The organism is Nocardia sp. CC227C (assembly GCF_030767025.1).
Taxonomy (GTDB): domain Bacteria; phylum Actinomycetota; class Actinomycetes; order Mycobacteriales; family Mycobacteriaceae; genus Nocardia.
Genome location: NZ_JASITE010000008.1, coordinates 1 through 57671, shown reverse-complemented (window position 1 = coordinate 57671; position 57671 = coordinate 1). Strand labels below are relative to the sequence as shown.

Below are 57671 nucleotides of genomic sequence, written 5' to 3'. Positions count from 1 at the left end.
ATCACCGCGCCGGCGTCCACGCCGAAGGCCGCGCCGGAGCCGGTGGCCAGGTCGGCCAGGCCGCGATGCGTCACGCCGACGCCCTTGGGCAGGCCGGTGGACCCGGAGGTGTAGATCAGGTAGGCCAGCTGCTCGAGGCGCAGCGGCGCGCGCCGGTCGGCATCGGTCACCGGCGTCGAATCCGCCGCGGCGACCGTGGATTCGGTGTCCGCGCCGTCCATCACCAGCCAGCGCACCCGGTCGGGCAGCGCCGCACGGGCGGCGGCGACGGTCACGCCCGCCACCACGCCACTGTCGGCGATCATGTGCTCGATCCGGTCGACGGGGTAGTCCGGATCCACGGGGACGAACGCGGCTCCGGTCAGCGCCACCGCCCACATGGCCAGCACCGACTCCCCCGACCGCGGAATCGACACCGCCACGGCGCGTTCGGGTCCCGCGCCGGCGGCGATGAGCACCCGGGCCAGCCGACGGGTGTACTCGCTCACCTCGCGGTAGGTCAGCTCGGTGTCGTGGGCGCGCACCGCCACGGCCGCGGGGTCGAGCGCCGCCCCGGCCTCGAGCAGCTCCGGCAGGGTGCGGGCCGCGGTCCCGGCCGGTCCGCGCACGGGAGCGAGTGCGCGCTCGTCGTCGGCCAGCACCGTGAGCGCCGCCAGCCGCGTATCCGGTGCCGCGTCCAGGAACGAGCGCAGGTAGGCCAGGAACCGCCCGTGCAGCGACACCAGTTCGGCCTCGTCGTAGCGGTTGGGATTGGCCTGGAAGTCGATATGGGTGCTCTCGCCGCCCACCCCGGGGTAGACGTTGACGAACAGGTCCTCGATGAGTCCGGAGGTGAGCACGTGCAGCCGTCCGGTGACGCCGCCGAGCCGAATCCGGCTGTCCACCAGCATGAGATTGACCGTCGGCCCGAACGAGCCCACCTCGTCCATGGACCAGCCGAGGTCGCGGACGATGTCCTCCTGCCGGTACCGCTGCCTGCGCAGCGCCGCCGTCAGCTCGCTCTGGGTGGCGCGGATCAGCTCGGCCACGGTGCGGGTGGGCGATTGCCGCAGCCGCAGCGGCACCACGTTCGCCATCATGCCGCCGGAGCGGCGCAGCGCGGCGGTGGTGCGTCCGGAGACCGGCAGACTGAGCACGATCTCCGGCGCACCGGTCAGCGCGCCGAGGAAAGCGGAGAAGGCGGCCACGATGACGGGTGCGGCGCTGGTGGACAGCCGGGTCACCCGATCGTCGAGCAGCGCCGCGGTATCGGCGGGCAGGGCGCGGCTGAGCAGCCGCGGATGGGCGTCCACCGCATCGCTGTGGCGGCCGAGCCGCACCGGTTCGGCCAACCCCGCCAGATGCTCCCGCCAGTACTCGCGGTCTGCGGCGATGCGATCCGAATTCCGGTAGGCCGCATCGGCTTCCACGATGCCGCGCAGATCCTCGGCCCGGCCGGGCGGTATCTCGCGCCCGGCCGCGGCGGCGTTGTAGATCTCGCCGGTGCGCTGCAGCATGGTGAGCGCGCCGACGCCGTCGAGGGCGATGTGATGGAAGCGTGAGTACCAGAACCAGCGGTCCTCGCCCACCCGCAGCATGGCGACCTGGCAGAGGCGGTCGCGCAGCGGGTCCAGCGGTGCGGTGTACTCCGCGCGCATCCAGGCGTGCGCGGCCGCCTCCGGGTCGGGGGCCGAGCGCAGGTCGACCGTCTCGATGGCGTCGTCGAGCGAGGTGTCGACGACCTGGTAGGGCAGGTCGTCGAGTTCGAGCAGCCGCAGATAGCCGGTGCCGAACTCCCGGCCGGCCCGCCGGGCCGCCGCCGCCAGCAGCGCCACGTCCACCGCGCCGACGAACTCGACGTACTGGGCGATGGAGACGGGCGTGTCACCGGCGAGGTGCTGGGCGAACCAGATGCCGCGCTGTGCGGCGGACAGCGGGAAGGGTGCGGCCGGACCGGTGGTGGGCGGAGCGGGGGACAGAGCGGAACTCGAAACCATGAACAGTCCTGCGTGCTGGTGAGATGAGACGGCTCAGGACGCCTTCCTCGCCGTCTGTCGTTCCGCGTCGGTGATCGGCGCGTCGGAACCGGTCAGGTACTGCACCAGCGTGGAGCGCTCGTCCAGCACCAGCCAGCCGGTGGTTTCGGCCGTGCGCGGCTTGCCCTCCTTGGTCGTCACACCGAAATCGGCGCGGGCGGAGGAGGTTTCGGTGCCGAGCGGGACCGGGGTGGCGCCCGTTTTGGCAATGGCCAGACGTGCGACCACCGATTCGAGTCGCGGGGTTCCCGCGATGGCGACCCGGGTGCCGGGGCGGACTCCGAGCCGCAGCAGCATCCGCGCCAGGCGGTTGGACCAGCGCTCCAGCTCGCCGTAGGAGAGCGCGCAGTCGGCCGCCGTCACCGCGATGGCGGCCGGATCGAGCGTGGCGGCAACCGGCTCGGTCGCGCTCGGGCGGAGAGCGACCAGTGTTGCGGACGAATCGACCGGCTTGCACATGAGTATCATCCCCTCGGATGTGGTGATCTGTGGCGCTGTTGGGATGTATTCAGACTCGCCGCTCGCGAGTTCATCCGACAGCAACCTCAGTGCGGGGGATCACTCTCCGAGGGTGCGGGAATCCTCACCCCAGGTGTATTGATCATCCGGGGGGTCGATGCGGCTACGTGGGCTGGCGCAGCTCCTCGATGACTTGGTTGATCACTTCCTCGGAGTTGCGCGGACTCAGCGCCATGGCGCGCAGCTGATCGAACATCACCCCGTAGCGGCGCACCTCGGTGTGCCCCTCGATGATCTCGTCGCTGGCGATGCCCTCCACGTACACCAGTTCCGGGTCGGCGGGGTTCTGGAAGTCGAGCACCACGAAGGATCCGGACATGCCCGGATGCGCGCCCGCGTCGAAGGGCAGCAGCTGCAGGATGACATTGCGCTGGGCGGCGTCGTTCAGCAAGCGCTCCAACTGTTCGATCATGACCTCGGGTCCGCCGACCATGCGGCGAATCACGGCCTCGTCCAGCACCACCCAGAGTTCGAGGGGTTCCTCCTTGGTGAGCACCTTGGCGCGCTCGACGCGGGCTTGGACCCGCTGGCTGCGCACCTCGTCGGAGATCTTGGGCCAGGAGGTCTGCATGACCGCGTCGGCGTACTCCTCGGTCTGTAATAGGCCGGGGATATAGCTGGCCTGGAAGAAGCGGGCGGACAGGGCCTCCGCCTCGAAGTTGATGTACGCGCCGTACACCTCGCCGACCGCCGTCTCGAAGGGCCGTGCCATCCCGGGTTTCAGCGCGTCGGTCAGCAACTGCAAGGCATCTGAACGCTGCGGTTCGCCGATGCCGTACAGATCGAGCATGGCCGTGAGGGTGCGGCGCTGCGGGCGCGCCTGGGCGGTCTCGATCCGGTACAGGGTGGTGACATTGATGCCGGTTCGGCTGCTGACCTCTTCCTTGCTGAGTCCGGACTTCTCGCGCAGCTCGTGCAGCATCGCCGCGAGTCTGCGCAAACGAACGGTCAACACGGTGCGCTTGCCTGCCATGTCCAACCCTTTCGCCTAGCGCACGAGTTAGAACGCAGTATTGCGTTCTTGCATTTGTAAGAGCATGATCCAGCTAGCCTAGTTCTTGTACGACCGATCCGATGAGCGGTACAGCTGAATCCGGAGACCAATCATGTTGGTGCGAATAGTGATGTTGTCGGGAACGTTCTGGGAGTCGCGATGACCATGTCCATAGCCGGCGGACTGCCGACCGCCCCGCAATTGCTCTGCGCCTTCCAGGGCCGGCGTTTCCAGGACCGGGTTCTGCTCCGGTCGGCGCACGCGCTCGCGGAACTGCACGAACGCCGCGCGCAGGTGGCCGACCCGCTGCTCGTGGCCGAGATCGATTGCCGGCGCGGCGAACTCGTTGACGATATCAACGATTGGGTGGGACAGGAACTGCCGCAGCACCGCAACGGTGCCGCGCTGCACACCGAGAGCCTGGGCGCGGTGGTGGACCGGATGGCCCGGAGCTGGGTGGAGGCCAACCAGGTCATCGACCACGAGGGCGCGGCCAGTGACAATACCCATAAACACTGGTATCACCTCGCCGAACTCGTTGACGGCTACACTGATCTCGTAATCGACGTGGCCGGAGGCCGTCGCCGTTTACCTGAGCAGTGACTCCCGAAATGCATTGATACAATTGATTGCATTGCTACAGAGCCATTGTCGTCAGCGGAGACGTCAATAGAGCGGTCTATCCGGCCAATAGTTCGCTCGAAACATTGGACGTCGCCCGCCACAAGACGGCGGGCGCAACGGGGCGCCCCGCCCGGCGTGCCGCGTGGTCGACTGGCGCGGCACGCCCGTACCCGATATCGCGTTGCTCTTCGATACGACGGTTTTCGTAATTACACACCATTCGGTTTCCTACGGATGGGTTTTCGGTGATCGCGAATGGAGTTCGATGGTGAACGGAGCGGATTCGGCCGCCGAGGCACTCCGCGGACGGGCTGCGGCGGGGGCGTTTCGCATGGATACGGACGCGGCGCGGGGATGCGCCGCGAACTTCCTGCGATTCGCGGATGCGGTGGAACCGCAGCTGTCCCGGGCGGCGCGGACACACCGCCTCACCGGTTTCGGCGGCTTCGATTCGGCTCGGCAGCTACGGTGCGGATTCGAGCACAAGGGCGTCGAACTGAGTCGTTCGCTGTCGGATCTGCGCGATGCCGCGGTACGGATGGCGGAGGTGTACCTCCTCGCGGGCGGCCTCATCGAGGAAGCCGATCATTTGCCCGTCGATGCCCTGCGCGCGCTCGCGCAGGGCATCGACGGGTGAGCGCGGCCCGGCCGCGCGGCCGGGCCGCTCGGTTTCCTTCGGCCGCGCTGTCGCTCAGCTGCGGTGTGGTTCAGCCGCGGTGTTGTTCAGCGCAGCGCCGCCCGGCCGCGCAGGCGGCCCAGCACGACCAGTGCGATCAATGTGGCCAGCACCAGCAGCGTGGTGCTGGCGGCGGCGTCGAACACCTCGCCGCGGTCGGTGGCCGCGAAGATGGTGACCGGCAGGGTTTTCCAGGTGGCCGGGTAGACCATGATCGTCGCGCCCAGCTCGCCCATGGACAGCGCGATGGACAGCCCCGCCGCCGCGCCCAATGCGGGCAGCAGCAATGGCAGTGTGATCCGGAACAGCACCCGGATCGGTCCCGCCCCCAGCGATTCGGCGGCCTGCCGGTAGCCCGGATCCAGCCGGTCCAGCGCGGCCGAGACGCCGCTGAAGGCGTAGGCCAGCACCAGCACCGCATGCGCCAGTATCACGATCCACTTGGTGCCGCCCAGCAGCAGCGGGCGCTCGTTGAAGGCGATCAGGACGCCGAGCCCGATCGCCACCGACGGCACCGCCACCGGGACGTGGAAAACCGCATCGGTCGTGCGCCGCAACCATTCCGGCGCTTCCCGGGCGGCCAGCGCCGCCCAGGTGCCCAGCACCAGCGCGGCGCCGCCGGCCAGCAGCGCGGTCTGCAGGCTCACCGACAGACTGGCCGCCTGCTCGCCGGACAAGGCTCGACCGAAATTGGCGAAGCCGAGATCCGAGGGCAGCGGTCCGGTCCAGCGTCCCGCCAGCCCCGCCGCCACCACGGTGGCGATGGGGGCGATGAACACCACGGCCACCACGACCGCGAAAACGGCCAGTACGGCGGCGCGCCCGCCCCGGGTCCACACCAGCATGTCAGCTCCTTACCTTTCTTACAGGGTGGTCGACCCCGTTGGCCGTGGGTTCCGAATCGCCCGGGACGACGGGTACGGCGTTCATGGTGGTGCCCTTACCGAGCTCCGGTGAGCCGGGCGAAGATCAGGCGATAGCCGAGGTAGAGGCTCAGCGACAGCAGCACCTGCACGGTGGCGAGCACCGCCGCTCCGGGCAGGTCGAAGGTGACGATGCCCCGGGTGTAGATCAGCGCGGGCAGCGTGATCACCCCCTTGGCACCGGTGAAGAGCACGATGCCGAATTCGTTGAGCGTCAGCAGCAGTACGAGGCTGCCGCCCGCGGCCAGGGCGGGCCACGCTTCCGGGAGCACCACCCGCCACAGCACCCGCCACGGTGACGCCCCCAGACTCGACGCCACATCCAGCTGTTCGCGCGGCAGCTGGGCGAAGGCCGCCAGCAGCGGGCGCACGACGAACGGGGTGAAGAAGGTGATCTCGGCGGCGATCACACCGAGCGGTGTGGTGAGGAAGTTCAGCGCCGGTTCGGTACGGCCGGTGAGTTCGCCGATGAGCGCGTTCACCGCGCCCGCGGTGCCGTAGAGAAAGGTGAAGGCCAGCGTCACCAGGAAGGAAGGCAGCGTCAGCACGGTGTCGATGAGGCGGCCGACCAGCCCCGATCCCGGAAACGGCACGAAAGCCAGCACGATGGCGAGGAAGGTGCCCAGCACCAGACAGCCCAGGGTGGAGCACACCGCGATGGACACCGTGCGCCACAATGCGTTCCGGAACGATTCCGAACCCAGTACCGAGATCCACGTCGCGGTGCCGCGGCCGTCGTCGGTACGGGTGGACTCCAGCAGCACCCGGCCGATCGGATAGACGGCGATGCACAGCACCACCAGCACCGGCGGCAGCGCCCACAGCACCGGGGCGAGCGAGCGCCGCGGACCGGGTGGGGTGGCGGCGGGGGCGGCGGGCGTTTTCAGTATCGCGGTCACGCCCGCACCTCGGATTCGGCTGCCGCGGCTGCGGTTCCGATCCCGGGCGGAATCAGCACCCCGGCCGGATCCGGGAACCGCACGCCGACGAAATCGCCGATCGCCAGTTCCGCGTGGCCGGGCACATCGGCGGTGAGCTCACCGGGCAGACCGGCGACGTCCAGGTGCAGCCGGGTCGACGCGCCCCGCCAGACGGCGCCGGTCACGCTGGCGCGCAGGGCATCCCGCTCGGTGGATGGTCGAGCGCCCCGCGCGGTGAGGGGTCGAGCGTCCCGCGCGGTGAGGGGTCGAGCGTCCCGCTCGGTGAGCGGTCGGATCGAGACGGTGTGCGGCCGGACGCACAGGTGCGCGACCGCATTCGGCACCCAGTCGGGCCGCCCCACGCCCGGTGCGGGAGCTTCCGCGCGCAGCGTGTGCTCGCCGACGGTGACCAGTGCGGTGGTGCCGGCGACGTGATCGACGGTGCAGGGCAGCAGATTCGCGCCGCCCAGGAAGGCGGCGGTGAAGTCGGTTGGCGGCCGCTGCCACAGGTTGCGCGCACTGTCGATATCGATCAGGCGGGCGTCGCGCATGACGGCTATCCGGTCCGCCAGCGCCAGCGCCTCGGCCTGATCGTGGGTGACGTACAGCATGGCGGTGTCCGGCAGGGCCTTTCGCAGCTGCTGGAGCTCGCCGAGCATGGACTGCCGCAGCTGGGCGTCCAGGGCGGCCAGCGGTTCGTCGAGCAGCAGCACCCCGGGCCGGATGGCGAGCGCGCGGGCGATGGCAACCCGCTGCTGCTGTCCGCCGGACAGCTCCCGCGGCAGCCGCTCGGCGTATCCGCCCATGCCCACCATGGCCAGCGCCTCGGCGACGCGCTCGCCGATCTCCTTGCGCGGCACCCGATGTGCGCGCAGTCCGAAGGCCACGTTCTCGCGCACCCGCATATGCGGGAACAGCGCGTAGGACTGCACCACCACACCGATGCCGCGCCGGGCGGGGGAGAGGTGGGTGACGTCGCGGCCCGACAGGCGCACCGCACCCGAGGTGGGCCGGACGAATCCGGCCAGCGCCTTGAGTGCGGTGGACTTGCCGGAGCCGCTGGGCCCGAGCAGCGCGACCGTTTCCCCCGCGGCGACGCGGAGCGTGAAATCGGCCAGTGCGACTGTGCTTCTCCGGCCGCGCCCGTAGGTGACGCCGACCCGGTCGAACACGATGGCCGGTTCGGCGGTCGCGACGTCGGTCGCCCTGGATGTCGTCGACGCGGTGGTCATGAGTGGCGCTCCTCGGGGGTGGGGCGGATTCCTACTGGCCGGTGGCCTGCTGGTAGGCGGCGAGGTCGGCGTCGAGATCGGCGAGCACCTGCGCCCAGTCCGGGTAGATGATCTCGACGTTCTGCAGCAGTACCGCCGGGTTGGTCACGCCGCCGGAGGACATCACGCCGCGCAGTTCCTGACGGGCCGGGACGGCGAAGGAGCCGAGCAGCGCCTCCTGCGCCTCACCGGAGAGCAGGAATTCCATGAGCTGCACGGCCTCGGCCCGGTGCGGCGCGCCCTTGGTCAGACCCATCAGGTACGGCACCGGCACGGTGCTGGCCCTGCCGTCGGCGTCCGCGGGGAAGAACACCGTGAACTTGGAGCCCTTCTCCTTGATATTGGCCATATTCATCTGGATGTCGCCGTTGGCGATGAGGATCTCGCCCTTGTCGACCTTGGCCTGGAGCTTGCCGGTGGAGGAGGAGGGACCGACATTGTTCGCCTGCAGCTCGGCCAGGTAGTCCAGCGCGCCCTGCTTACCGTAGAGCTGCTGCAACAGGATCAGCACCGCGGTGCCGTCACCGGCCTGGCCCGGGGTGGAGTACTGGATCTTGCCCTTGTACTCCGGCTTCAACAGGTCGTCCCAGGTCATCCCGGCGACATTGACCGAAGGGTTGGCGATGAAGCAGAGGTAGTTGCCCGCCAGCATGACGTACTTGCCGTCTCGATCCTTGTCCGAGTCGGCGACGGCGCTGGTGTCGATGCCGCTGGGCTCGAGCAGGCCGGACTTGTCGGCCTTCTGCATGAACGGCGGCAGCGTGACCAGCACATCGGCCTGCGGGTTGGACTGCTCCTTCTCCACCCGGTTGACGACCTCGCCGGAACCGGCCTCCACCAGATTCACCGCGATGCCGGTCTTCTCCTGGAACTTGTCGAACTGGGTCTTGTACCACTCGCCGACGCCGTCGGCGGAGTAAACGGTCACCGTCTTGCCGTCGGCGGATTCGGTACCGGTGCCGCCGCAGGCGGTCATACCTAGGACGACGGCGGTGGCGGAGGTGAGGACCAACGCCGTCCTGGCGAGGGTGCGGGTCAGGCGGGTGTTCGGATTACGCACGGGGAAAGCAACTTTCGACTGGTCGGAACTACTGGATCGAAGGGATGGGGAGGGCCGCCGCCCGGCCCCTCGTGGACAGCGGGGCGGCGGGGCTTTCAGGAGCGTTCGGCCAGCAGCAGCCGGGCGAACTCGGTGACGGACCCGACCACGTGGGTGGCGCCCGCGGCGCGCAGCTGGTCCTCGTTGTGCGCGCCGGTCAGCGTGCCCGCCACGATGCGGGCGCCCGCGGCCCGGCCGGTGGCGATATCGCTGGCCGTATCGCCCAGTACCGCAACACGATCCACGGCGTCGATGCCCAAGCGGAGCAGGGCGGTGAGCACCAGGTCCGGGTAGGGGCGGCCGCGTCCGGCGTCGGCGGGCGACAGCGTCAGATCGGCGATGTCCTGCCAGCCCAGCGCCGTCAGCAGCGTGTCCTGGGTGGCGCGGCTGAATCCGGTGGTGAGCGCCACCTTGATACCGGCCGCGCGCAGTGCCGAGATCGCTTCGGCCGCACCGGGAACAGGTGCCGCCGCGGTGGCGGCCAACGCGTCGTAGGCCGCCTCGAACGCCCGGTTGGCGTGCCGTGCGCGGTCCTCGTCGCCGAGCAGGGCGCGGAAGACCGTGATCTTGGACTGCCCCATGGTGTCGAGGACGTACCGGCGCGCGGCCTCGCGCTCCAGGCCCTCGGTGGGGATTCCGGCGGCGGTGGCGGCCTCCTCGAAGGCGCGCAACACCAGGCCGCCGTCGGCGACGGTGGTTCCGGCCATATCGAGGACGGCGAGATCGATCTGCTTGTCGGACATGGGCTCCCCTACAGGTTCAGAAGGTCGGCGGTCTCTTCGCCGAGGGCCGGGCCGAGGGTCATGCCGCGTCCGCCCGGACCGGTGACGACCCAGATGGCGTCATCGGCGCGCACCCGGGTGACGATGGCCGCCGGATCGATGGACTGGCTGTACACGCCCGCCCAGCGGCGCACCACCGGCGGGAGCTTGCGGCCGAGCAGTTCCTCCACGACGCCGGTGAGGTATTCGTAGGGGGCCTCGTCCACGTCGAAGGCGAACGGTTCCTCGTATTCGTGGGTGTCGCCGATGGTGAGGCCGCCGTGCAGGCGCTGCACGCACAGCATCTGCATCCTGTGCCGGGCGGCGACGAAGGACTGCGACTCCTCGGCCTCGAGCCGGTCGAGCGCGTCACCCGCGTAGCCGGGGTAGTAGCGGAAGCTGTCGCCGTCGGCGATGGCGGTGGTGAGCTCCTCGCCCAGCGGGGCGGTCTGCATCATCTGCAACCGCACCCGGCGAACGGGCATGTCGCCCACCAGTTCCCGGGTGAGCCCGTGGTGCGCGGCACCCGGGCAGACCACCACCAGATCGCCCGCGTGGCGGCGGCCGCGGTCGTCGACCACGGTGCCGCCGGTGACGGCGCGCGCTTCGGTTCCGGCGAAGAAGCGATACCGCCCGGTGGCGTCCATATACCGGCGCAGCGCGGGCAGCGCCTGCCGGGACTCCACCGCCGCATCGGTCGAACAGTGCAGTCCGGCAAGGAATGCGCCGCGCAGCGTGGGATTGAGCGCACGTACCCGCTCGGGGTCGAGCAGTTCGAACCCGCGCTCGCTCGCCGATGGGGCGTTCGCCGCGGCCTCGGCCACCGCGAGTTCGGCTTCGGTGCGTACCAGGGTCATCGAACCCGCGGGGCGGAAGCCGACGCCCGGCACCCGGCCGCCGATCTCCTCCCACAGCTGCCGGGAGCGCAGCGTGATCTCCAGTTCGCCGGCGCTGCGTCCGGACACCCACACCAGGCCGAAGTTGCGCACGGTGGCCCCGCGGGCCTCGGCCTCGCGCTCGAGCTGGATCACTTCGTGGCCGCGCCGGACGGCGGCCAAGGCGTGGGCGGTGCCGAGGATGCCGCCGCCGATGATGACCAATCGCATGCGCCCTATGGTGGCTACTGGTCTAGACCAAAGGGTGTTTCGTGCGCAAACGCCAGGTTAAGAATTGGTATAGACCATTACGCGGTACGCTGTGGGGCATGGAGAGATCCGACGCGGTGGGGGCGGGCGCGCGTATCCCGAAGGCGTATCTGATCCGCACCGAACTCGACGCCATGCTGGCCGGACTCGCCGTGGGCGATGCCGTGCCCTCCGAACGCGAACTGGCCCTGCGCTTCGGCGTAGCCCGCGAAACGGTGCGGCAGGCGCTGCGAGATCTGCTGGTGGAAGGGCGAATTCGGCGAAAGGGCCGGGGTACGGTGGTCTCCCGGCCGAAGATGGTGCAGCCGCTGTCGCTGCGTTCCTACACCGAGGGGGCCATCAGCTTCGGGCGGGTGCCCGGTCGCCTGCTCGTCGCATGGACCGACGTCCCCGCCGATGACGGCATCGCCCGCGATCTGGCGCTGCCCGCCGGAACGCCCGTCATGCATCTCGAGCGTGTCCTGCTCGCCGACGGCGAACGCATCGGCCTGGAGAGCACCTTTATGCCGCTGCCGCGCTTCGCCTGCCTGCGCGGCAACTACGACCCCGAAACCTCCCTCTACGCCGCCGTCCGCGCCCTCGGCGTCACCTACGCCGCCGCCACCGAACGCATCGAAACCGTGCTCGCCTCCCCCCGCGAGGCCGCCCTGCTGGAATGCACCACCGCCCTGCCCATGATCCTGCTGCACCGCCGCAGCGTCGACGCCGACGGCGCCCCCATCGAACGCGTCCGCGCCCTCTACCGCGGCGACCGCATCGCCTTCGAGGCGCACCTGCGCGAGTAGCGGTGGCGAGCACCGCCCCCGCCGCGGCATTGCCGAAGGCCGCGGCCGCGTGGGGGCGCGAGCTGCAGCCGACACCCGAGAGCAACCAGCCGCGCGCTGGCGGTGCGTGACTGCGATCAGCTACTATAAGTTGAAACTTATAGAAGGAGGTTGTCATGCCCTTGCCGACCGACCCGGCCGCCGTGGCCGGACTGGTGCATCGGGAGCTGCGCAGCGGTGAGCGCGCCGGAGCGCCGACCAAGATCGCCATCGCGCGTCGCACCTACCCGACCGAACAGGCCGACCTGTGGAGTGCGCTGACCGATATGGAGCGCATTCCGCGGTGGTTCGCGCCGGTCTCGGGTGAACTGAAGCTCGGCGGGACGTATCAGATCGAAGGCAATGCCGGCGGTGTCGTCGAGGAATGCGACGAACCGCGGCGGTTCGCCATCACGTGGGTCTTCGACGAGCAGACCTCGTGGGTGGCGGTGAGTCTCAGCCCGGACGGGGACGGCACGCGGCTGGAGCTGGTGCACGAAGCGCACGTGGACCCGGAGTTCTGGGAGCGGTTCGGCCCGGGGGCCGTTGGCGTCGGCTGGGATCTCGCCCTCATGGGGCTGGGTGAGCACCTGGCGACCGGGCAGTCGATGGACCCGGCCCTGGCACTGACCTTTCACGAGACCCCGGAGGGCCGCGCCTTCATCGAACTCGCGGCGCGCGGCTGGGCCGAGGCCGCCATCGGCGACGGCGCGGACCCGGCCGCCGCCCGCGCGGCCGCCGACCGCACCATCGCGTTCTACACCGGTGCCTCCGAGGACGGCGCGCACTCCTGATGGACCGCTCCCCGGCGAAGATCTTCGAGGCGCTGGGCGACCCCATCCGCCGCCGCATCCTCGAATTGTTGGCCGCCACCGGCGAACAGCCCGCGGGCGCGATCGTGACCGCGGTGCGACGCCATGCGGCCATCTCCCAGCCCGGCGTCTCCCAGCACCTCAAGGCGCTGCGCGACGCCGGGCTGGTGCGCACCCGCGCCGAGGGCACCCGCCGCTGCTACACGCTCGACCCCGACGGGATCGAGGCGGCACAGCATTGGCTTGCGGCCCTGCACGATTCGCTCGCACCGTTCGCCCAGCCGCTCGACGCCCTCGCGACCGAGATCGCCCGCGGCACGCGCGCCCGCCGCACCGGAGGCGAGATCAGCCCGGCTGCCCCTGCCGGTCGCGCTGCTGATCCGGATGCGCCCGCAGCGAGCCCGCGTGCGCCTTCGCGGTCGGATCCTGCCGCGTCTTGATCAGGCTGGCCACCGTGACCACCACGAGTATCGTGATGATCACGCCCAGGCTGACCGAGGTCGGAATCTCCGGCACGCGATCGTCGATGTCCACGTGCGCCCAATGCAGGATGAGCTTGGCGCCGATGAACGCCAGAATCAGCGACAGACCGGTCGACAGGTACACCAGCCGATCCAGCAGACCCTTGACGAGGAAGAACAGCGCCCGCAACCCCAGCAGCGCGAAAGCGTTGGCGGCGAAGACGATATAGGGCTCGCGGGTGACGCCGAACACCGCGGGGATCGAGTCCAGCGCGAACAGCAGGTCGATGCTGCCGATGGCCAGCAGCACGATGAACAGCGGCGTCACCATCCGCCGTCCGTCCACCCGCGTGGTCAGCTTCCCGCCGACGTAGTCGTCGGTAATGGGCAGGAACCGGCGCGCCGCCCGCACCATCACATTGTCGTCGACTTCGGGATCCTGGTCGCGGTGCCGGAACAGCTGCACCGCGGTGTAGATCAGCAGCAGGCCGAACAGCAGGAACATGAAGGAGAACAGCGCCAGCAGCGTCGCGCCCAGGGCGATGAAGATGGCGCGCATGATCAGCGCCAGCACGATGCCGAAGGTGAGCACCTTGTGCTGATGCTCCTCCGGTACCGCGAAAGTGGTCATGATGATCACGAAGACGAAGAGGTTGTCGACCGACAGGCTCTTCTCCACCACGTATCCGGCGAAGAACTCCGCCCCGAGCCCGCTGCCGTACTGCCAGGCCAACCACACGCCGAACGCGACGGCCACGAGAATGTAGAAGACCGACCAGATGGTGGCCTCGCGGAAGCCCACCCGGTGCGGCTTCACCGCCGCCACGATCAGATCCACGGCGAGCAGCGCCAGAATCAGACCTATGGTGACAATCCAGGTCAGGGTACTGATTTCGGCCACGCGCGCATCCTCTGCTGTTGCTGTCCCGTGTGGCATGGACGCCACCCGAGAGTGTCCCCCGAGATCGTAGCGGGAGGCGGCGACGGTGCGGGGCCGGCCGCGCCGGGGCGGCGTCGTTCGGTCGTAGTGAACCGGTGTCGGGCACGGCACTCCGGTGCGATCGTCGCCACGCTCACCGCACCTGCGGTGCCACCTTGGTGCCGAGCAGTTCGATAGTGCGCAGCACGTTCTCGTGCGGCAGCGTGCCCACGCTGGTGTGCAGCATGAACCGCTCCAAGCCGAGATCGTCTCGTACCGCGGCGATCTTCTCCGCCACGTAGTCGGGGGTGCCGACGAACAGCGAACCGCTCTGCGAGCGCAGCGCGTCGAAGTGGTCGCGGGTCATGGGGGCCCAGCCGCGTTCGCGTCCGATGGCGCTCATGGCGGCGGCGTAGGGCGGGTAGAAGTCGTGCACCGCCTGCGCATCCGTTTCCGCCACATAGCCGTGCGCGTGCACCGCCACCGGTCGCGGCTCGTGGCCGCCCTCCGCCAGCGCCCGGTGATACAGGTCCACCAGTGGTGTGAAGCGCGCGGGCTGCCCGCCGATGATGGCGATGGCCAGTGGCAGGCCGAGCAGCCCGGCGCGGGCGACGGATTCGGGGGTGCCGCCCACCGCGATCCACACTGGCAGCGGACGCTCGGTGCGCGGGTACACCACGGTGTCGCGCAGCGGGGCGCGGAACTTCCCGGACCAGGTGACCGGCTCGTTCTCACGAATCTTCAGCAGCAGTGCCAGTTTCTCGTCGAAGAGTTCGTCGTAGTCGCCCAGGTCGTAGCCGAACAGCGGGAAGGATTCGATGAACGAGCCACGGCCCGCCATCAATTCGGCGCGCCCGCCGGAGAGCAGGTCCAGGGTGGCGAACTCCTGGTACACGCGCACCGGGTCGGCCGAGCTGAGCACGGTGACCGCGCTGGTGAGCCGGATGCGCTCGGTGCGGGCGGCGATGGCCGACAGCACCACGGTGGGAGCGGAGGCGGCGAAGTCGGCGCGGTGGTGCTCGCCCACGCCGTAGACGTCCAGTCCCGCGCGTTCGGTGGCGACGGCCTCGTCCACCACCTCGCGCAAGCGCTGTCCGGCGCTGGGCGCGGGGCGGTCGCCGACGGCGGTCATCTCGGCGAATGTGGTCAGTCCCATTTCCACGGCTGGTGCCTCCTGCAAGTAGTTACCACGTCAACCAAGTGGGTAAACGGACCACGGTCCGGAAGTATTCCGGTGAAGGAGCACTCTGCGCGGGCGGATAGTCTTGTTCCATGTCAGTGCGCACCCGCAAACCTCTCGTTCCCGGCACCCAGTCGCCCATTCGAGAGGTGCCGAAGTCCATCGAGCGGCCGGAGTACGTCTGGAAGAAGACCGCCAACGAGGGACACGAGCCCTGGGTGCAGACGCCGGAGACCATCGAGAAGATGCGCATCGCGGGCAAGATCGCGGCACAGGCCCTCGCGGAGGCGGGCAAGGCCGTCGCGCCCGGCGTCACCACCGATCAGCTCGACGCCATCGCGCACGAGTACCTGTGCGACCACGGCGCGTACCCGTCGACGCTGGGCTACAAGGGATTTCCCAAATCCTGCTGCACCTCGCTCAACGAGGTCATCTGCCACGGCATCCCCGACTCCACCGTGATCGAGGACGGCGACATCGTGAATATCGACGTCACCGCCTATATCCACGGCGTGCACGGCGACACCAACGCCACCTTCCTCGCCGGTGACGTGGACGACGAGGTGCGCCTGCTGGTGGAACGCACCGAGGAGGCCACCATGCGCGCCATCAAGGCGGTGCGGCCCGGCCGCGCCCTCAATGTCATCGGCCGCGTCATCGAGTCCTACGCCAACCGCTTCGGCTACGGCGTGGTGCGCGATTTCACCGGCCACGGCGTCGGGCCCACCTTCCACAGCGGCCTGGTGATCCTGCACTACGACCAGCCCGCGGTGGACGCCGAGATCGAACCGGGCATGACCTTCACCATCGAACCCATGATCAATCTCGGCGGCATCGACTACGAGATCTGGGACGACGGCTGGACGGTCGTCACCAAGGACCGCCGGTGGACGGCACAGTTCGAGCACACCCTGGTCGTCACCGAGGACGGCGCGGAAATCCTCACCCTGCCGTGACGCCGCTCCCCGCCGCGGAGGCCACCCGGTGAAGGGCGCGCTGCTGGTCGCTGGCACCACCTCCGATGCCGGGAAAAGCGTTGTGGTGGCGGGACTCTGCCGGATGCTGGCGCGGCGCGGGGTGCGCGTCGCACCGTTCAAGGCGCAGAACATGTCCAACAACTCCGTCGTCACCCTGGACGGCGGGGAGATCGGCCGCGCGCAGGCCCTGCAGGCGCGGGCGTGCGGGCTCGAGCCCAGCGTGCGCTTCAACCCGATCCTGCTCAAACCCGGCAGCGACCGGCGCTCCCAACTGGTGGTGCGCGGGCGGGCCGTGGACACCGTCGGCGCGCGCGACTACTTCCGGCACCGCCAGCGGCTGCGGCAGGTGGTGGTGGACGAATTGGCCGCGCTGCGCGCCGAATTCGATGTGGTGATCTGCGAGGGCGCGGGGTCACCGGCCGAAATCAACCTGCGCGCCACCGATCTGGCGAATATGGGCCTGGCGCGCGCGGCCGGGCTGCCGGTGCTGCTGGTCGGCGATATCGATCGCGGCGGGGTGCTCGCCCACCTGTTCGGCACCGTCGCCATTCTGGAACCCGAAGACCAGCAACTGATCTCGGGATTCGTCATCAACAAGTTCCGCGGTGACGTGGAGCTGCTGCGGCCCGGGATCGACCAGCTCACCGCGCTCACCGGCCGCCCGACCCTCGGCGTCGTCCCCTTCGCCGAGGAGCTGTGGCTCGACGCCGAGGACTCCCTCGGCACGGTCGCCGACGCCCCGGTGGGCCGCTCCCTGCCGCCGCGCGGGCGGGAATGGCTGACCGTCGCCGCCATCCGGCTGCCGCGCATCTCCAACTCCACCGATGTGGAGGCGCTGGCCTGCGAGCCGGGTGTTGCGGTGCGCTGGGTCGCCGACCCGTCCCGGCTGACCGGCGCGGACCTGGTGGTCCTGCCCGGCAGCAAGGCCACCGTGAGCGATCTGGAATGGCTGCGCCGCACCGGGATCGCCGATGCCCTGCGTGCCCGTGTCGCGGCGGGCGGGGCCGTTCTGGGCATCTGCGGCGGTTATCAGATGCTCGCGCGCGGCATCGACGACCGCGTGGAATCGGACGCGGGCGCGGTCGCGGGCCTCGGCCTGCTGGATCTGGAGATCGAATTCGCCGATCCGAAGGTGCTGCGCCGCTCCACCGGCCACGCCCGCGGCCTGCCCGTGCACGGTTATGAGATTCATCATGGTCGGGTCCGCCACAGCGGCGACCGGCCCTGGCTGGAGCTGAACGGCGCTGCCGAAGGCAGTGTGCGCGGCTCCGTCTGGGGCACCCACCTGCACGGCATCCTGGAGAACGACGCGTTCCGCCGGGCCTGGCTGCGTGAACTCGCCGACCGCGCCGGGCGTACCGGCTTCGTTGTGGCCGACGATGTTTCGGTGGCCCAGGAGCGCACCGCCCAGGTGGACCTGCTCGCCGACCTGATGGAAAAACACCTGGACGAGGCGGCCCTGGAACGGCTGATCACCGGGGGCGCACCGACCGATCTCGCCATTCTGCGCACCACCCGCTGAGCCCCGATCGAAATCACACCGACACGCGCTGCGGACTCCCGGGTGGCGTGTACCGTGAATTCACATGGAATCTCGGCAGCTCACGGTCGGTGACAAGACGTGGACCGTGCGAGCCGGGGGCCCCGAATCCCGGCACAGTGTCCTGCTGCTGCCCGATGCGGGCGCTCCCGCGGATGTCTACGACCAGGTCTGTGCCCGCTTGCACAACTCCGACCTGCGCACCTTCGTCGTCGAACACGCCGACGGCCTCGACACCGCCACCGTGCTGGCCCTGCTCGATCAGCTGAACGTGCCGTGGGCCAATCTGGTCGGCTGCGGTGCCGGGGCCGAGTTGGCGTGGCAGCTGTCCGCCCGGGGTTTCGGCCGCTTCATGAGTCTGGTGGCGGCCGGTCGCGCCCATCCCGCGGTGCCCGGCCCCGGCGGCGCCGCCCCGGATCCCGGCTGCCCGGCGGTGGAGATCCCCACCACCCTGCTGGCCACCAAGGAGCTGCCCCGGGAGGCGGCCGAGGCGTCCGGCCGCCACGTCTACGGGGAATACCGCCTGGTCACCATGGATGTCACCGATGTGGCCGCCGAGGGCGGCCACGAGCTGGCCACCGAGATCGTGCTACGCACCAGCTTCTGGTGAGGTGGCGACGGGCTCGGCCGACGCGGTGTCGAGCCAGTCCAGCCACGAATCCAGTTCCGCGAACGCCTGTTTGCGCGGCGTCTCCGCGGACAGGAACACGTCGTGGCGCGCCCCCTCGATGGGCACGATATTGGTGCGCGTGCCCAGGCAGCCCGACCAGCGCTGGATCTGGCGCACGTCCAGCACCACGTCCGAGACATCCGCGGCCGGACCGTACTCGCGCATGAACTTGGTCACCTTCGACCGCATGATGAGCGCGGGCACCCCGATATCCAGGCCCTGTTGCAGGCGGGCATGCCCGCGGCGGATGGCGCGCAGCCAGCCCGCGTGCACCGGGAAGCCGGTCAGCGGCTTCCAGTCCAGGTCGTAATCCCATTCTCCGGCGACGGTGTGGTGCAGGCTGTCGCCGTAGGCGCGGCCCTCGGGCAGCGGCAGCCGGGTCATGGCGCTGAGCCGGGCCAGGCCGTGCAGCACCGCCGTACCGACCGACCGGTAATAAGCTGGTCCCTGCAAATCGAACCACGGGCTGTTGAGCGCCAACCCCGTGACGCCCCGCGCCCGCACACCGCCCTCGGAACGATTGAGCCGGTTCAGCCACAGCGAGGCGATGAGCCCACCCGTCGAATGCGCCAGGATCAGGGTGGGCAGCCCGGTCTCGGCGCGGATGGTGCGCAGCGAGCGGTTCAACTCGGCGTCGTAGAGGGTCAGATCGCTGACGTAGTGCGCGGTCTGCCCCGACCTCCGGGCCCGGCCGCACTTGCGCAGGTCGAGCGCGTAGAAGCGATAGCCGCGCCCGGCGAAATGCTCGGCCAGATGCTTCTGGAAGAAGTAGTCGGTGAACCCGTGCACATAGAGCACGGCCTTGGTGGCGACCGGCGCGTCGGCGGGCGTGTGGCGGACCAGGACTGCCTCCACCTCGCCCTCGCCGTCCGGGTCGGCACCCAGCGGGATGGTCAGCTGTTGGTAGCCCGCACCCAGCACATCCGGCTGCCAGGCGGGGGCCGTCGGATCGGTGACGGCGGAGGTCGCGGCGGGCGTATCGGAGCTCACAGTCCCAATCTATCCCCCGACGTCACGGCATCCCACCCGGGAGGTATCTCTCACAATCGGCCCTGTCGCTGCGGGAATTCCGCGTGTTGAGGGGCACAATCGACACTAGGTGAACGACGGGTAACCTAAGCGCCGCTGGGTTGCCGCATCTAGGACAAGGAAGTCGATCTACCCGTGCCGAACGCTGCCAAGATTGAGAAGACCGATGTAGTACTCATCGGTGCCGGCATCATGAGTGCCACCCTGGGTGCACTGCTTCGCCAGGTGCAGCCGGACTGGTCGATCACCGTGTTCGAGCGGCTCGACGCCGCCGCCGCGGAGAGCAGCGACCCGTGGAACAACGCGGGCACCGGCCACTCCGCCCTGTGCGAGCTCAATTACACGCCGCAGAACGCCGACGGCTCCGTCGAGATCACCAAGGCCGTCGACATCAACGAGCGCTTCCAGGTGTCGCGCCAGTTCTGGTCGTACGCCGTGGAGACCGGCATCCTGGCCGAGCCCTCGAACTTCATCAACCCCATCCCGCACGTGAGCTTCACCCACGGCGAGGCGGATGTGCGGTACCTGCGCAAGCGCTACGAGGCGCTGTCGCGGCATCCGCTGTTCGAGGGCATGGAATTCGTCGACAGCCCCGACGAATTCGCGCGTCGGCTGCCGCTCATGGCCCGCGGCCGCGACTTCTCCGACCCGGTCGCGCTGAACTGGACCGAGGCGGGCACCGATATCGACTTCGGCGAGCTGACCACCGAACTGCTGGCCTACCTGGGCGCGTCCGGTGCGAATATCGCCTTCGGGCACGAGGTGCGCAACCTCACCAAGCAGTCCGACGGCTCCTGGCTGGTGAAGGTGCGCAACACCCGCACCGGCAAGGCGCGCGTCGTCAATGCCAAGTTCGTCTTCGTCGGCGCGGGCGGCGGTGCGCTGCCGCTGCTGCAGAAGTCCGGCATCAAGGAGATCTCCGGTTTCGGCGGGTTCCCGGTGTCGGGCCTGTTCCTGCGCTGCACCAATCCGGAACTCATCGCCAAGCACGAGGCCAAGGTGTACGGCAAGGCCGCGGTGGGCGCACCGCCGATGTCGGTGCCGCACTTGGACACCCGCGTCATCGACGGCGACCGCGGCCTGCTGTTCGGCCCCTACGCGGGCTGGACGCCGAAGTTCCTCAAGGACGGCGGCTACGCCGACCTGCTCAAGTCGGTGAAGCCCAACAACCTGTTCTCCATGCTCGGCGTCGGCGTCACCGAGTTGGGCCTGGTCAAGTACCTGGTCTCGGAGCTGCTGAAGTCGCAGGCCGGTCGGGTCGACGCGATGGAGGAGTTCATTCCGCGCGCCGACGGTCGCGACTGGGAGCTGATCATCGCGGGCCAGCGCGTGCAGATGATCCGGCGCAAGGGTGCGGGCGGCGTGCTCGAACTGGGCACCGCGGTGGTGGCGGCCGAGGACGGCACCATCGCCGGCCTGCTCGGCGCCTCCCCGGGTGCGTCCACCTGCGTGAGCGCCATGCTCGACGTCATGCAGAAGTGCTTCCCGAACGAATACGCCTCGTGGCGGCCGAAACTTGCGGAAATGGTGCCGTCGCTGGGCGTGAAGCTCTCGGAGAACCAGGCGTTGTTCCGCGAGGTGTGGGACTGGTCCAACAAGGCGCTGCGTCTCGAATCGAACACGCCCGCCACCGAAGGGGTCGCGCCGCGCGCCGCGGTGTGATAGCAAGACGCGATGATGTCAACGGTTGCTCTCAAACGGTCGTGGGCCCAGGACCTGGATACCGAGACCCTGTACAAGCTGTTGAAACTGCGCGTCGAAGTGTTCGTCGTCGAGCAGAAATGCGCCTACCCGGAACTCGACGGGCTCGACCTGCTGCCGGAGACCCGGCACTTCTGGCTCGACGACGAGGGTGAGGTCATCTGCACCCTGCGGCTGCTCGAGGAACACCACGACGGCGTGAAGTCCTTCCGCATCGGTCGTCTCTGCACCAGTGTTCCCGCCCGCGGACACGGCTACACCACCCGCGTGCTGCAGGCCGCCCTCGCCGAGGCGGGTTCGGCCACGGTCCGCCTCAACGCCCAGACCTACCTGGTCGACATGTACACCAAGCACGGCTTCAAGCCCGACGGCGACGAGTACATCGAAGACGGCATCCCGCATATCCCCATGCGCCGCGGCTGAGCTGCTGCACTATTCTCGGCCCCCACCGAAACCCGGTGCGGGGCCGGACCTTTGTCCGGGCACGGCGGTCACGATGTCGCCGCACCCGTGGTCGCACGGTGGGTCGATGCGTTGGAACCGGCCTGCGGCGCTCGAGCCCGCGAAGGCCGGGCCGGGTCTGACCGCTGGTCGGTGCGGCTGTCGCTCGGGTGCGCCGCTGTCTATCGCCCGCCCTGCGTTACGGGGCTGTTTACCTGCGGGCGCCGTTCGTGATCGTGGTGTGCCGTCTTGCGGGGCGGGTATCGGCGCAGTGTTCCGGCATGTCGAGGCGCTGTTCGACGCCGGTGCTGCGGTGCGAATGTCGATGCGTGGTGCTGCGGGCGTTGTTAGCGCGTCGGTGTGTCGGCGCGTTCCCTCCGGCGTGAGTGCGGGGGTCCGCCTGGCGACCGGCGGTCGATGCGGTGCGGTCGCCGGTGTGCCGGGGTCGTGGCGGAGCCGGTGTGCGGCGCGCATACAGTGGGGGCGTGTCGGCTTCCCGTGTTGCGCATCCCGAATCCGTACGAGTGGGCGGTTCCTCCGGTAACGAGGCCGGATTCCCGTTCTCGGCCGTGGTCGGCCAGGAGCGGTTGCAGCTCGCGCTGATCCTGTGCGCGGTGCACCCCGGCATCGGCGGTGTGCTGGTGCGGGGGGAGAAGGGGACCGCCAAATCGACCGTGGTGCGCGCGCTGGCGCAGCTGCTGCCGCCCATCGTGGACGAGAGCGGGGCGCGGCCCGCGCGGCTGGTGGAGCTGCCGGTGGGCGCGACCGAGGACCGTGTGGTCGGATCGCTGGATCTGGAGCGGGTGCTGCGCGACGGCGAGCAGGCGTTCAAGCCCGGTCTGCTGGCGGCCGCCCATCACGGCGTGCTCTACGTCGACGAGGTGAATCTGCTGCACGACCATCTGGTGGACGTGCTGCTCGACGCCGCCGCCATGGGACGGGTGCATATCGAACGCGATGGCGTCTCGGCCTCGCATCCGGCCCGCTTCGTCCTGGTGGGCACCATGAATCCGGAGGAGGGCGAGCTGCGGCCACAGCTGCTCGACCGGTTCGGCCTCACCGTCGATGTGGTCGCCTCGCGTGCGGTGGACGTGCGGATGGCGGTGGTGCGCCGCCGCCTCGACTACGAGGCCGACCCGGTCGGCTTCGCGGCCCGCTACGCCACCGCCGACCGTGAGGTGGCCGAGCGCATTCTGTCCGCGCGGGACCGGCTCGATGAGGTCGCGCTCGACACCGTGGAACTGCGCCGCATCGCCGCCCTGTGCGCGAGCTTCGACGTGGACGGAATGCGCGCCGACCTGGTGGTGGCGCGCACCGCCACCGCACACGCGGCCTGGCGCGGCGGCAACGCTGTCACCGAGGACGACGTGCGGGTGGCGGCGGAACTCGCACTGCCGCACCGGCGGCGGCGCGATCCCTTCGACGAGCCCGGTATCAGCGAGGAGCAGCTGGACGAGGCCATGCGACAGGCGGCGGAGGAAGCCGCGCGGGCGCAGGAGGACGATCCGGGAAAAGCGATGGGGTCTCGCCCGACGACGGTGCGGGGCCGCTGACCGACGACGCGGAATCCGAAGGGGACGGCGCGGATTCGCCCGAACCCGAGGACGCGCAGGGCCGTTCGGACGCTGCCGGGGGGCGTTCGGAGAGCCGTGCGGGCCGTCCGGACCCCTCCGACGGCCGTTCGGACGATATGAGCAGCCCTCCGGATCCGCCCGAGCTGGAATCGGATCCGACCGAGCCGAATTCCCCCGATGCCGAAGCGGATTCACCCGCCCGAGCACCGGGCGGCTCGGAGGCTGCGGGCGGCGAGCCGAATTCCGGCCGTCCCGCCCGGGAGGGCGATGCGGGCCTGCCCGCGCTCTCCCCGGCCAAGCCTCCGCGCTGGGAGGTCCCCGGTATCGGCGAGGGTGCGCCCGGCCGCCGCTCCCGCGCCCGCACCCGGCAGGGCCGGGTGGTGCGCGCCACCCCGGACACCACCGGCGGCCTGCACCTGCTCGGCACCATCTTCGCCGCCGCACCGCACCAGCTCGCCCGGGGCCGCCGCTCCGGTCCGCTCGCGCTGGCCGCCGACGATCTGCGCGGCGCGTATCGCGAAGGCCGCGAAGGGAATCTGGTCGTGTTCGTGGTCGACGCCTCCGGTTCCATGGCGGCGCGTGACCGCCTCTCCGCCGTCACCGGGGCGGTGGTGGCGCTGCTGCGCGACGCCTATCAGCGCCGCGACAAGGTCGCCGTCATCACCGTGCGCGGTCAGGACGCCGAACTGGTGCTGCCGCCGACCTCCTCGGTGGACATCGCCGTCCGCCGCCTGGCGGGCATCCGGACCGGTGGCAAAACCCCACTGGCGCAAGGGCTGCTGAAGGCCCGCGAGGTGCTGGCCCGCGAACGCGTCCGCGACCCCCAGCGCCGCCCGCTCATCGTCCTGCTCACCGACGGCCGCGCCACCGGCGGCGCCGATCCGGTTCCGCGCGCCCGCACCGCCGCCCGCCTGCTGGCCGGTGACGGCGTCACCGCCATGGTGGTGGACTGCGAACGGGGCATGGTCCGCCTGGGTCTGGCCCGCGATATCGCCCGCGATCTGCGCGCCGGATACCTGCGACTGGGCGAGCTCACCGGCGAGTCGGTCGCGGGCGTGGTCCGCGCCGGGGTCGGCGTCGCCTGATCGGCTCACCGGCGTACTCGTCCCGTGGGCCGCGGTGCCGGGCGTCGGTGTGACCGATCGGCCGCCGCACGACCGCGGGGAACCAATCGCCCCGCTCGCACGTCTAAGGGAAATGGGGATATTTCGTCGTCGTCGTAACCGACGGGCCGACCGGCGCGGCCAGGTGGCCGACAATGGGGCCGATTTCATGGGGGAGGCCGCACCGGCCCTGATCGAGGCCGCCGCGCCCGACGTGTTCGCGCTCCGTGACCGGGGCGAAGGCGCGCAGCGGGTCCGCCGGTCACGCGGGTGAGGAGCGCCCGTAGACCACCGGGCGGCGGGCGGCTCGGGTCGCCGCCAGGAACTCGCTGCGGTCGGCGCGCCGCCCGGCGGTGGGTGCGGTGCGGCCGTGTGGCACCGTTGGGGGCGTCGACCGGGGGTCGCCGTCGCGAAAGGAGCCATGTTCCATGCCCAAGGGTGTTCCGCTGCTGGAGAGTATTCCCGATGACGGACTGACGACGCGGCAGCGGCGCAATCAGCCGGTGCTCGCGGTGCACACCGGCACCGGCAAGGGGAAGTCGACGGCGGCGTTCGGGATGGCGTTGCGGGCGTGGAATCAGGGCTTCGACATCGCCGTCTTCCAGTTCGTGAAGAGCGCCAAATGGAAGGTGGGGGAGGAGGCTGCCTTCCGCACGCTCGGTGGCCTGCACGGGCAGACCGGTGCGGGCGGGGCCGTGGAATGGCACAAGATGGGCGAGGGCTGGTCCTGGACCCGCAAGCACGGCACCGAGGAGGATCACGCCGCCGCCGCGCTGGCGGGCTGGCAGGAGATCGCGCGCCGCCTGGCCGCCGAGCAGCACCGCTTCTACGTTCTCGACGAATTCACCTACCCGCTGAAGTGGGGCTGGGTCGACGTGGACGAGGTGGTCGACACCCTCCGCGCGCGTCCCGGCAATCAGCACGTGGTCGTTACCGGCCGCGACGCCCCGCAGGCACTCCTGGACGCCGCCGACCTGGTCACCGATATGACCAAGGTGAAACACCCCATGGACGCGGGCCGCAAGGGCCAGCGGGGGATCGAATGGTGAGTACCCCGGCGGTGGTGATCGCCGCACCCGCATCCGGCAGTGGGAAGACGACGGTCGCAACGGGTTTGATCGGCGCGCTGCGGCGGGCGGGGCATCGGGTGGCCCCCTTCAAGGTCGGCCCCGACTACATCGACCCCGGCTATCACGGGCTGGCGGCCGGCCGCCCAGGCCGCAATCTCGATCCCGTGCTGGTGGGCGCGGAACGGATCGCGCCGCTGTACCGCCACGGCAGCCGCGGCTGCGACATCGCCGTGGTGGAGGGCGTCATGGGTCTGTTCGACGGCCGCATCGACGAGCACAACACCGCCCCGGTGGCCGAGGGCTCCACCGCCCAGATCGCCGCCATGCTCGGTGCGCCGGTCGTCCTCGTGGTCGACGCCCGCGGTCACAGCCAGAGCCTGGCCGCCCTGTTGCACGGTTTCGCCACTTTCGACAGCGGTATCCGCCTCGGCGGCGTCATCCTCAACCGCGTCGGCAGCGAACGCCACGAACAGGTGCTGCGCGCCGCCTGCGACCGAGTCGGCCTCCCCGTCCTCGGTGCGCTGCCCCGCATGACCGAATTGGCCGTCCCCTCCCGCCATCTCGGCCTGATTCCCGCCGTCGAACACGGCACCGCCGCCGAATCCGCGGTGGCGGCCATGACCGACCTCATCGCCGCACACATCGACCTGCCCGCGGTGGTGTCCCTGGCAGTCTCCCGGGTCACCGGCCCCGCCTGGGACCCCGCCGCGGAACTGCGGACCGCGATGGCGGCGCACGGTATCCGCTCGGCAGATGCCGCTGTCGCCGATCAGACCCACGAGCCGGGCATTCCCACCTCGACCGGTCCCGCCGAGGCGGTCGTGGGCGTCGGTGCCGCTGTCGGCGAGGGCCGCGAGCCCGTCGGCGAATCCGTCATGCGGGACGTCGGCGTCGGTGCTCGGCGGCGTGACGGTGCGACCGGTGGCGGAGTGGGCGGTGCCGGATTCGGTGGTGTGCGAGCCGGTGTGGTCGTCGCGGTCGCCGGGGGCGCCGCGTTCACCTTCGGTTACGCCGAGCATCGGGAACTGCTCGAGGCGGCCGGGGCGCGGGTGGTGGTTTTCGATCCGCTGTGTAACGAATTGCCGCCCGGCACAGCGGGTCTGGTGTTGCCCGGCGGGTTCCCCGAGGAGCATGCGGCGGAGCTGTCTGCGAATGCCGCGCTGCGCGACGCGGTGGCCGAGAGCGCGCGGCGGGGTATGCCGATCCATGCCGAATGCGCCGGTCTGCTCTACCTGACCCGCACGCTCGACGGCCATCCCATGGCCGGAGTCGTCGACGCCGCGGCCGAATTCGGACCTCGCCTCACCCTCGGCTATCGGGATGCGGTAGCGCTGTCCGATTCTCCGCTGTGGTCGGCGGGCGAACGGGTGCGCGGCCACGAGTTCCATCGCACCCGGCTTACCGTCGCGGGCGCAGACCTTCCCGCCTGGGGCTGGCGCTCACCCACCGGCGAAACGGTCAGGGAAGGCGCTCTCCCGCACCGCGTCCACGCCTCCTACCTGCACACCCACCCCGCCGGAAATCCGGCCGCCATCGCCCGCTTCGTCACCGCCGCAGCGGATTTCGCCCGGAGCCGGACAGGTGCCTGACGCGCCCGGCGGCGCTGTCGACATCGACCGGCACCGCACTCCGGATCGGCTTCAGCCGACCGATCACCGGGTGGGTGGCCATCGCCGCAGCGGCCTGGTGCGTTTGGACATACCACCGTCCGCTGGTGCCGTAGCGCCCGGGGGGAGTGGGTTCTCGTGACGGGTGCTCTCGTGGTCGGCGTGGGCATGCGGGCAGGGGCCGATGCCGGCGACATTCTCGATGCGGTGCGTGCGGTGGCCGCCGAGGTCGAGATCGCCTGTCTGGCCACCGTGGACCGCAGGGCCGAGGAGCCCGGATTGGTCGCGGCGGCAGCCGAGCTCGGCGTTCCGGTCGTCGCGTTCACACCTGACGAACTGGCGGCCGTGGCGGTGCCCAACCCCTCGGTGCGCACCGCCGCCGCGCTCGGCACGCCGAGCGTGGCGGAGGCCGCCGCACTGCGCGCGGCGACGGGCGGGCGGCTGGTGGTGCGGAAGCGCGTGGTCGGCGAAATCACGGTGGCGACGGCCGTGTTCGGCGGACGCTAGCGGGCCCGCCCCGTCGATCGCATCGCGAGGCGGCCGTTTCGTCAGGGAGGCCCCGCGTGGTTAGGGAGGCCCCGCGTGGTTAGGGACGCCCCGCGTGACTAGGGACGCCCCGCGTGACTAGGGACGCCCCGCGCCGGGTGTCGGCGCGGGGTCCCGTCGAACCGTGGCATGGAGTACTTCGTTACCGCCGCCCCGTCGGATTGCTCAGGGTGCCACCGACGTCCAGTCGGCGAATCCGGTCGGGTCGTGGCGGCCCAGGCTGCCGTGTTCGAACAGCCCCCATCCTTCGGCATCTCCGCAGCGGGCCTTGCCCACGTGGTCGATGACGCCGAACGGGATGCGGCCCGCGATGGCGGGATCGGTGAGGTCGTAGCGGCGGCTGTCGACCCAGGCGCGGCCCTTCCACTGGCCGTGCAGCCAGTCGGGGTCGCCACCGTAGCCGCAGCCCACATTGAGGGCGATGAAGGTTCCGGCTTCGACCTCGACCTCGAGCGGCTTGCCGTCGGGGGTGGTCAGTTCGAGACGCAGCGCCACCGGGATCCGGGTGCCGGACTTGTAGGTGAGGTGTACCCGCGGCCAGCCGAGCTGTTCGATGCGCCCGTCGTGCCAGATGCGGGTGGCGTCGTTGAGCGTGCGGAACCCGTTGGGTTCCTCCTGCACGATGACGATGATGGAGAAGTCGTCGAAGCGCAGCGGCACGTACAACCACCAGAAGCCCTGTGACGGTTCGTCGGCCGCGCGTCCCGGCGGATCGGATTCGCCGACGGGCCGGATGCCCCAGGACCGGTCCCGGGTCCCGGTCCACACCGCCGGATCGACGGTGTAATCGGTGCCGTCCACGGTGAGCGTCCCCGACCACGACCCGACCTGCGCGAATCGCTGCGCGTCGATGATGGGCCGGTTCAGCCCGGTGATGATGGTGTGCGGCTCCTCGCGCACCACGGGAAACGCGCCCTCCCAGGTCATGTCGAAGGACAGGTCGTCGTGCTCGCACACGGCTCGGATCCTGTGCAGCGGCTCGATCACCTCCAGCCGGTACCCGCCGACGGCGAGATCCAGGCTGCGCTCGGTCAATGCGTCCGAGAAGCGCACCGCCCGTTGCTCGTTCCCGCGTCGCACGGTCGCGAAGGCGTCCACCACACCGAGATTCGGGTACACACCGAACCCGGTGACGAGGAAGGTGCCACCGTCCCGGTCGGAGGCGTTGAAATAGCTGCGATCGTAGAAGTTCCGATCGCTGGTTCCCACTCGCGCCATGGGCAGCGGCGTCTGGTGGAGGGGGTATTCGTCCAATGGGCCGATCATGTCGTTTCCTCGGTTCGCGGGGTCAATCCCAGGCGTAGGTGCCGTCGAGCAGTGCCTGCAGCAGTGGCCGGTGCATGACGTAGTCGTCGCGGTCGGTGGTGTCGGTGTCCTCGCCGAAATGGATCATCCGGCGTTTGATGCGCGCCATGACGATGCCGTGTCGCAGCGCCGCGTACATGAGGTACCAGTCCAGGTCGCGCACCCGGTGCCCGGTGAACTCCTCGTACAGCCGCTCGACGTCGCTGCGCCGCATGAAGTCCGGCAGGCCGGGCTGGTCGAATCGGGTGGCGATGTCCTGGAAGAACCGGTGGATGAGCACTGTCCACGCCACATCGAGTTCGCGCGGGCCGATGGCCGCCATCTCCCAGTCCAGCACCGCGACCGGATCGAATTCGCCGAACATGATGTTCCCGGGCCGGGCGTCGCCCCAGCTGAGCACATCCGGTCCGGGATCGGCTGGCCAGTGTTCCTCCAGCCAGTCGAAGGCGCGTTCCAGGATCGGGATGCGATAGCCGTCGCGTGCGAGAGCCCAGTCGTACCAAGCCTTCTGGGCGTCCACGTGCCGCCGCAGCGATGGTCCCGCCCCCGCCAGCGTCGGGAACCGCTCGGCGGGATTCTCGATGGCGTGGATCTTGGCGATGATCTGGATGGTGTTGCGGGTCACCGTGTACCGCTGCTCCGGCGTGGCGTCGAACAGCCAGCCGAGGAAGACGTAGGGCGGGTTGTCCTCGGGGACCCGACCGTGCACCCGCCGCATGACGAAGAACGGCGCGCCCAGCACGCTGGGATCCGGCTCCATCCAGGCCAGCGGCGGCACCGGCACGTCGGTGGCCTCGGCCACCTCGGCCATGACGGCGAATTGTGTTGCCAGATCGTATGTTTCGAAGACCGGGAAGGAACTTTCCTCCGGTGGCAGCCGCGCCACGAACGCGCCACCGGCCGCCGCGCCGTTCTCGGTCCAGGCGGCGTCGAAGAGCAGGGTGGTGCTCGACATGCCGCCCGCCGTCGGGCGGGTGATGGACGTGACCTCGGGCGGCCGGTCCGCCTCGACCTTGGTGGCGAGCCACTGCGCCAGCGCGACCGCGACCGCGTCGAGGTCGCGTTCGGTGGTGGTCAGTTGCCGCCGCTGGTTGGGATCGGCGTCGGCCGATGTCATGGATCCTCCTGACACAGTGGAACGGTGAGTGGAATGTAACGCGTTCTAATTACCCCGCGGCGTGAAATCGACGGATGGATTTCGTTAGTTCCGGTCACCGGGATATCCGCTTGTCCTTCCCCGGCTGTACTGGGGAAATACGCCGCGGTGCGGATGGCACGTACGCCGGGAGGGGTACGTCGGCTCCGGCGGAACCGGGGTGTAAATCAGGGTCTGCCTGGAGGCCGCGCGCGCCCGGAATTCATAGCGTCGAACTCTCGAGAAAAGAGAGGGGACACCATGAGCGTGGGCACGGTCGCCGTCGACACCGGCCTCGATCAGCCTCCGGTGGCCGCGACGCGGTGGAATCCGTTCACCCGCATTGCCTTCCGCTTCAGCTTCGTCTACTTCGGGCTGTTCTGCGTGCTCTTCCCGCAGATACTGCTGTCGTTTCTGGGGCCGCTCACGCGGTGGCTGCCGGACGACCTGGTCATGCAGTACGCACGGCTGCCCGAACCGGTCATCGAGTCGGTGGGCCGCACGGTTTTCGGGGCCGAAGCGGTACTGCGCGATTCGGGCAGCGGTGACCAGGTCTACTTCTTCGTCCTGGTGTTCTGCATCCTCGTCGCCGCGCTGGCCGCGACGGTCGTCTGGACCCTGCTGGACCGGTGGCGCACCGAATACCGCCGCCTGGCGGGCTGGTTCCTGCTCTTCATCCGCCTGTGCCTGGCCACCCAGATGCTGCTGTACGGCTTCGCCAAGGCCATTCCCACCCAGATGTCGGAACCGTCGCTGGTGACGCTGCTCCAGCCGTACGGCGACTTCACGCTCATGTCGGTGCTGTGGAGCCAGGTCGGCGCGTCCCCGACCTACCAGATCCTGCTCGGGGTGGCCGAGATCCTCGGCGGCCTGCTGCTGCTCCTGCCGCGCACCGCGCTGGCGGGTGCGCTGCTGAGCCTGGTGAGCATGGCGCAGGTTTGGGTGCTGAACATGACCTACGACGTGCCGGTGAAACTGCTGTCGTTCCACCTGCTGCTGTTGACCCTGGTGCTGCTGGCCCCGGAGGCCCGCCGGGTGACCGCGGTGCTGCTCGGCGGCGCGGCGGGACCGTCCACCATGCCACGGCCCTTCCACGGCCGCGCCGCCCGGATCGCCGCCGTGGCCCAGATCGTGCTGGCGGCGTGGCTGTGTGTCGGCTTCGCGCAGGTCACTCTGGAGGGATATCGAGAATGGGGCGGCGGTCGGCCGACCTCCGAGCTGTACGGCATCTGGAACGTCGACGAGTTCACCCGCGACGGCATTCCGCAGCCGCCGGTGCTCACCGATGAGAACCGATGGCGGCGCGTGGTGTTCGAGGATCTCGAGGTGATCCACTTCCAGCGGATGGACGACGAACTGGTGCCCGTGCTCGGCACGGTGGACAGCGGGACGCACACCATCGTCATGAAGCAGGACCCGTCCGCGCCCACCTGGGCGGACTTCACCTACGAGCGTCCGGCTCCCGATCGGCTGCTGCTGACCGGCACGATCGACGGCCGACCGGTCACCATGACATTGACCCGGCAGGATGAGAACGAATTCCCGTTGCGCGGGCCGGGATTCCACCTGGTGCAGGACTATCCCCAGTTGAGCGGAGGCGTGCGGTGAGCTGGAGCCGGGCCGGGGAGTGAGCGGATCCCGGCGGACCCGGTCGCGGCATCGCCACGACGATTCCCGATCCCGAACGGGAACTGCGGATGTCGCTCCGGTTCGCGGGTAAGACCTATCGGGAGTTCAACCCGGCCTCCGTCGACGACGCCGACCGGGTGGTCGTTCGGATCTCCCCGACCAAGGTCCTCGGCCGCCTCTGAGTCCGTCCGATGCGTGGCTGCGATCGGGCGTCACCGGTGATCACGGTGAGGTTCCTATCGTTTGCCGCACGGAAGCCGGTCGGATGTCGGGTCCGCGCGGCCAGGCCGTAGGCTCGAACCTTGTGCAGAACACGTCAGCCGCATCTCATGACCGCGCCGGCGGCGACCCGAACTTCGCTCCCCGCGCGTGCGGGGATGAGCCGTACCTGGCCGGATTGGATCTGAACGGTCGTCGCGTCGTCGTCGTGGGTGGCGGGACCGTCGCCCAGCGGCGGCTCGGACTGCTCATCGCCTCCGGCGCGGACGTGCACGTGATCACTCGGGCCACCACCCCGGCGGTGGAGGGCATGGCCACCTCCGGGCAGCTCACCCTCACCCTGCGCGACTATGTCGACGGCGACCTGGACGGGGCCTGGTACGCCCTGGCATGCACCGACGAGCCCGACACCAACGCGGCCGTGGTCGCCGAGGCCGAGCGCCGACGCGTCTTCTGCGTGCGCGCCGACGCCGCTCGCTTCGGCACCGCCGTCACCCCGGCCACCGCCCGCTACGACGGTCTGACCCTCGGCGTGCTGGCCGGCGGCGAGCACCGCCGTTCCGCCGCCGTGCGCACCGCGCTGCTCGAGGCGCTGCAATCCGGGGTGGTCACCGACGAATCCGAACCGACCGCCCCGGGCGTCGCGCTCATCGGCGGCGGACCCGGCGATCCCGATCTCATCACCGTGCGCGGCCGCCGCCTGCTGGCGCGAGCCGATCTGGTGGTGGCCGACCGGCTCGCCCCGCCGGAACTGCTCGCCGAACTCGGCCCGCATGTCGAGGTGGTCGACGCCGCCAAGATCCCGTACGGCCGCGCCATGGCGCAGGAGGCCATCAACAACGCGCTCGTCGAAGGAGCGAAGGCGGGCAAATTCGTGGTGCGGCTCAAGGGCGGCGACCCGTATGTGTTCGGGCGCGGCTTCGAGGAGTTGGAGGCGTGCGCGGCGGCGGGCGTCCCGGTGACGGTGGTCCCCGGGGTCACCAGCGCCATCTCGGTGCCCGCCCTGGCCGGGATACCGGTCACCCATCGCGGCGTCACCCACGAATTCGTGGTGGTCAGCGGCCATGTCGCCCCCGACCATCCGGATTCGCTGGTGGACTGGCCCGCGCTGGCCCGGTTGCGCGGCACCATTGTGCTGCTCATGGCGGTGGAACGGATCGAACAGTTCGCCGCGGCCCTGCTCGCGGGCGGGCGCGCCGCCGACACCCCGGTCACCGTCGTCCAGGAGGGCAGCCTGCGCACGCAGCGAACCCTGCGCGCGGAACTCGCCACCGTGGCCGAGCGCGTGCGGGCGGCGGGCATCCGCCCGCCCGCGATCATCGTCATCGGCCCCACCGCCGGATTCACCGCGGGCACGCCGGACGCTGAGGCTGTGTCTGTCGACCAGGGCGCGGGCTGAGCTGGCAGCCGGTGCGAGCTGAGTTGGCAGGCGGCGTGGGCTGAGTTGGCAGCCGGCGTGGGCTGAGTTGGCAGGCGGCGTGGGCTGAGTTGGCAGGCGGCGTGAGGTTGACGGTCGGCGTGGGCTGGTCGTGCGAGTTCTTCGGCGTCCTGTCGGGTTCGATCGGAGACACGCATCCCGCGGGCGAGAACCGACTGGTCGGTCATTCGCGCGTACGGACCGGTTGTGCTTGGTCGGTGTGCGAGCCTCCGGGGGTGGGCGATGGTTGAGGTCCCCGACGCGACGCCCAGTCGGACCGATCGTCGGCGTGCGTCGGTCGCGCCGGTTGCGCGCCTCAGGTCGGGGGCGTGTGGAGGCTACCGGGCGGCCGCTGCGTGGCTCCGCCCGCGCGGTGAGATCGGTTGGCCGTGTCCGGCATCCATTACAGTGGCTTGCTGTGCTCGATAAACCCGCTGCGACGATGCAGTATCCGGTGACCACGCGGGCGTTCGGGCTCGCAATCCTCGTCCTGAGCGGGCTGCAGCTGATGGTGGTGCTCGACGGCACCGTCATGATTCTCGCGCTGCCGCGGCTCCAGGAGGAGATGGGCCTGTCCAGTTCGGGCAGCGCCTGGACCGTCACCGCCTACGGCTTGCCGTTCGCCGGACTCATGCTGCTCGGCGGGCGGCTCGGCGACTCCTTCGGCCGCAAACGCATGCTCATCATCGGTGTGGCGGTGTTCACGGTGGCGTCCGCGCTCTGCGGCACCGCCACCAACGAGGCCTGGCTCATCGCCGCCCGCGCGCTCCAGGGCACCGGTGCCGCCATTGCCGCGCCCACCGCATTCGCGCTCGTGGCAAGCACTTTCGCGCCGGGGCCCGCGCGCAATCAGGCCATCGCCATCTTCGGATCCATGGTGGGCATCGGCTCGGTCGGCGGTCTGGTGATCGGCGGCGCGCTCACCCAGGTCGACTGGCGCTGGATCTTCTGGATCAATGTCCCCATCGGCATCCTCATCGTGATCGGCGCGATCTACCAGCTGCGCGATACCGAGCACCACCGCAGCAGCATGGATGTGCGCGGCGCGATCCTGGGCACGGTCGCGGTGGCGGCCATCGTGTTCGCCGCCACCGAGGGGCCGGTGTACGGGTGGGAAAGCGCGATCATCCTCGGTTCGCTCATCGGCGGTTTCGTGCTGCTGCTCGTCTTCATCTTCGCCGAGCGCGCGGTCGCCAATCCGCTGCTGCCGTGGTCGCTGTTCGACAGCCGCGACCGGGTGATCTCTTTCGTCGCCATCTTCCTGGCCTCGGGTGTGCTGGGTGCGACCACCTACTTCGTGGCGCAGTTCCTGCAGAACGTGCTCGGCTACAGCCCGCTGATGGCGGGTCTGGCGAGCATTCCGTTCACGGTGGGCGCGGGCGTCGGCACGGCCGTCGCGTCCAAACTGGCCATGCTGGTTCCGCCGCGCTGGCTGCTGTTCGCCGCCGCCCTGCTGCTGGCCGCCGGACTCTTCTTCGGCTCCACCCTGGATCAGACCGCCCAGTATTTCCCGACCCTGCTGATCCTGCTGTCCGTGGTCGGCTTCGCGGTGGGCACCACCATCGTGATCCTGCCGCTGTGTGTGCTGGTGGGCGTGGACATGGCGAATATCGGCCCGCTGTCGGCGGTCGGCCAGATGTTCATGAATATGGGCACCCCGGTCGCGGTCGGCCTGCTCAGCCCGGTCGCGGCCTCCCGCACCCTCTCGCTGGGCGGGCACACCGGCAAGGCAGCCGATATGAGCACCACCGAAATCGCCGCGCTCGGCAGCGGTTACACCCTGGTGCTGCTGGTCTGCGCCATCGGCACCGCCATCATGGGCCTGCTCGCCCTCACCCTCCGCTACACACCCGCCCAGCTGGCGCAGGCCCAGCACAACCAGGAAGAGGCCGAACGCTCCTGAGCGCAGTGGCGAAAACCACTGTGCGTCAGAGGTGTTGCGAGGACGGCCGTTTCGGCACACTGCGTCAGTGAGCACCGACGCGATACTGATGGAACGGTGGACGGCGCTGGCCGGTCCGGAGGCGCGTGCGGCGGGGGAGGATCTCGTCCGGCGGTATCGCGAGCCGCATCGGCACTACCGAGTCCGCCGCGCGAGCGAACCTCACGCGTGAACTCGCCGCGCTGGCGGATCAGCGGGCGCCCCACGTGTAGGTCTGTCGGCGCGGCCTCGGATTCACACGGCCAACGGGGGCGGGGCAGCGGCGGCCCGCTGCACACAGTCTCCGGTGGCTCCCACACCGAACCCGGTGTAACCAGCCGACTGCACCGTCCGCCCTCGGTATGCCAGCTGGCGTCGGCGCGGTCGTCGCAGCGGCAGCGCGCCATCAGCGACAGGCCGGTCAGCCGAGATGGCCGTCCGCGACCGTCAGTGCCTGATCCAGCAGCCCCAGACCCTCCTTGGCCTCGGCTTCGGTGATGGTGCACGGCGGCACCACGTGCAGGCGGTTGAAGTTCACGAACAGCAGCAGCCCGGCGGCCTTGGCGGCGGCCACGGTGTCGATCATGGCCTGGCTGGTGCCGCCGTAGGGGGCGAGTGGTTCGCGGGTGGCGCGGTCGCGCACCAGTTCCACGGCCCAGAAGACCCCGAGTCCGCGCACCTCGCCGATGCTCGGATGGCGTTCGGCCAGCTCCCGCAGACCCGGTCCGATGACGCGCGCTCCGATATCGGCGGCGTTCTCGACGATCCGCTCCTCGGTCATGGCGTTGATGGTCGCCACGGCGGCGGCCGTGGCCAGCGGATGCCCGGAATAGGTGAGCCCGCCCGGATACGCCCGCTCGTCGAAGGTGGCGGCGATCTCGGGGCTGATGGCCACCCCGCCCAGCGGCACGTATCCGGAGTTCACGCCCTTGGCGAAGGTGATGAGGTCGGGCACCACACCCTCGAAATTCTGGACGGCGAACCATTTTCCGGTGCGCCCGAAGCCCGCCATCACCTCGTCGGCGATGAGGACGATTCCGTGCCGGTCGCACAGTTCGCGCACCCCGGCCACGTATCCCGGTGGGGGAACCATGATTCCGGCCGTGCCGGGGACCGGTTCCAGGATGATGGCCGCGATGGTGGCCGGTCCCTCGAACAGGATCGTCTGCTCCAGATGCTCCAGCGCCCGCCGCGACTCCTCGGCCTCGGTGGCGGCATGGAATTGGCTGCGGTACAGGAACGGTCCGAAGAAGTGGACGACACCGCTGCTGCCGTGGTCGTTGGGCCAGCGGCGGGGGTCGCCGGTGAGATTGACCGCGGTATCGGTGCCGCCGTGGTAGGAGCGGTAGCGGGCGAGCACCTTGGGGCGGCCGGTGTGCAGCCGCGCCATCCGCACCGCGTGCTCCACCGCGTCCGCGCCGCCATTGGTGAAGAAGATGCGGTCGAGTTCACCGGGGGTGCGCTCGGCGATGAGCCGCGCCGCCTCGGAGCGGGCGTCGTTGGCGTGCGGCGGGGCGACCGTGCACAGCTTGGCCGCCTGTTCCTGGATGGCGGCGACCACCTTCGGATGCTGGTGGCCGATATTGGTGTTCACCATCTGCGAGGAGAAGTCCAGCAGCCGGTTGCCGTCGCCGTCCCACACATAAGAGCCCTGCGCGGCCGTGACCACCATCGGTTTCAGCGCCGCCTGCGCCGACCAGGAGTGGAAGATGTGCTTGCGGTCCAATTCGTAAGCGCGGGCGGCCTGTTCGCGTGCCGCCTCGGGCGTGAGTCCGTTCGGAAGGGTCATGATGGTCCTTACACGGCGTCAGTGGTTCTGCGGGAAACCGAGATTCAGGCCGCCGTGGCTGGGATCGAGCCAGCGGGTGGTGACGGCCTTGGTGCGGGTGAAGAAGTGCACGCCGTCGATGCCGTGCGCGTGGGAGTCGCCGAACAGCGAGTTCTTCCAGCCGCCGAAGCTGTAGTAGGCCATGGGGACCGGAATGGGCACGTTGATGCCGACCATGCCGACCTCGACCTCGTTGTGGAAGCGCCGCGCCGCGCCGCCGTCATTGGTGAACAGGGCGGTGCCGTTGCCGTACGGGTTGGCGTTGAGCAGTGCCATGGCCTCGTCGTAGGACTCCACCCGAAGCACCGACAGCACCGGCCCGAAGATCTCGTCGGTGTAGACGCTCATCTCGGGTGTGACGTGGTCGAGAACGGTGGGGCCGAGCCAGAACCCGTCGGCGGCGCCGTCCGCCTCGACCGTGCGGCCGTCGAGAACCACTGTCGCACCGGCGGATTCCCCGGCGTCGATATAGGAGGCGACCTTGTCGCGGTGCGCCTGCGTCACCAGCGGGCCCATATCCGTGCCGCGGGTGCCGTCGCCGGTGCGAATGGTCTCGGCGCGTTCGGTGATCCGCGCCACCAGATCGTCGGCCACCGGTCCGACCGCCACCAGCGCGCTGATGGCCATGCACCGCTCCCCGGCGGAGCCGAAGCCCGCGTTCACGGCGGCGTCGGCGGCCAGATCCAGATCCGCGTCCGGCAGCACCACCATGTGGTTCTTGGCCCCGCCCAGCGCCTGCACCCGCTTGCCCGCGGCGGTGCCGCGCTCGTACACGTACCGGGCGATGGGCGTGGACCCCACGAACGACACCGCCTTGACGGCCGGATTGTCCAGCAGTTCGTCCACCGCGACCTTGTCGCCCTGCACCACGTTGAACACCCCGTCGGGCAGTCCGGCCTCCTGCCACAGCGCGGCCAGCCACAGCGAGGCCGACGGGTCCTTCTCACTCGGCTTGAGCACCACGGTGTTTCCGGTCGCGATGGCGATGGGGAAGAACCACATCGGCACCATGGCGGGGAAGTTGAACGGCGATATGACCGCGACCGGTCCCAGCGGTTGGCGCACGGAGAAGATGTCGACCTTGGTGGAGGCGTTCTCGGTGTAGCCGCCCTTGAGCAGATGCGGTATGCCGCAGGCGAATTCGATCACCTCCAGGCCGCGTGTCACCTCGCCGAGCGCATCGGCGAGCACCTTGCCGTGTTCGGCGGTGATGATGGCGGCCAGTTCCTCCTTGCGCTCGTTGAGCAGTTCACGGAACCGGAACAGCACCTGGGTGCGCTTGGCGAGGGAGGCGTCGCGCCAGGCGGGGAAGGCCGCGACCGCCGCGTCCACCACCGCCCGCACATCGGCCGGATCGGCCAGCGCGACCTGTCCGGTCACGGCGCCCGTGGCGGGATTGGTCACCGGCGCGGTCGACTCGCTGGATCCGGCGAACGGTTTGCCGTCGAGCCAGTGCGCGATGGTCTGCATGATTCCTCGATTCGGTGAGCCGCGGTCGTGACATGAGGTCCGCTCCCGGGCACGACGGGGACGGTCCCTCCGCGTTCTACTCTGCGCCGTCCAGCATCATGCGCACCCCGACGATCTGTACGTGTTTTCGGATTTTGTATTACGATTCGTCGGTGCTGCTCTCCGTCGCGGATGTCCTGGCGATGCCGGTGGTGCGCGCCGGGGAGCCCGAGGTGGTCGGCGGCGGATCGCTCGACCGGCCGGTGCGCTGGGTCCATGTGAGCGAGCTGCCCGAGGTGGCCGAACTGCTGGTGGGCCGCGAGCTCATCCTCACCACCGGCCAGGCGCTCACCCACGGTGACGCCGCCACCGTCGACTATCTGAAAGCCCTGGCCGCGGCGGGTGTTTCGGGGCTGGTGGTGGAACTGGGCACCTCCGTGCGGGAAGTGTCCCCGCTCGTCGCGGCCACCGCCGACGAACTGGGGCTGCCGGTGATCGCGCTGCGCCGGGTGGTGCGATTCGTGGAGATCACCGAGGCGGTGCACCGGGTGATCGTGGCCGACCAGTACGCCGAACTGGAGTTCGCGCGCACCGTGCACGAGACCTTCACCGCCCTGAGCGTGCGTCGCGCGGCGCTGGCCGAGATCGTGCGGACCGCCGCCACCATGCTCGACGCCTCGGTGGTGCTGGAGGACCTCACCCACCGCGTGCTGGCGCTGACCGCCCGCCATGCCGCCACCTCGGCCATTCTCGAACACTGGGAGACCACCTCGCGGCTGCTGCCCGACTCCGACGCCACCGTGGTGCCGGTCGGCCCGCACACCCAGCGTTGGGGGCGGCTCATCCTGCGCTCGCATCGGGTGCCGACCGCCCGCGCGCGCATGGTGTTGGAACGCGCGGCGCAGACCCTGACCCTGCACCGGATGATCGAACGGGACCGGTTCGGCCTGCACCGGCAGGCCCAGACCGGACTCATCGACGACATGGTGACCGGGCGCGTCAGCGACGAACGCGACGCACTCGCCCTGGCCGCCACGCTGGGACTGGCCCGCCGCGCGCGCTATGTGCCGGTGGCCGTCGACGTCGACGCCGTCGCAGAATCCGACCCGGTGGCGCACCAGCGCCGCACGGCGGCCATCCTCGACGCCGCCATGCACGGGGTGGCACTGGGTCGTGCCACCGCGCTGGCCACCCCGGATCACGGCAATCGCGTGAATCTCGTCCTCGCCGTGGGCCGCACCGCCGACCCGGAGACGAGCCTCACCACCGTGTGCACGGCCATGGCCGCCGAGGTGCGCCGGGTGGCGGGGGTGGACCGGGTGGTCATCGGCGTTGGCGCGGATTCGGAATCCCTGCTCGACACCGCCCGGGAGCTGGCTCAGGCCGCGCATATCGCGGAGGTGGCGCTGTCACTGGAGACATCGCGGCCCCGGGCGTTCTATCGCAGCGGCGATGTGCGGCTGCGCGGGCTGCTCTCGCTCATCCGCGCGGAACCCGGAGTGCAGCGCTTCGCCGAAACCGAGCTGAGCGCCCTGCTGCGCCACGACATTCGGCACGACACCGATCTGGTCCGCACCCTGCGCCAGTTCCTGGAGCTGGCGGGCAACAAGACCGAACTGGCCCGGCGGTTGAATATCAGCAGGCCGACGCTCTACGACCGGCTGGCGCGGATCGAGCGGATTCTCGACGTCGACCTCGACAACGGCGAGACCCGCACCTCACTGCACACCGCCCTGCTCATTCGCGATCTGGCTCCCGGCGACGGCCCTTGACTCGCGCAGCGCGGCGACCTCGGTGCGCAGCGCCCGCAGCTCCTCGACCAGTTTGCCGATCTCGCGGTCGGTGCGGTCGGCGGACTCCTCGACGGTCTTCAGCTTGTCGATGACCCAGCTGGTGGTGGTGCCGATGGCGAAACTGATCAACCCGATGCCGAAGGTCATCAGCACCAGCGCCACCATGCGGCCCTCGCCGGTGACCGGGTAGAAGTCGCCGTAGCCGACCGTGGTCACCGACACCATCGACCACCACAGCGCGTCGCCGAAGTTCTGGATGTTCGAATCCGCCACCCCGTGCTCGGCGTCGTAGATGGCCAGGCTGCACAGATAGAGCATGAGAATCGAACTGGCGCCGATGAATACCGACAGCCGGGCCCGGGTCAGCGTGTGCCGATGCAGGGTGTCCACCAGAATCATGGCCGCGCGCAGCAGCCGTAGCGGACGGAACGGCGGCAGCAGCACGAACAGCAGATCCAGCGGATGCTGCTTCACGAACTGCCAGCGCCGCGCGGACAGCCGCAGTCGAACCCCGAAGTCCACCGCGAACACCGCCCACACCAGGACGTCGACGGTGGTGAGCCAGAAGTCCAGCCGCGGTGACGACCCGGTGTCGAGTACCTGCCAGGAGTAGACGCCCAGGAACACCGCCGCCAGCACCGTCAGGGGGATGTCGGTGATGCGCTCCCAGCGCTGGAGGCGGTCGGCGGGCGGGGTGGACGTGGCCATCGGAACAACCTGCGGATTCGGTTACACGGTCCCGCCGAGGTTACGAGATGGCCGCCGTCCCGCACGCGCGGACCCCGGATCCTATCGGTAGTAGGGCGCGGGGGAGACCCAGTGGAAACCGCGCGAGACCACCGGGAATCGGTCCAGGTCGACCAGCTCCAGCAGCATCCGCACCGGTCGGCCGCCGAGCTGGCCGGTGAGGATGAGGCGGTCCGGTTCCGGCCGCTGGTAGCCGAACATGCCGAGGGGCCAGGTGTGCGAGGTGTCCTGGGACAGCGTGATGGTCTGCCGCTCGGTGTCGATGCGGGCCGGAAAGGACAGCAGCGAGTCGTCCATGCGCTGTGCGGTCACACCCTGCGGGATGTCGAAGATGACGCGCCGGAAGCGCTCGGCCGGGTCGAGCGCCGAGCCGGTGGCGGGCGCGGCGTCGAAGTCGGTCAGCGCGGGCACGGTCTCGCCCGCCACGGTGTATTCGGTGACATCCCAGATGCCGTAGAGGGGTGAGCGGTCGCGGCCGTTGCCGGTGCTGCGCCAGGCGTCGTGGGCCTCGACGGTGGCGGTGAACAACAGCCAGATGCCGAGCACCGCCTGCGCGCCCACCAGGATGCGCCGGGCACGCGCCGTCGAGACCAGCGGTTCGGCCGCGCGGACGCCGACGGCGCGGCCGAGCAGCGCTCGGACGATGCGCACCAGTTCGGGCGCGGCGACGATCAGCGCCCAGACCAGCAGCTGGCCCGCGAAGAGCTTCACCGGCACATCGAAGGTGAGATTCAGCAACAGCACCTGCATGGCAACGATGACCGCCAGCACCGACCCCAGCCCGGCCGTGAGCGGCAGCACCAGCAGCAGCGCCGCCGCCACTTCCGCCGCGCCCAAGGCGATTTCGTACGGCTCCGACAGCGAGGTCTGCGCCCACAGCACCGCCATCGGGCTCATCTGCCCGAACGGCTCCACCAACCGCTCCAGATAGAACGTCATCTGCGAGGGCAGCAGTTTGACCATGCCGTACAGCAGCAGCGCGCTCATCAGCGCGAGGCGCAGCAGCAGCCGGAACCACGCGTACAGCCGCACGTAGTTCGGCCGGTGCCGGTCCAGCGCCGACCACACCGCCGTGGCCGCCAGGCCGACCAGCAGCAGCGTGAACAGCGAAACCCAGTGCGCCGCGGTGTCACCGCTGCCGGTCGGCGTGTAATCGACTGTCACGCCGAAGATTCCCTCACCCACCCGATCGGTCAGCGGAGACAGCGCCAGCCATTTCGAGAGCCCGAGCACCACATCCTGCGGCACCCCCACCGACCGCACCAGCGTGTGCACCAGCCACGCGCCCGCCATGCCGATGCCGATGAAGACGAACCCGAACCGAAAAACCACCCGTGTCAGCGGATGCCACCGCACGACGGTCTCCGGCTCGTCCGCGCGAGTCTCCTCGACCGCCAATTGCGCAACCACGTCGATCCCTCCACCGCTAGCGCGCCCACATCCTTTGCGGCCGAAACGCTATGGCACCCCGTGATCTCGTCGTATCCACCAAAATCTGTGCCCCGACGTTCTGTGCCCCCAGAACGCGGGGTGGCCTCGCCGCGTCCGGCGCGCCCCCGGATCGCAGTGACCGATCGCGCGCGCACGTCCGGCCCGACCGCGGTGGCGGTCGGGCCGGACGCGATACCCGAGCGGTCTGGTGCTACCCGTCGACCCGGAGCACCGAGCCCGCGGCCACGGTCCGGCCGCCCTCACGGACGGCGAAGCCGAGGCCCGGCTCCAGCGGTACCGGCTGCCCCAGCGTCACCGTCACCTCGACGGTGTCGCCGGGCATCGCCATCGTCGCGGTGGCGAGGGTGACGTCGCCGACCACATCGCCGGTGCGCAGGTAGAACTGCGGCCGGTAGCCGGTGGTGATCGGCGTCCGCCGTCCGCCCTCCGCCCCCGACAGCAGGTGCAGGCGCGCGGTGAACCGGGTGCGCACCTCGACACTGCCGGTGGCGGCGACGACCTGCCCGCGCCGGACCTGATCGCGCTGCACTCCGCGCAGCAGCAGCGCGACATTGTCGCCCGCCTCCGCGAATTCCATGGTGCGGCCGAAGGTCTCCACACCCGTGACCACGGTCTCCAGCTCGCGCCCGTAGCCGACGACGGTGACGCGGTCGCCCATGCGGACCCGCCCGCGCTCCACCGCCCCGGTGACGACGGTGCCGCGCCCGGTGATGGTGAGCACGTTCTCGATCGGCAGCAGGAACGGCGCGTCGGCGTAGCGCACGGGCGTGGGGATGTGGTCGTCCACCGCGTCCAGCAGCCGCAGCACCGCCGCCGACCAGTGCGGGTCACCCCGCAGCGCGAGCAGACCCGAGACCGGCACCACCGGCGTGGCCGCGCCGTCGTAGCCGTGCTCGCTCAGCAGCTCGCGCACCTCCAGTTCGACCAGCTCCAGCAGTTCGGCATCCGCGCCGTCGGCCTTGTTCAGGGCGACGACCAGGTGCTCGACCCCGACCTGCCGGGCCAGCAGCACATGCTCGACGGTTTGCGGCATCACCCCGTCCTGCGCGGACAGCACCAGGATCGCGCCGTCGATCTGCGCCGCCCCGGTGATCATGTTCTTCACGAAGTCGGCGTGCCCGGGCATGTCGACGTGCGCGTAATGCCGGGTGTCGGTCTCGTATTCGACGTGCGCGATATTGATGGTGATACCGCGCTCGATCTCCTCCGGCGCGCGGTCGATGCGCTCGAACGGTATGTAGGAACCGCCGCCGCGCTCGGCGAGCACCTTGGTGATGGCGGCGGTCAGCGTCGTCTTGCCGTGGTCGACGTGACCCATGGTGCCGATGTTGAGGTGCGGCTTGGTGCGGACGAAGGCCTGCTTGGCCATGATGAATTCTCTCTGGGAGTCGTGGATCGGGACCTCGGCGACGAACCACCTTCCCCATCCGAGGTCCCGGGGACATCCCGGGGAAGGTCAGCGTCGGGCGCCGTCGAACGCGGATGCGACCACCAGGGCAGCCGTCATCGCGCCCGCTGCCGCGGGCGAGACGATGATCAGCTGCCGGAACATGCCGACCATGGTGCCGTCCGCCGGGCCGTGTCCGCCACCGAATTTCCGACGTGCCACCGACTTTCCGACGCGCTGCGCTCTCGCGTCCCGGCTCCCGCGCACCCGGTACTCCCGGCAGCGGCATCAGCCGTCGCGCGGCACCGCCAGACCGGATTCGTAGGCGAGAACCACCAATTGGGCGCGGTCCCGCGCCCGCAGTTTGGTCATGGCCCGATTGACATGGGTTTTCGCGGTGAGCGGGCTGATGACCATATGATCGGCGATCTCGTCTCTGGACAGCCCCCGGGCGACCAGCGCCACCGCTTCGCGCTCGCGATTGGTGAGCTCGTCCAGGCCGCCGGCTGATTCCGGAAGCGTGCTCGTCTCAGGCGGATTCGGCGGGAGCCCAGCGATTGGCGGTGAGGGTGAACCCCGGCAGGGCGTCGAGTGACATGGTGGCCTCGAAGATGCGCTCGTATCCGGTGTGCGCGATGCGCCAGCGCCCGTCGTCCCGGCGGTACCGGTCGCGGTAGTACGCCGCGCCTCGGATCATGACGCGGTATTCGGGCACGATCACGGTGTCTTCCAGACACCAACTGCCCGTGGCGGTCTCGCCGTCCACCTCGATCTCCGGGTGGGTGGCGACGTGCACCGTGATGATATTGGCGCTCAGCGCCGAGCGCATGTAGTCGACGATGGCGTCGCGGCCGGTGAACCGCAAAGGCCTACCGCCGGAGGGGGATCCGTAGTCACCGGTCGCGTCGGGGGTGAAGGTGCCGGCGAATTCGTCCCACTGCTTGAGGTCCAGGCACCGCAGGTAGCGGTGTTTGAGGGAGCGGATGCTCTCCACGGCTTCCAGGTCCATACCGGACACCTTCCTGGGAACATGTTCTAGTTCGCAGCAGGGTAGAGCACCTGTTAAGCGATCGACAAGGGTTGCCGGTCAGGCTGTGGCCCATGTTCAAGAAGTTGCTGGCCGCCGTCGGAGTGGGTGGGGCCGAGGTACGGACCGAATTGCACACGCCCGGAGTGCAACCCGGCGAAACGGTGCACGGTGTCGTCCGCCTGCGCGGGGGGAGCGTCGAACAGGAGATCGACCGCATCGCGGTGGAACTGGTGACCCGGGTCGAAATCGAGCACGCCGACGAGGAGTACGACGCCTACCGCGCTTTCTGGTCCGCCGACGTGCACGGGTCGTTCACCCTGGCCGGGAGCGCGCCCTACGAATTCCCGTTCTCGCTGCACACCCCGATGGAAACCCCGATCACCTTCTACAACGGTCGGCATCTGCCCGGTATGGAGGTCTTCGTCCGCACCGTGGTCGAGGTCGGCGGTGCGGTGGACCCGGGTGACCGCGACCCGCTCGGGATCGGCGCGCTGCCCGCCCAGCACGTCGTGCTCGCGACCCTGGAGCAGTTCGGCTTTCCGCTGCATCGCGCCGACGTCGAGGCCGGTCGCCTGCGCGGCATCCAGCAGCAGCTGCCGTTCTATCAGGAGATCGAATTCGGCCGCTCGCGCAACTATCCGCGGCTGAACCAGCTCGAGGTCACCTTCGTGGCCCGGCGCGACGGAATGGACGTGGTGCTCGAGGCGGACAAGAAGGGCGGCTGGATCCGCGAGGGGCGCGATGTGTTCGACGTGATCCACGTCGACTACGGCGCTCTCGACCACACCGACTGGGCGTCGGTGCTGCACGAGCGCCTGGCAAAACTGTAACGTGTTCTCGAAATAGCCTCGGGCGGCACCAAACGGTTGCTACCCTCCCGGCATGATCGCCACCCTGGTCTGGGGAACCGGCAATGTCGGCCGCGCCGCAATCCGTGCCGTCGCCGCGCATCCAGCGCTCGAGCTCACCGGCGTCCTCGTGCACGACCCGAAGAAGGTCGGCCGGGACGCCGGTGCGCTGGCCGGACTCGACACCGCACTGGGCGTCGCGGCCACCGACGACATCGACGCCGCGCTGGCGGGCGAACCCCGTGCCGTCGTCTACGCCGCGTCGGGAGATATCCGCCCCTTCGAGGCGTTCACCGACATCGTGCGCGCGCTGCGCGCCGGAGCCGTGGTCGTCACGCCCGCGCTCTATGCCTTCTACGACCATCGCAGCGCCCCCGCCGATCTGCGCGAACAGGTGCTGGAAGCGATTGCGGCGGGCGGTGGTTCGCTGTTCGTCTCCGGTATCGACCCGGGCTGGGGCAACGACGTGCTGCCGCTGCTCATGACCGGGCTCGCCAGCACCGTGGACGTCGTCCGCTGCCAAGAGATCTTCGACTACAGCACCTACGACCAGCCCGATTCGGTGCGCTACCTGGTCGGCATGGGCCAGCCCATGGACTACGAGCCGCCCATGCTCGCGGCGGGCGTCCCGACCATGGTGTGGGGCGGGCAGATTCGGCTCATGGCGCGCGGCCTCGGCGCGGAACTCGGCGAGATCCGCGAAACCGTCGACCGCCGCGCCCTGGAGGAGACCGTCGGCACCGAACTCATGGGTGAATTCGCCGCGGGCACACAGGGAGCCGTGCGTTTCGAGGTGCAGGGCATCATCGGCGGCGAACCCCGCATCGTCATCGAACACGTCACCCGCATCCACGTCGGCTGCGCCGCCGACTGGCCCACCCCGCCCAGCGGCGACGGCGCGCATCGCGTCATCCTCGAGGGCCGCCCCCGCATCGAGGTGAGCATCGAGGCCACCGATGAGGGCGGCAATCGCTCCGCGGGCGGAAATGCCACGGCCGTAGGCAGACTGGTCGGTGCCATCGACTGGCTGGCCGCCGCCGAACCCGGACTCTACGACGCCCTCGACGTCCCGCTGCGCGCGGGCGTCGGCATTCTCGGAAAGGCACGCACATGATCATCGACATCCCCGCGGGCAAGGATCCGATCGGCTACGTGTGGGGTGAGATGGTGCCCGGCATCGGCACGGCCGCCTCCCGGTTCTCCCTCGCCGTCTACGAGCACACCACCCTGGGACTGCGCGAATTCGAGGCCGCCCGACTGCGGATCGCCCAGCTCAACGGCTGCCTGTTCTGCCAGGACTGGCGCACCGAACGTGACGGGCGGAAGGTCGAGGAGGGCTTCGACGCCGCCGTCGCCGAGTGGCGCACCACCGCGGCCTTCGACGAGCGCACCCGCATGGCGGCCGAGTACGCCGAACGCTACGCCCTCGACCACCACAACCTCGACGACGCGTTCTGGACCCGGATGACCGGGCACTACACCCAGGCCGAGATCGTGGAACTGAGCATGTGCATCGGATCGTGGCTGGCGTTCGGCCGGCTCAATCACGTACTGGGACTCGACTCCGTGTGTGTCCTGCCCGGCCACTCGACCCCGCGGTAGGGCCGCGGTTCATCACCGTGTTCCACCACGCGTCGAGTGGACTGGGGTGCGGCCAGACCGCCACCACGTCCTCGCCCTCGAAGTCGTCGTCGTTGGTATCGATATCGCTCACCGTCCGCGCCCTTCCCGGGACAGGAGGTACCTGTCTCATATCCGTTGTATCCCAAGACAAGTCGGACATCGGGGGTTTCGGAACCGGACCGCGCGGCCGTGGCGGCGAACCGGGGGTCCGCGCGAGCCGATAGCTCGAGCTGTGCGGTGGCGTTGCTCACCCGCGCGATTCGGGCCGGATTCATCGCGGTGATGCGCGGTGGCTCGGTTCGTGAGGTCGCCCCGGTGTCGCCGGGGAGTCGCTGCCCGGCCGTCCGGTTGCCCCGGGACACCGGAAACCGCCCGTGCCGACGGGGGTACGAGAAAGTGGTCTAGCGGGGTATACGTCGGTGTTCGACACCGGCCCGCGGATCCGGCAGCGTCAGGTGATGACGAGCAGTTCGGTGGGCGAGGCGATCTCGACGCGCAGCCCGGCCTTCTCGGCCACCCGCGCCAGCCCCCGCACATCGGTCGGCTCGGCGCGGGTCAGCACCAGGGCGCGGGCCAGCAGTCCCTTGTGGTGCTTGTTGAAGTGGCTGACCACGGTTCGCGACCCGTCCGGCCGCTCGGTGAGCACGGTGGCGGTCACCGCTCCCGGCACCCGGCCCAGCTGCTGATAGGTGCCCGAGCGCAGATCCACCACGAGCTCACCGTCGGTCTCCTCCCGCAATGCCCGCGGCAGCACCTCTTTCCACACCGACTGCAAGGTCGGCAGACCCGGCAGCTTGGAACCGCCCGAGAGCCGGTACGCCGGAATCGGATCGCCCGCGCGCACCACCCCGAACAACGCCGAGCCGATGCCGACCCTCGCCTGCGCCTTGGCCCGCTGCGCCTTGGTGAAGGAGGCGGCGTCGAGGGCGTCGTAGAGCACCCCGGTGTAGCGGTCCAACGCGGGCCGGGTGGGGGAGGAGCGCAGCGCCGCATTGCGGGCGATCTCGGCGTCGGCCCCCTTGCCGAGGCCCAGCGCGGCACGGGCGGCGTCCGGGTCGGCGGCGAGGGCCGTCAACTCGGTGCAGAGCCGGTCGCGCACCTTGGTGAGCTGCGGCAACGACAGGGCGTCCAGATCCAGCGGACCGCCCGATCCGCCATCGGACTTGGTTTCGGAGGGAGGCAGCAGCACCAGCACGAGCGAACACGGTAATCCCTTACGGAGTTCCCCTGTGCAGCGGCTACGCTGTGGAGCCGTGATCACCCGCCTCTCCCACCTGTTCCTGCGTACGCTGCGCGACGACCCCGCCGACGCCGAGGTGCCCAGCCACAAACTGCTGGTGCGTGCCGGATACGTGCGGCGCATCGCGCCCGGTGTCTACTCGTGGCTGCCGCTCGGCCTGCGCGTGCTGCGCAAGGTCGAGAACGTGGTTCGGGAGGAAATGGACGCCATCGGCGCCCAGGAGATCTCACTGCCGGCACTGCTGCCGCGCGAACCGTACGAGGCCACCAACCGCTGGACCGAATACGGCGACGCCCTGTTCCGGCTCAAGGACCGCAAGGGCCAGGACTACCTGCTCGGTCCCACCCACGAGGAACTGTTCGCGCTCACGGTGAAGGGCGAGTACAACTCCTACAAGGATCTGCCCGTCACCCTGTACCAGATCCAGACCAAATACCGCGACGAGGGCCGTCCGCGCGCGGGCATTCTGCGCGGGCGCGAATTCATCATGAAGGACTCGTACTCCTTCGACCTCGACGAGGACGGGCTGAAGAACAGCTACAACGCCCACCGAGAGGCATACCAGCGCATCTTCGACCGGCTCGGCGTCAAGTACGTGATCGTGGCCGCCACCTCCGGCGCCATGGGCGGTTCGGCGTCCGAGGAATTCCTGGCCGACAGCCCCGTCGGCGAGGACACCTATGTCATCTGCCGCGCCTCCGGGTACGCGGCGAACGTGGAGGCCGTGGTCACCCCCGCGCCGCCGGAGATCCCCATCGAGGGCCAGGCCGAGGCCGTCGTGCACGACACCCCGGACACCCCCACCATCGCGACGCTGGTCGACTGGGCCGATGCCGCCGGGATCGCCGAGCGGCTGGGCCACCCGGTGACCGCCGCCGACACCCTCAAGAACGTCATGGTCAAGCTGCGCTACCCGGACGGCAAGACCGAGATCCTCGGCATCGGCATCCCCGGCGACCGCGAGGTCGACGACAAGCGTCTGGAAGCCGCGGTCGAACCGGCCGAGGTGGAAATGCTCGACGAGGCCGACTTCAAGGCCAACCCCTTCCTGGTGAAGGGCTACATCGGCCCGAAGGCGCTGCTGGCCAACGGCATTCGCTACCTGGTCGATCCGCGCGTGGTGAGCGGGACCGCCTGGATCACCGGCGCGGACGAGCCCGGCAAGCACTATGTCGGCCTGGTCGCCGGACGCGACTTCACCCCCGACGGCACCATCGAGGCCGCCGAGGTGCGCGACGGCGACCCCTCGCCCGACGGCCGCGGCGTGCTCGAGGCCGCGCGCGGTATCGAGATCGGCCACATCTTCCAGCTCGGCCAGAAGTACACCGACGCCTTCGACGTCGACGTGCTCGGCGAGAACGGCAAGCCGGTGCGCCTCACCATGGGCTCCTACGGCGTCGGCGTCTCCCGCATGGTGGCGGTGGTCGCCGAGCAGATGCACGACGACAAGGGCCTGCGCTGGCCGCGCGAGATCGCGCCCTTCGACGTGCACGTCGTCATCGCCAACAAGGACTCCGGCGCCCGCGCCGGAGCCGAACAGGTCGCGGCGGAACTGAACTCGGCCGGACTCGAGGTGCTGCTCGACGACCGCACCGCCTCCCCGGGCGTGAAGTTCAAGGACGCCGAACTGCTCGGCATGCCGCTGGTCCTGGTCGTCGGTCGAGGCTGGGCCGACGGCAAGGTGGAACTGCGCGACCGGTTCGCGGGCACCGGCGACGAGATCCCCGCCGAGGACGCGGTGCGGGCCGTGCTCGCCAAGGCGCGCGCCTGAGTTCGGGCGGCCGACCGGGCTCGTGCGGCCCGCATCCGCTCCGCGGAACCGCTCGGCATGGTCGCGACGAGACCACGGCCGCCGAGTCTCAGCCGCGCGGTACGAACCGCACGAAGGGGATGCGTTCGCCGACGGCGCGGAAGTCGGCCGGCGAGCCGTCGACCTGGTAACCCATCAGCCGGGGGAGCAGTTTCTCCGCGGCGCGGCGGTGTTCGACGGCGTAGCGGGCGAACACGTCCGCGCCTTCCCGCTGCGGCACGAATTCGGCCGTGACCGGGATGGTGCGCCGTCCCACCTGGATGGTGACGTCCGGGGTCTGCCGCAGATTGCGGTACCACGCGGCGGTGGGGCCCCAGCCGGAGGCCACGATGTAGCTGTCGTCCGCCGGGTCGTGGTGCACGACCTCCAGCACCACCTCGCGGGGTTTGCCGCTCTTGCGGCCGGTGTGGTGCAGCAGCATCATGCGGCCGCCGAGGAGCCAGCCGAGATGCCAGTGGTAGAAGTGGATCGGCAGCCGGAAGAACCAGCGCTTCAGGCCGGTCGGCGGGCCGATGTTCTTCACGATATCCACGGGATACTCCTTCCGTCGCCGACGGCTCCACGGCCGTCGGCATTGCGATTGTCGATGGGCGGTTTTGCGCCGCGATGCCCGGCGGAACACCGGAATGGCTACTGCGCCTGCGGATTCGGCGTGTGGGGAGAGCAGGGCGGTGCGGGGGGCGATGGCGATGCGACAAGCCCGTGCAGCACGGCCGCGATCGAATCGCCGGTGTGACGCAGCCGCAGTGCGCGGTGGATGACCAAGCCGTCGACGGCCGCCATGACCGCCGCCGCGGCGCGGTGCGGGTCGGCGACGCCGTGCTCGGCGAACCAGTCGCCGAGCCGGGTCACGAATTCGTCCAGTACCGCCGCCACGGCCGCGCGCAGGCTCGCGTCCCGGGTGGCGGCCAGGGCGGTCTCGGTGAAGAGCAGGGTGGCCGGATTGTCGTCGGTGTAGGTGGCGGTGATCGCCAGCAGGGCGTCCACGGCGTCGGTGGGGGTGGCGGCGCCGTCGAGCAGAGCCGTCATGCGAGCGGTGGCCGCCCGCAGCTCCCCGGTCACCGCTTCGGTCAGCAGCGCTTGCAGCGACGAGTAGTGATAGTGCACGACGCTGGGGTTCACTCCGGCGCGTTCGGCCAGCACCCGGGTGCTCACCGCGGTCCACCCACGTTCGGGGATGAGCGTGACCGCCGTCCGCCGCAATCGCTCCCGCACTTCGTGCCCGCGCATCGCCGCTGGTGAAACCATGTGCCGCACCTCTCGGTAACCGCTGTGGCCAGCCATGTCGGCATTTGCCTGTACGACTGCCCTGTACGAATGACCTAAATGTACTCCGGTAGGGGTGATCGGTCCAGGCGCGCATGGATCGTCGAGCCCGCACGCGCATGTCGCGCGGGGCACGATCGGTGCCCGACGCGATAGCGCTCGTGCCCGGCGACCGCGCGAATTCCGCTGTGCGGCAGATTGTCTGCGCCCTCGATCGCGGCAGCTCGGCAGAGAGCTGCCGCGTTGTCGAACTCAGTCGCATCGGCCCGGTCGGGTCGTCGAGCCGGGTCGGGTCGTCGAGCCCGATCGCGTTGTCGAGCCCGGTCGGATGCGGACCCGGGTCGTCGAATCCGGAGGTGCAGCGGAGCCTGTTTCGGAATCGTGGCCGGGCGTGCCCAGGACTCGGTGGCCGGGCGTGCCTCGCAACTTGGTGGCCGGGCGTGCGTCGCAACTCAGTGGCCGAGCGTGTGTCGGGGCTCAGCGGCTGGGCGTGCCTCGGGACTCAGTTGTACGACTCGGCGACTCCGTCGAGCAGTCGCTCCAGCGTCTCGTAGCTGGGCGGATCAGCCACGTCGATGAGGTTCGCGGTGACCGGCACCCGGCCGCGCTCGGCGACCTCCGTGAACAGTGCCGCGTCGCCGGTGCGGAAACCGTACTCGGCGGCGAGCCGCTGCAGTTCCGGATCGGTGGACAGCAGGGCGCCGAGGCGATCGCCGTGGTCGGTGAGCGGCACCACCGTGTGGTGCGACACCACTGTCGGCGAGGGGTACAGCATGACCATGTCCGGCTTCAGCTCCCCCCGCACCGCCGCCTCGACGTACTGGGCCTCGTAGGCCCACACCAGTGGCGTGGTGCCCATCCCGGTCGACAGGTACTCCCGGAAGGGGCCGTCACTGCTGTTCTCGGTGTAGCCCTGCCGGGTGAACAGCCGGGCCACCCGAGAGAGCGCGTGCTGCTCGGCCACGGCCCCGCGCACCACCGAATGTTCGTTCGCCACATGGGATGCCACCGCCAGGTACATGGCGGCGGAGTTGGAGGTGCGCGGATCGGTGGTGGAGATCAGCATGTGCTTGCGCACCGGATAGGCGGTATTGCCCGGCAACTGGTCCCACTGCGTGCCCCGCTCGACCAGGTCCAGGTACTTCGCCATATCCAGCACCGGCGTCGGCCCGGGCCGCACCGCACCCGCAGCCGTGAGCAGTTCCACGATCGGCCGGAAGGTCGCGACGATCATGGGGGAGGAGAACGGCGTGTACTTCGCGCTCACCCCCACCTGTCGTTGAATGCGCTCCGCCGCTACGGAACTCGACGGGAACGCGAAGTCGTAGTCCGCCAGGTCGACCGAGGTGGCGATCTGCCGCGACCCCGCCGGGTCCACCTCCACCGTCAGGCCGTGGCCCGCCAGCGTCTCGATCACACGGGGATCACCGAAGAACGCCGCCTTCTCGGACCCGATCACACCCCGCACGGTGGTGAGGTTCGCCGGAGCGGGCGTCACCGGCCCGGACTCCGACCCGTCGCCCCCGGCCGTCACCGCGACGGCGGCGACGGCCACCACCGCGACGGCCGTGGCCGCCAGTACCCGCCTGTCGCGCACGTTCACGGCCCGCACTCGCTGCGCGACCTGCCGCTGCGCCCCCACGGCTCCGGCGGCTCCGGTCTCGCCCGCCCCGGTCCGCGCGTGGCGCGGCGTACCCGCCCCCGTGCCTGTTTCGCTTGTCGTCGCACCTGTTTCGTTCGCCCCCGCGCCCGTTTCGTTCGCGACCGCGCGTGGTTCGTTCCCCGCCGCGCGTGCCTCGTTCGCCGCGCCGGTGTGGGCGACCATCTGCCCCGGGGCGTCCACCCCGTGGCCGGTTTCCAGCTCCCGTCGCACGATCCGCTCCACCAGAATCGGTACGAACTCCCGAATCTTGCGCCCCTCGAACCGCTTCCTCGCCTCCCCCACCGCGGATTCGACGCGCTCCACCGAATGCGCCTGCCCGTAGGCATCCACCAGCCGCTCCCGCATCTGCGCCAGCGCCTTCTCCTCGCGGGCAGTAACTCGGGGGGTTTCGACCGTCACCGGCTATCTCCTCAGCCTCGCACCAGATCATCCGCGCGCCAGCCGGATACACCCACCGACACGTTCCGAAGCTGTCTACCCGAACCCGTGAAACATCCAGCGACACACAGGTGTTCAATACCTGAACACGTAGCGGGCTGCGTTCAGGACTCGAGTTCGGACCACGGAATGTCGATGGGGAACGGGAAGTCGAAGGAGATGGCGTCGGAGTAGGTCATAAACTTCGGAAGATCCGGTCGCTCGACCGGCGGGCTGGATGGAGGCGGCCGTCTACTGGCCCGGGAAGGCGACGGTGGCCGGATCGGTGCCCAGTATCGCCTGCCAGGTCGCCAGCCGCACCGCCGTCTCGGTGAGCGCCTCGATACCGGTGCGGCGCAGATCCTCGGTGGCGGCGCGTTCCACCACCGAGCGCCACGCCGCGGCGGCGTCGGATTCGACGGCCACGGCGAAGTTCGCGGCCGGGATCGGATCGTCGACCGGGAAGGGGGCGGTGTAGGCGGCGGCCGGTGCGGGGACGGGTGCGCCCAGGGACTTCAGGAGTTCCACCGTGGCGTCGCGGCGGGCGCGATGCGCGGCGGTGAACTCCGAAACCACCTGGAGTCGTTCGGGATTGGCGTAGGCGGCGATGACGCCGTAGGCGTAGACGGCGGCGTACTCGGCGCTCAACGCGGTGGTGAGCGCCTGCTGGTCGGCGGTGGTCATGCGAGCAGGACCCCCGCGTGGGTGGCGCAGGCGGCGCTGATGGAGGCGAGCAGGGCGGCGCGATACCCGGACAGCGTGGCCGCCAACTCGGCGGCGGAGCGCTGTGAGTCGGTGAGCGCGGTGCGCAGCTCGGTGAGCGCGGGCGGGGTCGCCGGGGCGGTGGGGGTGACCGGCGGCGTGCGGTGCGCGGGCGTGGTGCCGTCGCCGTAAACGCCTACGACACGGTCGATCTCGGTACGCAGCGCATCGGCGTGCGCGGTGCGCTGCTCCGCGACGGCGTGCAGTGCCGCGGCCCGCTCGGGCAGCGCCGCGATGGCAGCGGTGGCGGCCACCGCGTCGGCGCGGGCCGAGGTCTCCTGGGCCACAAGCGGATCGGGTGCGACCGGGGCATCCTGCGCGCATCCCGCGACCACGCCCACCGCGGCGGCCGCGAGCGCGCCGCCACCGGCCAGCCGTAGCAGGCCGCGGCGGTCCAGGGTGAACGACGGTGAGCTGGGACACGGTGTCGAGCGGTCGGCGTGGACCGTGAGATCGGCCGCATGTCGGCGGAGGCTGCTGGGCACGGATCCATGGTGCCAGTCCGCCGAGCGGACCCGCGCCGCCAGTCCCCTCGGATAGGCTGTGATCTCGATCGATATCGGCCCCCACCGGGCGCGTCGCAATGGACACGCCGACGGTGCGGCCGGTGCGACGAGGCGAAAGCCGGGGCCGTTGGCTGGTCCTTTACACTCTTTCAGCGCGTTACGCTAGACCTTTGGCAGGGTATTTCGCCGTGGCTGCCCGCCGACACCGCTCTACCCGTTCGATACCGGCCCCACCTGTATCGATACCGACAACTCAACCCGCCACAACTGAACCAGGAGCCGCCCCACATGCCGATGCCGACCGAGGAAAGGGTGAGCCAGCTAGTTGCTGAGCCCGTCGAACGCCGAGGATTCGACCTCGAAGGCGTCGAGATCGCGGCTGCGGGCACAGAGCAGGCGAAGATCAAGGTGATCGTCGACAGCGACGGCCCCACCGATCTGGACGCCGTGGCGGAGCTGAGTTCGGAACTCTCGGCGCTGCTCGACGAGGCCGGTGACTTCGGAGAAACCCCCTATCTCCTGGAGGTCACCACACCCGGCGTCGACCGCCCCCTCACCGCGCCCCGCCACTGGCGGCGGGCCCGGGGACGAAAAGTCGCCGTCACAATGCGCCCCGGCACCGAATCACCGGAGGGCAAGCCGAAGTTCGAGGCCCGCGTCGGGGCCGTGACCGAGACCGAGACCGACGTGGCCCTGGTGCTCGGCGGCAGGCGGAACCCGCACCGGGTGACGGTGCCGTTGGCCGATATCGAGACGGCCGTCGTGCAGGTGGAGTTCAATCCACCCGGCGCGGCCGAGCTGGAATTGGCGGGGGGAGTCGCACCGGGTCGTCCCCAGCCCGGTGCCCAGGAGGTACCCGAAGTATCCGAAGAGACAGCAGTGGCAGCGTCCGCTTCACCGACCGAAGGGATCGTGGAATGAACATCGAAATCGAAGCCCTGCGCGCGATTGTCGCCGACAAGGGAATCTCGATGGAGACGGTGATCTCCGCGATCGAGTCCGCGTTGCTCACCGCCTACCGGCACACCGAGGGCCACCAGCCCAACGCCCGCATCGACATCAACCCCAAGACCGGTGTGGTGCGGGTGATGGCGCGCGAACTGGACGCCGACGGCAATGTCGTCTCCGAATGGGACGACACCCCCGAGGGCTTCGGCCGCATCGCCGCCACCACCGCCCGCCAGGTCGTGTTGCAGCGGTTGCGCGACGCCGAGAACGAGAAGTCCTTCGGTGAGTTCTCCACGCACGAGGGCGATATCGTCGGCGGTGTCGTGCAGCGCGACGCCCGGATGAACGCCCGCGGCACCGTGGTGGTGCGCATCGGCAGCGAGGCGCACGGCGCGGAGGGGCTCATCCCGCCCGCCGAGCAGGTGCCCGGTGAGACCTATGAGCACGGCGATCGCATCAAGTGCTACGTGGTCGGCGTCTCCCGCGGCCCGCGCGGCCCGCAGATCACCCTCTCGCGCACCCACCCGAACCTCGTTCGCCGGTTGTTCGCCCTCGAGGTGCCCGAGATCGCCGACGGCTCGGTCGAGATCGTGGCGGTGGCCCGCGAGGCCGGACACCGCTCCAAGATCGCGGTGCGCTCCACCGTGTCCGGCGTCAACGCCAAGGGCGCGTGCATCGGCCCGATGGGTCAGCGTGTGCGCAATGTGATGAGCGAGCTGGCGGGCGAGAAGATCGACATCATCGACTACGCCGACGATCCGGCGGCCTTCGTCGGGAATGCGCTGTCGCCGTCGAAGGTTGTCTCCGTCACGATCGTCGACCCCGACGCCCGTGCCGCCCGCGTGGTGGTGCCGGACTTCCAGCTGTCACTGGCGATCGGCAAGGAGGGGCAGAACGCCCGCCTGGCCGCCCGCCTGACCGGCTGGCGCATCGACATCCGCAGTGACGCCGCCCCGGATGCGGCGGGCGCACCCCGTACGGAGGCGCATCACCGAGGGTGATCACAATGTCCCGCGAATAGGCTCTCACCAGCGCAGAGATTCGCGGAACAGACCTTCCGGATGACATGTTGGTAACTTCCGAGAAGGACGGATGCGGAGATCGGGACACGGTGGAGGTAGAGTTGACGCAGGCTCAGCGCGAGTCTTCGGCTACTTCGCACTCCGCGCGGGTCCGGGATCAACGACCGGCACCCGTGCGGACATGTGTGGGATGCCGGAAACGCGAGCTGGCCGCCGATCTGTTGCGGGTCGTGGCGCAGGATGTGGATGGAGAGCATTCGGCTGCGGTCGTTCCCGATCCGCGGCGCAGACTTCCCGGACGGGGTGCCTGGTTGCACCCCCTTTCGGCCTGTCTGAGCACGGCAGTTCGGCGCCGAGCATTCGGCAGAGCACTACGAGTGTCCGGAAATCTGGATATCTCAGCCCTGGAGCAGTACGTAGAGAACAGGCACGAGCACTCATGAGCACACCGTGAAGTCCCAGCGATGATCGGCCATCGGAAATAACCGGAGGTCGTGCGGGTTCCCCATCACCTAACGACGGATGGGTGCCACGCTCGACCTCTCAGTGAGGAGAGCAGTGGCAGGCAAGGCCCGCGTGCACGAGTTGGCGAAAGAACTCGGTGTCACGAGCAAGGAACTACTCGCAACGCTCAAGGAGCAGGGCGAGTTCGTGAAGTCGGCGTCATCGACGGTGGAGGCACCCGTCGCACGCCGCCTGCGCGAGTCGTTCGCGTCGAAGAACGCCCCCGCGAACGGCAACGCCGGTAAGGGCGCCACCAAGCCCGGTCCCTCCCAGGCCCCGCGTCCGGCTGCCAAGCCGTCCGCCCCGGCCGCCGGAGGACCGCGCCCCGGCCCCCGTCCCAGCCCGGCGCAGACCCCCGCGCCCAAGCCCG

At 69.8% G+C, this 57671-nt stretch carries 54 protein-coding genes and 2 pseudogenes (1 of these 56 running past the window's edge); 27 read left to right on the top strand and 29 right to left on the bottom strand.

The window, feature by feature from the left end; translation table 11 throughout:
* The 3 genes from QMO76_RS17725 to QMO76_RS17715 form a co-directional block, all read right to left on the bottom strand.
* On the bottom strand, positions 1-1976 hold the start of the coding sequence (locus QMO76_RS17725; protein WP_306362423.1) for a non-ribosomal peptide synthetase. Its footprint begins 11749 nt before the window's first position; only the first 1976 of its 13725 coding nucleotides appear in the window; the start codon lies at positions 1974-1976; its stop codon lies off the left edge, out of view.
* Between the two features lie 33 nt (positions 1977-2009).
* Positions 2010-2474 carry an AMP-binding protein gene (locus QMO76_RS17720; protein ID WP_306362422.1) on the bottom strand — a complete coding sequence of 155 codons (465 nt, stop codon included), beginning with the start codon at positions 2472-2474 and terminating at the stop codon, positions 2010-2012.
* Between the two features lie 163 nt (positions 2475-2637).
* The gene (locus tag QMO76_RS17715; RefSeq protein WP_306362421.1) at positions 2638-3507 is read right to left on the bottom strand and encodes a helix-turn-helix transcriptional regulator; all 870 of its coding nucleotides are present in this window, start codon (positions 3505-3507) and stop codon (positions 2638-2640) included.
* 264 nt (positions 3508-3771) lie between these two features.
* On the opposite strand from QMO76_RS17715, the gene QMO76_RS17710 reads away from it, so the two are divergent.
* Positions 3772-4131, top strand: a complete 360-nt coding sequence (locus tag QMO76_RS17710; RefSeq protein WP_372342014.1) for a DUF4254 domain-containing protein — start codon at positions 3772-3774, stop codon at positions 4129-4131.
* A gap of 352 nt (positions 4132-4483) precedes the next feature.
* On the top strand, positions 4484-4789 hold the full coding sequence (locus tag QMO76_RS17705) for a hypothetical protein (protein ID WP_306362419.1): 306 nt from the start codon (positions 4484-4486) through the stop codon (positions 4787-4789).
* Between the two features lie 86 nt (positions 4790-4875).
* Here QMO76_RS17705 and QMO76_RS17700 read toward each other — a convergent pair whose 3' ends face one another.
* From QMO76_RS17700 to QMO76_RS17675, 6 genes are all read right to left on the bottom strand, one after another.
* Positions 4876-5673 (bottom strand): ABC transporter permease, encoded by a 798-nt coding sequence (locus QMO76_RS17700; RefSeq protein WP_306362418.1) that lies wholly within the window; start codon positions 5671-5673, stop codon positions 4876-4878.
* Between the two features lie 95 nt (positions 5674-5768).
* Positions 5769-6650: a 2-aminoethylphosphonate ABC transporter permease subunit gene (locus tag QMO76_RS17695; RefSeq protein ID WP_306362417.1), complete on the bottom strand. Its 882-nt coding sequence runs from the start codon at positions 6648-6650 to the stop codon at positions 5769-5771.
* Positions 6647-7903, bottom strand: a complete 1257-nt coding sequence (locus QMO76_RS17690) for an ABC transporter ATP-binding protein (RefSeq protein ID WP_306362416.1) — start codon at positions 7901-7903, stop codon at positions 6647-6649. Before QMO76_RS17690 ends, QMO76_RS17695 begins: the two co-directional genes overlap by 4 nt.
* Positions 7904-7934: 31 nt before the next feature.
* The gene (locus QMO76_RS17685; protein ID WP_372342013.1) at positions 7935-8918 is read right to left on the bottom strand and encodes a 2-aminoethylphosphonate ABC transporter substrate-binding protein; all 984 of its coding nucleotides are present in this window, start codon (positions 8916-8918) and stop codon (positions 7935-7937) included.
* 179 nt (positions 8919-9097) lie between these two features.
* Positions 9098-9784, bottom strand: a complete 687-nt coding sequence (locus QMO76_RS17680) for a phosphonatase-like hydrolase (protein ID WP_306362415.1) — start codon at positions 9782-9784, stop codon at positions 9098-9100.
* Between the two features lie 8 nt (positions 9785-9792).
* A complete protein-coding gene (locus QMO76_RS17675) occupies positions 9793-10908 on the bottom strand; it encodes a TIGR03364 family FAD-dependent oxidoreductase (RefSeq protein ID WP_306362414.1) in 1116 nt (371 codons plus the stop codon).
* A 116-nt stretch (positions 10909-11024) separates the two neighbouring features.
* On the opposite strand from QMO76_RS17675, the gene QMO76_RS17670 reads away from it, so the two are divergent.
* The 3 genes from QMO76_RS17670 (at position 11025) to QMO76_RS17660 (ending at position 13002) form a co-directional block, all read left to right on the top strand.
* Positions 11025-11732 (top strand): GntR family transcriptional regulator, encoded by a 708-nt coding sequence (locus QMO76_RS17670; RefSeq protein WP_306362684.1) that lies wholly within the window; start codon positions 11025-11027, stop codon positions 11730-11732.
* 155 nt (positions 11733-11887) lie between these two features.
* A complete protein-coding gene (locus QMO76_RS17665) occupies positions 11888-12544 on the top strand; it encodes an SRPBCC family protein (protein ID WP_306362413.1) in 657 nt (218 codons plus the stop codon).
* Positions 12544-13002 (top strand): helix-turn-helix transcriptional regulator, encoded by a 459-nt coding sequence (locus QMO76_RS17660; protein WP_306362412.1) that lies wholly within the window; start codon positions 12544-12546, stop codon positions 13000-13002. The genes QMO76_RS17665 and QMO76_RS17660 overlap by 1 nt, the downstream gene beginning before the upstream one ends.
* Here the strand turns inward: QMO76_RS17660 and QMO76_RS17655 are convergent.
* Both QMO76_RS17655 and QMO76_RS17650 read right to left on the bottom strand, forming a co-directional pair.
* Entirely contained in the window at positions 12908-13924 is a 1017-nt protein-coding gene (locus tag QMO76_RS17655; RefSeq protein WP_306362411.1) for a TerC family protein, read from the bottom strand. The genes QMO76_RS17660 and QMO76_RS17655 overlap by 95 nt on opposite strands.
* A 172-nt stretch (positions 13925-14096) precedes the next feature.
* Positions 14097-15104, bottom strand: a complete 1008-nt coding sequence (locus QMO76_RS17650; protein WP_306362410.1) for an LLM class flavin-dependent oxidoreductase — start codon at positions 15102-15104, stop codon at positions 14097-14099.
* 110 nt (positions 15105-15214) lie between these two features.
* Between QMO76_RS17650 and map the strand changes: the two genes are divergently transcribed.
* The 3 genes from map (at position 15215) to QMO76_RS17635 (ending at position 18249) form a co-directional block, all read left to right on the top strand.
* Positions 15215-16078, top strand: a complete 864-nt coding sequence (gene map / locus QMO76_RS17645; RefSeq protein ID WP_306362409.1) for a type I methionyl aminopeptidase — start codon at positions 15215-15217, stop codon at positions 16076-16078.
* Positions 16079-16106: 28 nt separating this feature from the next.
* Positions 16107-17621, top strand: a complete 1515-nt coding sequence (locus QMO76_RS17640; protein WP_306362408.1) for a cobyric acid synthase — start codon at positions 16107-16109, stop codon at positions 17619-17621.
* A 64-nt stretch (positions 17622-17685) separates the two neighbouring features.
* Positions 17686-18249, top strand: coding sequence for an alpha/beta hydrolase (locus QMO76_RS17635; protein ID WP_306362407.1), 564 nt, complete (start codon positions 17686-17688; stop codon positions 18247-18249).
* On the opposite strand, the gene QMO76_RS17630 is transcribed toward QMO76_RS17635, so the two are convergent.
* Positions 18229-19299, bottom strand: coding sequence for an alpha/beta hydrolase (locus QMO76_RS17630; protein ID WP_306362406.1), 1071 nt, complete (start codon positions 19297-19299; stop codon positions 18229-18231). The genes QMO76_RS17635 and QMO76_RS17630 overlap by 21 nt on opposite strands.
* A 174-nt stretch (positions 19300-19473) precedes the next feature.
* On the opposite strand from QMO76_RS17630, the gene mqo reads away from it, so the two are divergent.
* The 3 genes and pseudogenes from mqo to QMO76_RS17615 form a co-directional block, all read left to right on the top strand.
* Positions 19474-21000: a malate dehydrogenase (quinone) gene (gene mqo, locus QMO76_RS17625; protein ID WP_306362405.1), complete on the top strand. Its 1527-nt coding sequence runs from the start codon at positions 19474-19476 to the stop codon at positions 20998-21000.
* 12 nt (positions 21001-21012) lie between these two features.
* Entirely contained in the window at positions 21013-21462 is a 450-nt protein-coding gene (locus tag QMO76_RS17620) for a GNAT family N-acetyltransferase (RefSeq protein ID WP_029929906.1), read from the top strand.
* A 571-nt stretch (positions 21463-22033) separates the two neighbouring features.
* Positions 22034-24139 (top strand): annotated as a pseudogene (locus QMO76_RS17615) (magnesium chelatase subunit D family protein); the annotation flags it as partial.
* 280 nt (positions 24140-24419) lie between these two features.
* Here QMO76_RS17615 and QMO76_RS17610 read toward each other — a convergent pair.
* Entirely contained in the window at positions 24420-24593 is a 174-nt protein-coding gene (locus tag QMO76_RS17610) for a hypothetical protein (protein WP_306362404.1), read from the bottom strand.
* Between QMO76_RS17610 and cobO the strand changes: the two genes are divergently transcribed.
* The 3 genes from cobO (at position 24586) to QMO76_RS17595 (ending at position 27341) form a co-directional block, all read left to right on the top strand.
* Entirely contained in the window at positions 24586-25206 is a 621-nt protein-coding gene (gene cobO, locus QMO76_RS17605) for a cob(I)yrinic acid a,c-diamide adenosyltransferase (protein WP_306362403.1), read from the top strand. The genes QMO76_RS17610 and cobO overlap by 8 nt on opposite strands.
* On the top strand, positions 25200-26816 hold the full coding sequence (locus QMO76_RS17600) for a cobyrinate a,c-diamide synthase (protein ID WP_306362402.1): 1617 nt from the start codon (positions 25200-25202) through the stop codon (positions 26814-26816). Before cobO ends, QMO76_RS17600 begins: the two co-directional genes overlap by 7 nt.
* A gap of 156 nt (positions 26817-26972) precedes the next feature.
* Complete coding sequence (locus QMO76_RS17595; RefSeq protein ID WP_306362401.1) at positions 26973-27341, top strand: cobalamin biosynthesis protein; 369 nt, start codon at positions 26973-26975, stop codon at positions 27339-27341.
* A 204-nt stretch (positions 27342-27545) separates the two neighbouring features.
* On the opposite strand, the gene QMO76_RS17590 is transcribed toward QMO76_RS17595, so the two are convergent.
* Both QMO76_RS17590 and QMO76_RS17585 read right to left on the bottom strand, forming a co-directional pair.
* On the bottom strand, positions 27546-28646 hold the full coding sequence (locus QMO76_RS17590; protein WP_306362400.1) for a hypothetical protein: 1101 nt from the start codon (positions 28644-28646) through the stop codon (positions 27546-27548).
* A 22-nt stretch (positions 28647-28668) separates the two neighbouring features.
* The gene (locus QMO76_RS17585) at positions 28669-29802 is read right to left on the bottom strand and encodes a phosphotransferase family protein (RefSeq protein WP_306362399.1); all 1134 of its coding nucleotides are present in this window, start codon (positions 29800-29802) and stop codon (positions 28669-28671) included.
* A 279-nt stretch (positions 29803-30081) separates the two neighbouring features.
* On the opposite strand from QMO76_RS17585, the gene QMO76_RS17580 reads away from it, so the two are divergent.
* The 4 genes from QMO76_RS17580 to QMO76_RS17565 all read left to right on the top strand — a co-directional run bounded on the left by QMO76_RS17580 (position 30082) and on the right by QMO76_RS17565 (position 35199).
* Entirely contained in the window at positions 30082-31428 is a 1347-nt protein-coding gene (locus tag QMO76_RS17580; protein ID WP_306362398.1) for a DoxX family protein, read from the top strand.
* A 409-nt stretch (positions 31429-31837) separates the two neighbouring features.
* Positions 31838-33067 carry a uroporphyrinogen-III C-methyltransferase gene (gene cobA / locus QMO76_RS17575; RefSeq protein WP_306362683.1) on the top strand — a complete coding sequence of 410 codons (1230 nt, stop codon included), beginning with the start codon at positions 31838-31840 and terminating at the stop codon, positions 33065-33067.
* Between the two features lie 460 nt (positions 33068-33527).
* Complete coding sequence (locus QMO76_RS17570; protein ID WP_306362682.1) at positions 33528-34988, top strand: MFS transporter; 1461 nt, start codon at positions 33528-33530, stop codon at positions 34986-34988.
* A 67-nt stretch (positions 34989-35055) separates the two neighbouring features.
* A complete protein-coding gene (locus tag QMO76_RS17565) occupies positions 35056-35199 on the top strand; it encodes a hypothetical protein (RefSeq protein WP_306362397.1) in 144 nt (47 codons plus the stop codon).
* Between the two features lie 228 nt (positions 35200-35427).
* On the opposite strand, the gene QMO76_RS17560 is transcribed toward QMO76_RS17565, so the two are convergent.
* Positions 35428-36795 carry an aspartate aminotransferase family protein gene (locus QMO76_RS17560; protein WP_306362396.1) on the bottom strand — a complete coding sequence of 456 codons (1368 nt, stop codon included), beginning with the start codon at positions 36793-36795 and terminating at the stop codon, positions 35428-35430.
* A gap of 18 nt (positions 36796-36813) precedes the next feature.
* Positions 36814-38304, bottom strand: a complete 1491-nt coding sequence (locus tag QMO76_RS17555) for a CoA-acylating methylmalonate-semialdehyde dehydrogenase (protein WP_372342003.1) — start codon at positions 38302-38304, stop codon at positions 36814-36816.
* A 152-nt stretch (positions 38305-38456) separates the two neighbouring features.
* On the opposite strand from QMO76_RS17555, the gene QMO76_RS17550 reads away from it, so the two are divergent.
* Positions 38457-40055: a PucR family transcriptional regulator gene (locus QMO76_RS17550; protein ID WP_306362395.1), complete on the top strand. Its 1599-nt coding sequence runs from the start codon at positions 38457-38459 to the stop codon at positions 40053-40055.
* Here the strand turns inward: QMO76_RS17550 and QMO76_RS17545 are convergent.
* The 6 genes and pseudogenes from QMO76_RS17545 to QMO76_RS17520 all read right to left on the bottom strand — a co-directional run bounded on the left by QMO76_RS17545 (position 40002) and on the right by QMO76_RS17520 (position 44671).
* On the bottom strand, positions 40002-40784 hold the full coding sequence (locus QMO76_RS17545) for an ion channel (protein WP_306362394.1): 783 nt from the start codon (positions 40782-40784) through the stop codon (positions 40002-40004). The genes QMO76_RS17550 and QMO76_RS17545 overlap by 54 nt on opposite strands.
* A gap of 81 nt (positions 40785-40865) precedes the next feature.
* Positions 40866-42233, bottom strand: coding sequence for a DoxX family protein (locus tag QMO76_RS17540; RefSeq protein WP_306362393.1), 1368 nt, complete (start codon positions 42231-42233; stop codon positions 40866-40868).
* Between the two features lie 232 nt (positions 42234-42465).
* Positions 42466-43644, bottom strand: coding sequence for an elongation factor Tu (gene tuf, locus QMO76_RS17535; protein WP_306362392.1), 1179 nt, complete (start codon positions 43642-43644; stop codon positions 42466-42468).
* Positions 43645-43731: 87 nt separating this feature from the next.
* Entirely contained in the window at positions 43732-43884 is a 153-nt protein-coding gene (locus QMO76_RS17530; protein WP_306362391.1) for a hypothetical protein, read from the bottom strand.
* Between the two features lie 66 nt (positions 43885-43950).
* Positions 43951-44151 (bottom strand): annotated as a pseudogene (locus QMO76_RS17525) (response regulator transcription factor); the annotation flags it as partial.
* Between the two features lie 40 nt (positions 44152-44191).
* Positions 44192-44671: a nuclear transport factor 2 family protein gene (locus tag QMO76_RS17520; RefSeq protein ID WP_306362390.1), complete on the bottom strand. Its 480-nt coding sequence runs from the start codon at positions 44669-44671 to the stop codon at positions 44192-44194.
* A gap of 92 nt (positions 44672-44763) precedes the next feature.
* Between QMO76_RS17520 and QMO76_RS17515 the strand changes: the two genes are divergently transcribed.
* The 3 genes from QMO76_RS17515 to QMO76_RS17505 are packed head-to-tail and all read left to right on the top strand — an operon-like array spanning position 44764 to position 47142.
* Positions 44764-45522, top strand: coding sequence for a sporulation protein (locus QMO76_RS17515; protein WP_306362389.1), 759 nt, complete (start codon positions 44764-44766; stop codon positions 45520-45522).
* A 52-nt stretch (positions 45523-45574) separates the two neighbouring features.
* Positions 45575-46654 (top strand): dihydrodipicolinate reductase, encoded by a 1080-nt coding sequence (locus tag QMO76_RS17510; protein WP_306362388.1) that lies wholly within the window; start codon positions 45575-45577, stop codon positions 46652-46654.
* Positions 46651-47142, top strand: coding sequence for a carboxymuconolactone decarboxylase family protein (locus QMO76_RS17505; RefSeq protein ID WP_306362387.1), 492 nt, complete (start codon positions 46651-46653; stop codon positions 47140-47142). Before QMO76_RS17510 ends, QMO76_RS17505 begins: the two co-directional genes overlap by 4 nt.
* A 472-nt stretch (positions 47143-47614) precedes the next feature.
* On the opposite strand, the gene yaaA is transcribed toward QMO76_RS17505, so the two are convergent.
* Positions 47615-48358: a peroxide stress protein YaaA gene (gene yaaA, locus QMO76_RS17500; protein ID WP_306362386.1), complete on the bottom strand. Its 744-nt coding sequence runs from the start codon at positions 48356-48358 to the stop codon at positions 47615-47617.
* 58 nt (positions 48359-48416) lie between these two features.
* Between yaaA and QMO76_RS17495 the strand changes: the two genes are divergently transcribed.
* Positions 48417-50174, top strand: a complete 1758-nt coding sequence (locus QMO76_RS17495) for a proline--tRNA ligase (protein ID WP_306362385.1) — start codon at positions 48417-48419, stop codon at positions 50172-50174.
* Between the two features lie 88 nt (positions 50175-50262).
* On the opposite strand, the gene QMO76_RS17490 is transcribed toward QMO76_RS17495, so the two are convergent.
* The 5 genes from QMO76_RS17490 to QMO76_RS17470 all read right to left on the bottom strand — a co-directional run bounded on the left by QMO76_RS17490 (position 50263) and on the right by QMO76_RS17470 (position 54806).
* Positions 50263-50745, bottom strand: a complete 483-nt coding sequence (locus QMO76_RS17490) for a nitroreductase family deazaflavin-dependent oxidoreductase (RefSeq protein WP_306362384.1) — start codon at positions 50743-50745, stop codon at positions 50263-50265.
* A gap of 98 nt (positions 50746-50843) precedes the next feature.
* A complete protein-coding gene (locus tag QMO76_RS17485) occupies positions 50844-51461 on the bottom strand; it encodes a TetR/AcrR family transcriptional regulator (RefSeq protein WP_306362383.1) in 618 nt (205 codons plus the stop codon).
* A 520-nt stretch (positions 51462-51981) separates the two neighbouring features.
* Positions 51982-53541: a three-helix bundle dimerization domain-containing protein gene (locus QMO76_RS17480; protein WP_306362382.1), complete on the bottom strand. Its 1560-nt coding sequence runs from the start codon at positions 53539-53541 to the stop codon at positions 51982-51984.
* 270 nt (positions 53542-53811) lie between these two features.
* Complete coding sequence (locus QMO76_RS17475) at positions 53812-54243, bottom strand: ferritin-like domain-containing protein (RefSeq protein ID WP_306362381.1); 432 nt, start codon at positions 54241-54243, stop codon at positions 53812-53814.
* Positions 54240-54806, bottom strand: a complete 567-nt coding sequence (locus QMO76_RS17470; RefSeq protein ID WP_306362380.1) for a hypothetical protein — start codon at positions 54804-54806, stop codon at positions 54240-54242. Before QMO76_RS17470 ends, QMO76_RS17475 begins: the two co-directional genes overlap by 4 nt.
* A gap of 309 nt (positions 54807-55115) precedes the next feature.
* Between QMO76_RS17470 and rimP the strand changes: the two genes are divergently transcribed.
* The 4 genes from rimP to QMO76_RS17450 form a co-directional block, all read left to right on the top strand.
* On the top strand, positions 55116-55748 hold the full coding sequence (gene rimP, locus QMO76_RS17465) for a ribosome maturation factor RimP (protein ID WP_306362379.1): 633 nt from the start codon (positions 55116-55118) through the stop codon (positions 55746-55748).
* Positions 55745-56776 (top strand): transcription termination factor NusA, encoded by a 1032-nt coding sequence (gene nusA, locus QMO76_RS17460; RefSeq protein WP_306362378.1) that lies wholly within the window; start codon positions 55745-55747, stop codon positions 56774-56776. The genes rimP and nusA overlap by 4 nt, the downstream gene beginning before the upstream one ends.
* A gap of 122 nt (positions 56777-56898) precedes the next feature.
* Positions 56899-57240: a YlxR family protein gene (locus QMO76_RS17455; RefSeq protein ID WP_370450420.1), complete on the top strand. Its 342-nt coding sequence runs from the start codon at positions 56899-56901 to the stop codon at positions 57238-57240.
* A gap of 115 nt (positions 57241-57355) precedes the next feature.
* A partial coding sequence (locus tag QMO76_RS17450; protein ID WP_306362377.1) for a translation initiation factor IF-2 N-terminal domain-containing protein occupies positions 57356-57671 on the top strand: 316 nt, incomplete at its 3' end.

Bases quoted from the DNA above. Each gene is read 5' to 3' on its own strand.
- QMO76_RS17690 (WP_306362416.1), bottom strand. From the start codon at position 7,903: ATGACCACCGCGTCGACGACATCCAGGGCGACCGACGTCGCGACCGCC.
- QMO76_RS17720 (WP_306362422.1), bottom strand. From the start codon at position 2,474: ATGTGCAAGCCGGTCGATTCGTCCGCAACACTGGTCGCTCTCCGCCCG.
- cobO (WP_306362403.1), top strand. From the start codon at position 24,586: ATGCCCAAGGGTGTTCCGCTGCTGGAGAGTATTCCCGATGACGGACTG.
- QMO76_RS17570 (WP_306362682.1), top strand. From the start codon at position 33,528: ATGCAGTATCCGGTGACCACGCGGGCGTTCGGGCTCGCAATCCTCGTC.
- map (WP_306362409.1), top strand. From the start codon at position 15,215: ATGTCAGTGCGCACCCGCAAACCTCTCGTTCCCGGCACCCAGTCGCCC.
- QMO76_RS17475 (WP_306362381.1), bottom strand. From the start codon at position 54,243: ATGACCACCGCCGACCAGCAGGCGCTCACCACCGCGTTGAGCGCCGAG.
- tuf (WP_306362392.1), bottom strand. From the start codon at position 43,644: ATGGCCAAGCAGGCCTTCGTCCGCACCAAGCCGCACCTCAACATCGGC.
- QMO76_RS17675 (WP_306362414.1), bottom strand. From the start codon at position 10,908: ATGCGATTGGTCATCATCGGCGGCGGCATCCTCGGCACCGCCCACGCC.
- QMO76_RS17510 (WP_306362388.1), top strand. From the start codon at position 45,575: ATGATCGCCACCCTGGTCTGGGGAACCGGCAATGTCGGCCGCGCCGCA.
- QMO76_RS17485 (WP_306362383.1), bottom strand. From the start codon at position 51,461: ATGGTTTCACCAGCGGCGATGCGCGGGCACGAAGTGCGGGAGCGATTG.
- QMO76_RS17555 (WP_372342003.1), bottom strand. From the start codon at position 38,304: ATGCAGACCATCGCGCACTGGCTCGACGGCAAACCGTTCGCCGGATCC.
- QMO76_RS17520 (WP_306362390.1), bottom strand. From the start codon at position 44,671: ATGGACCTGGAAGCCGTGGAGAGCATCCGCTCCCTCAAACACCGCTAC.
- QMO76_RS17545 (WP_306362394.1), bottom strand. From the start codon at position 40,784: ATGGCCACGTCCACCCCGCCCGCCGACCGCCTCCAGCGCTGGGAGCGC.
- QMO76_RS17515 (WP_306362389.1), top strand. From the start codon at position 44,764: ATGTTCAAGAAGTTGCTGGCCGCCGTCGGAGTGGGTGGGGCCGAGGTA.
- nusA (WP_306362378.1), top strand. From the start codon at position 55,745: ATGAACATCGAAATCGAAGCCCTGCGCGCGATTGTCGCCGACAAGGGA.
- QMO76_RS17665 (WP_306362413.1), top strand. From the start codon at position 11,888: ATGCCCTTGCCGACCGACCCGGCCGCCGTGGCCGGACTGGTGCATCGG.
- QMO76_RS17600 (WP_306362402.1), top strand. From the start codon at position 25,200: ATGGTGAGTACCCCGGCGGTGGTGATCGCCGCACCCGCATCCGGCAGT.
- QMO76_RS17660 (WP_306362412.1), top strand. From the start codon at position 12,544: ATGGACCGCTCCCCGGCGAAGATCTTCGAGGCGCTGGGCGACCCCATC.
- QMO76_RS17680 (WP_306362415.1), bottom strand. From the start codon at position 9,784: ATGTCCGACAAGCAGATCGATCTCGCCGTCCTCGATATGGCCGGAACC.
- QMO76_RS17705 (WP_306362419.1), top strand. From the start codon at position 4,484: ATGGATACGGACGCGGCGCGGGGATGCGCCGCGAACTTCCTGCGATTC.
- rimP (WP_306362379.1), top strand. From the start codon at position 55,116: ATGCCGATGCCGACCGAGGAAAGGGTGAGCCAGCTAGTTGCTGAGCCC.
- QMO76_RS17590 (WP_306362400.1), bottom strand. From the start codon at position 28,646: ATGATCGGCCCATTGGACGAATACCCCCTCCACCAGACGCCGCTGCCC.
- QMO76_RS17685 (WP_372342013.1), bottom strand. From the start codon at position 8,918: ATGACCGCCTGCGGCGGCACCGGTACCGAATCCGCCGACGGCAAGACG.
- QMO76_RS17560 (WP_306362396.1), bottom strand. From the start codon at position 36,795: ATGACCCTTCCGAACGGACTCACGCCCGAGGCGGCACGCGAACAGGCC.
- QMO76_RS17620 (WP_029929906.1), top strand. From the start codon at position 21,013: ATGATGTCAACGGTTGCTCTCAAACGGTCGTGGGCCCAGGACCTGGAT.
- QMO76_RS17580 (WP_306362398.1), top strand. From the start codon at position 30,082: ATGAGCGTGGGCACGGTCGCCGTCGACACCGGCCTCGATCAGCCTCCG.
- QMO76_RS17585 (WP_306362399.1), bottom strand. From the start codon at position 29,802: ATGACATCGGCCGACGCCGATCCCAACCAGCGGCGGCAACTGACCACC.
- QMO76_RS17505 (WP_306362387.1), top strand. From the start codon at position 46,651: ATGATCATCGACATCCCCGCGGGCAAGGATCCGATCGGCTACGTGTGG.
- QMO76_RS17715 (WP_306362421.1), bottom strand. From the start codon at position 3,507: ATGGCAGGCAAGCGCACCGTGTTGACCGTTCGTTTGCGCAGACTCGCG.
- QMO76_RS17700 (WP_306362418.1), bottom strand. From the start codon at position 5,673: ATGCTGGTGTGGACCCGGGGCGGGCGCGCCGCCGTACTGGCCGTTTTC.
- QMO76_RS17635 (WP_306362407.1), top strand. From the start codon at position 17,686: ATGGAATCTCGGCAGCTCACGGTCGGTGACAAGACGTGGACCGTGCGA.